Genomic DNA, 57,543 nt, shown 5'->3' with positions numbered 1-57,543 from the left:
TTGTTCATCGCATGTTTGCAGTAATTAAACGTGGCAAACCATATACTCCGATAGCATGCAAAATAACTTGACTAAACCATAAGAATAAGAGGGATGCAGGGAGATTGACCAACCCTGATTATATCAGTAAATTCTTATCAATTTGGGCCTTTTAAACAACCTCAAAACTCATAAATAGGATCCATTATAAATGAAATCAACGCATTTATTCGCAAACGAAAAGCCAGGGAGGTCATAGACGGACTGGAAACCGAAGGGGTCTGCTGAATGACGCTCATCGATGGGTGTGCGGTAGAAGGTCATGTACCGGTTGAAGATATCAATCGTTTACTTGATGAACGTCGCCGGGCCGTGGGAATATCAGCTCCCGTGATGCCGTCCAGTTCTCCCGGCAGAAATGCCTCGTTTAATACCCCTTATGATGTTTATCTTATGGATCAAGAAGGGAATAACCAGATTTATGCCAGTCATTAGCAGTCTAAATATAACTACGGTAACGTGAGAACGGATCTGCTCTTTATTTTTTCGTTAATCATTTTAATAGCTATTAGTTGTTCCAGCGAACCACCTGATCAAAAGGAACCGGTTACCAAGGGACGATGGTTCACCCAAAAGCAATTCCAGTTGGGAAAACAGGTGTTTGCAACCAACTGTGCCAGTTGTCACGGCAGCCGAGCCCAGGGACTTGTAGAGAACTGGAAACAGCGAAATCCAGACGGATCTTTTCCCGCGCCCCCACTGGATGGCTCGGCCCATGCCTGGCACCATCCCCTGAGCGTACTCGTCCAACAAATCAATGAGGGTGGAGTCAAGCTCGGAGGAACCATGCCTGCCTTTGGTAACTCCTTGAGTGAGAAGGAAGTCATTGCATCAATAGCGTACTTTCAGAGTTTCTGGAATGACCAAACCTATGACCGATGGGTACAGATGAATGCTGAGCAATAGTATTCCAACTTATTACTGCGGACACCTTACCGGCAAGCAATACTGGATAGACTGCGATTTGAGGGTGTTAAAAAGGGGCTTTCGTATCATGGAAAACTCCGGAAGAAATAGCTCCGAAGTTGGGCTATGGTTCAAGGAATGAAATGAAAACGGCTTTTTAAGAAATGCTGAACTTATCAGTAACGAAATTTATCCGGTCAGAAGATAAACAGAGGCTGCCATTAGACAAGCTTCTCTGACACTTGGAGATAAAATTTGACTCTCGACCATGGTAGAGGCCTTATATTACAGATGAATTGCATTCTGTAATAAACAAGAGGAGTTGTTATGCCATTTAAACAAGGAGAAGTTTATCAATGTCCCGACGACAATTGTGGCTGCAAAGTCACCGTAACCAAAGGAGCCCCCAGCGACTGTCCGGGGACTCAAAACCCCACCTGCTGCTGTGGAAAAACCATGGTAAAAAAGAACTGAGATTAATGAGTATCCGGGGTTCTACCCCGGCTGTTCACAGTATCTACTGATTTGACCTGCCACAGGTGATATATATGATTGAGAACAAGGACGAAAAATACAAGGGCATCACCACCTACAAAATTGGTGAAGTGGCCAGGCGGACTGATGTCAACAAGGAGACGGTCCGCTACTACGAAAAACGCAAGCTCATACCCAAGCCTGACCGCCGCCGATCGGGCTACCGGATCTTCACTCAGCACCATATTGACCAGATTAAATTCATCAAGCGTGCCCAGCAGCTGGGGTTTACCCTCAGTGAAATTAAAGAACTCCTTGAACTACGCGTTGATGAAGAGACCTCCTGCTCAGAAATCAAGGAAGAGGCGCAACGAAAGTATCAAGCTGTATCAGAAAAAATTGAAGCCCTTTTGCGCATTCAGGAAACATTGACTGATCTTATTGATTCCTGTACTGAAGACGGACCGATCGGTGACTGTCCTATCCTTGAGGCCCTGGAAGGCAAAAATGAAACCGGGAAGCGACTTAGAAAATGAATAAACAAATACAACTCCAATCCACCGTCACCTGCCCTGAATGCGGGCAACAGTCTAATGCGACCATGCCAACCGATTCCTGCCAGTTCTTTTGGGAGTGTCCGAATTGCGGGGAGCTTCTCAGAGCTCAAAAAGGGGATTGCTGCGTATTCTGTTCCTATGGCGACAGCCCGTGTCCTCCGGTTCAAAAGGAGCAATCCTGCTGCTAGCCATTGCATTGATGTCAAGCAGTCAATTAAAATGTCGGGAATCTCTTTCTCAACGCGCCCTTTCGGTACTACAAAAAGCATGGCATGCGATCTCAAAACTGCAGCCTGCTTCATACATAGCCGTGCCTTGCACTGGCTTCGGATCACAAGGGTGAGGGTTCGAATTCCTGCAGGACTACAGCAAAATAGTCAGTTCCCAACCCTTTGAAACCACCATGAGAAACAATGCTATACGCTACCTCTCCTCTTTCCAGATCTATCATCAGTCCATAGATGGTCCTATGTTATCTCCCTGAAGATTGTTTACGGTGGTATCGGAAATCATGCCTGCAGAAAGAGTGTTTGGGGGGTTCAAATAATTGGAACCTTCTGACAGCAGGGAGCACGATTTGCCTGGAGTCCATTATGTTGCACCAAGCTCACTGGGAAAAGGGCGTTGCCCCATCCGGCCCAAGATCCCGAAAATTGGGAAAGCACGGGCGGCCGCCGGTGCTCTGATAAAACCCTTTATGAAGAAAAGCCGAACCAATCTTTTACTTTCTTCGAGGTATGTCCCTTGTCCTCGTCACGGGTGTCTCCAATAAGATAGGCATAAGGTTCCAGGGCCTCGATATGGCTGAAAACTATTTTTACCATTCCCAGCAGCGGTATCGCTAATATCATGCCGGCCACGCCCCAGATAAGCTCGCCTATGATGATAATAACCACGGTAAAAAATGGATGAATATCGACTTCAGCTCCCACGATATACGGTTCCAGCAAATAGCTTTCAATAAACTGCGTGACGGCAAAGACGGCAATAATACCGATATACAGGTAGGGTCCCCCGCCCTGGGCCAGTGCCATGGCCAGCAGAATAGCAACACTGATAAAATTACCCACATAGGGTATAATACTCAACAAGGCCGCAATCAGGGCCAGAAAAAGGGCGTTGTCCAGGCCTGTCACTGTCAGCCCGATGGAGTAAAGGATCCCCAGGATCACGATTAAGATGCTCCGCCCCAGGAGATACTGCTGGGCCACATGGCTTGATTCAGTAATAATTTCACGGGCTTGCTCTTTCTGATGCTCCGAAACAACCTTCATTACAAAGGTGGGAAATCGTGACCGGTAGTACAGCAACAGGAACAGATAAACCAGAACCAGTGCGGAGTTTGACATCAGCCCCGTAAAAGATCGCAGAAAGTTGCCTATCACCGAGCCAAAGCTGGACGAATTTCCCTGCATCATCTTTTTTTGCTCTTCAGGAGAAAGCCCGAATTTTTCCTGAACCCATTGCTGGGTCGACCCCAGTTCCCTGTTAAGCCGCTGCTCAATGGAAGGGAGGTCATTACTAATGCGGACTATCTGGGTTGAGAGCAGAGCGCCCACCCCCACAATACACAACATTAACAACAAAATACAAGCAAAGGACGCCAGTGCTTTAGGAAGGCCCCAGGCTTCCAGTTTCTTGCATAAAGGGGTCATGAGCATTGTCAGAACGGCCGCAAAAGCCAGAGGGACTAAAAAATCGGCTGCCAGATACAACCCCCCAAAGACCAAAAAGAATAAGAGCAGGATAAGATTAACGCTGACAAGGGGGGATAATCGTGTATTCATTTTGAATGTATCGGTTTGTTGTTAGTAAGCCTGTGGCTTCCTTCACAAATTAGCAACCAACGATAGCAAAAGGCAAACAATAGAATTCAAGGTTGGGTGCTGGTTGGCAGCCCTCCCAGTATTTGTACCACCTATTTTGGGATGACAAGTAATTCGAACATCCTGTTTTTGACTATTTGAGGTTTTAATACGTTTCCTTTATATGCTTTCACCAGCCTGGCACTCAAGAACGTAATTATTTGCCAAAACTCACGTAGTAAAAAGAACCACTTTGCACAGATCATCCCGATTCATCCAAATCAGAGCCAGAATTACTACGTCAATTCTTTGATCTGCGGAGATATCCACCAGAATAGACAAATCTTCACTGAGATCCATGTGGCAAACGGGCTGGATGACAAGGTGTGGCAGATTCAAATCTTTTTCTATGTTGTCCCGGAGCCACACAGGAACAACACCATCTTGTCCTGTCTTCGGATCACAAGGGGAAGGGCTGGATCCATTAGCAGGCTTTAAGTTATTGCCTTGCAGTATTTAATTTTTTCAGGGTGTAAAATAGGTGTAATAATTATCCAAAAAGATGGATCTTCTTCAAGCTTCCATTCTCCCTCATCCCTATAATACTTTTCCATGAGCTCATCCACATAATAGTTTGGATTCAGGCTCTTGTTCAACATATCGATTTGTTCGGTTGTGACATTGCCGAGGGATACTGTTAGATAAGATTTTTTTCAGACATACTAATATCACTTGGCTCAGGAGGCTTAAAATATTTATAAATGTATCCTGTCATACAATATTATTGTATAATTTATGCTTGAATCCATCTGTTAATTGTACTTCAACTATTATCTTCTAATTTTTTTGAACTCTTATACTCAAACTCAAAAGCCTGTTTTTCATTTCAGCTTCTTACATCATTGAATTAGAAAGTTCATATACTTATCATGATGTGTGTCCGGAAATCACCTACATATCAGAAAAACGACTATTACCCTGCTGATTATAGCAGCGAGCCTGTTTTGTGTACTGTTCGGCCAAGGCACTCACTTTCATGATCTGGACATACATATCGGGAACCATCTTGATGTCCATGCTCATGTCCATGCTCATGAAAGTAATGATCAACCCTCTCAGGAAGATTCCAACCAGGACAACCATCAGCACGAGGTAAACAAAGCCACTGATATTATCGGGACGCTTACAACCTCCATTCAGGTTAAACCTGAAGAAAAGGCCCCTGAGCTTCTTTCCCTTGATGAAGGTCACAAGCGGTCTGACCGGATACTGGATGAAACGCCCACCATTTTTGATCTTCCGCCACCAAAATCGGCAGCCCGTCAATATCATCTCTCCTCTTTTTCTCTTCGCGGCCCTCCCTTGGCTTAATAATCCCCTATCAGGGGACTTTCCTTTTCTAACTCCATCATTTATTAACTCACAATTCAACCACCATGACCAGGTATATCCGGTGGACTGTGTTACTGGTAGTATTCCCGGCTGCAGTCCATGCACAGTCGATCCCTGTTTCACTCGATGAAGCCGTCAACCTTTTTAAACAGAACAGTCTCCAGCAGGAACTGGCTCGCTACGACCAGCTGCGCAAACAGGGAGAGGCCATCCGGTACAAAGCCTATCCCAACCCGCAAATCAGCGTTAACCGGGAGCAGCTAAATGCCGGAACCATCGATTACCAGGAAACAACCTACATGATTTCTCAACCTGTTGAGCTGCTGGGTCAGCCCTTTCTGCGCAGTCGCAGTGCTTCCAAATCACAAAAGGCGGCCGAATTACAATTTGAATACGACCGGCGCCAGCTGATCCGCCAGGTAAAATCCCTCTATGCCGATTACTGGCAACTGTCACACAAGCTGGAGACTTATGAGCAAGCGCTTGAAGTTATCCGAACAGCCCGTTCGGCAGCCAAGGCCCGCCAGGCCGAGGGCACCTTTTCCAGCCTGCAGGTGCAGCGTTTTAATGTGGAATACAGTCGGTACCGGAAACAACGGGATCAGGTTCAGCTGAACCTTAAGCAGACAGGCGATCGGTTAGCCACCTACCTGTTTTCGGGCCAAGAGCTGGATACCGAAATCCAACCTTCAGATAGCTTAACGGTCGAGCCCATCAATGTGCAAAAGCAACCTCTGGTACAATATGCCTTGGCTAATCGGCCGGACCTGGCAGCATTAAAGCACATGGTCGATGCCTCCGAGCTCCAGTACAAGGTTGACAAACAGGATCGCTTGCCCGATCTGAACGTTAATGTTGGCTATAAAAATCAGTCCGATGGCGCCGAGGGATTCGTTATCGGCGGCTCGATCAAGCTTCCCATCTTTAACCAAAATAGAGGCAATGTAACTTTAACAAAAGCGCAAACACGTTCGCGCCAGACCGAATTGATCTTAAAACAGCAGGGGGTACGCAACCAGGTCTCAACGGCCTACGATCGAGTTGAACTCCTATTCAAGCAGTGGAAGTCGATGCAGAAGGAAGCAATGGAGCAATCAATGCTGGAAGCGGCCCGCGCGGCCTACCAGCAGGGACGCTATTCGCTGGTCGAACTGCTCGATGCGACCCGGGCCTATATCGATGGCCAGACGATGATCTACGAAACCATAGCCGATTATAACCAGGCACTTTTTGAACTGAACGTACAATCTGCAGGACGAATTTCTAATACTCAAAACAACTAATACCATGAAACGCTTACTTCTTATTCTATCAATCTCAGCAGGATTAACGATAACAGGATGTGGCTCGGATGATTCGGGTCACACCCACGGCGAAGACACGCATACCCACGAAACAGAACAGCATGCCCACGGTGAGGGTACAGAAGCAGCTCACCAGCATGAAGGTGAAGAAGGTCACGATCACTCTGAGGCTGAAGAAGAACATTCCCACTCCGGTTCCGGTGAAGATGCCCATAGCCATGAGGGAGAAACCTCTGAGGCGATGATGGGACTTGATGAAAACTATGAGCAAGTCCGAAAGGGAATTCGCTTGACCTTGTCTTACGACAGTGATTCTAAATCTTTCAATGGCACAATTGAAAACACGACCCAAGATGTCCTGCCGGCGGTATCGGTTAAGGTTGAATTATCAAACGGATCCGAACTTGGCCCCACCAGTCCAGTGGATCTTGCAGCCGGTGAAACCCATTCGGTTGAATTGGGTGCCGGCGGAGAACCATTCAACAGCTGGAGCGCCCATTCCGAAATAGGCCGTAGCGGACATAGCCACGGGGAAGACGACGACCATGAGCACCCCAACTAAAGGCTGATGCCGCAGCATTATTTTAATTCAAAATACCAAAGACCATGAAACGCTTACTTATATTCCTGTTTATAACAACCGGGCTTCTGCTTGCTGGCTGCGGTTCTGCTGATGAAGGTCATAGCCACGGGGAAGGAGCTGACCACGCTCACGACCAGGAGACGCAGACCGAGCCACCTTCTTCACAAGACACACAAGAAGAACACGGGCATCCCCACGACGGGGAAACCGATGCCGATCACACCAGCGACAGCGCAACAGGATCAGAAGCAGCACTGGTAGCGTCGGAAGGTGCTGGTGCGGTGACTTACTGGACTGATGAGACCGAACTCTTCATGGAATATCCCGAAATTGTCGTCGGCCGGGAAGCCACCTTTGCGGTTCATCTGACCCGGCTCTCCGATTTCAGCCCCATTGCAAGCTCCGAGGTGTACTTTAGCTTCCGTTCGGAAAATGGCACCGAGCTATCAGCCCGGGAAACCGAAGTGCAGGTACCCGGCATTTATGGCCCTGACATTACGTTTAAACAGGCCGGACGCTATGATTTGACCATTGAGATTTATGGTATGGTCAACGACACCTTGCAGGTAAACGGCATTCCGGTATATAACTCAGTTGATGACATTCCCCACACGCACGCCGAGGAGGATCCCAGCATGATTACCTTTTTAAAGGAGCAGCAGTGGGATATTCCCTTCGCAACACAGGAAGTACAACAGCGAACACTCACCCAGACAGTGGATGCCACCGGCGAGATTATGGCCGCCCAAAACAGCCAGGCCGTCGTTTCCGCTCCCTTTTCGGGCATTGTGCTGTCCAGCCAAAACGGCAATCTGCCTGTAGAAGGACAGCAGCTGCAAAAAGGAGCCTCAATGGCGGTGTTGAATCCCGCGATCCAATCAGGCGGCGGTGATAACTATGCCCAGCAGTTTATCAATGCGCAATCGGATCTGGAACTGGCCAAGGCCAACCTGGAGCGGTCCAGGCGCTTGTACCAGAAGGAGGCCATTCCCCAAGCGGAACTTCAAAAGTCCCGTATTGAGTACCGCCAGGCGTTGACGCGTTACCAGACCATTAATGAAGTGATTCAGGTGGATACGGCCGCCCTGGAAGGCTACGGCGAGTCAGCGGAATCCTACCGGTTTGAACTCAAGGCTCCCCTCAGCGGTACGATTGTGCAGTCTTACGTAACCCCCGGCATGCAGGTGGAGGCCGGCCAGCCGCTGTATCGCATTGCCGATGCCTCCAAGGTATGGCTCAAGGCTAATGTTCCGGCTGCGCAGCAGAGTCGTATTGCCAATGCCAGTCAGGCAGCTTTTCGCGTGCAGGGTGACGACCGCCTGTATGAAGTCAGCGAGCTTGGAGGACGGTTAATCAGCCGCGCGAATAGCATCGATCCCCAAAGTCGAACTTTGTCCCTGATTTATGAGCTCGACAATTCAAAAAACGGATTGCCATTGGGCATGTTTTCTACGGTGCATATCAATACTGAAACCAGGGAAAATGTACTGGCGATTCCACAGTCAGCTCTAATTGAGGAAGAAGGAAATTACAACGTCTATGTACATGTCTCCGGTGAGTCCTTTAGAAAACAGCGGGTGACAACAGGCATTGAACACCGGGGATGGGTGGAAATCACCTCCGGGCTGCAGGGTGGAGAACATGTGGTTACTGAGAATGCCTACCAGGTGAAACTGGCTTCGCTCTCATCCGAAGCTCCTTCCCACGGGCACTCCCACTAACCCGAATATCTCATAACTGATGTGACATCATGGATGCAAATTGCTGACAATAACCATCTCAAATCATAGAAATTTAAATCTTACTAAGCAGATATGTTAGATGCCATTATCAAAGGATCGCTGAGGCAGCGGCTCGTTGTCGTAGTCACCTCCATTATTTTATTCATCGCCGGTGCGTACGTGGTCATCAACATGCCCGTGGACGTCTTCCCCGATCTGACGGCTCCCACCGTAACCGTGATGACCGAAGCGCACGGGATGGCCCCGGAGGAAGTGGAACAACTGGTCACCCTGCCGATTGAAACAGCTACCAACGGTGCCAGCGGGGTGCGACGGGTGCGCTCGGCTACTTCAAAGGGATTTTCCATCGTCTGGGTGGAATTTGAATGGGGCACAGATATCTACAAGGCCCGCCAAATCGTCAACGAAAAACTCTCGCTGGTAAGCAGCCGCCTGCCGGAAGAAGTGCCACCGCCGGTAATGGCACCGATCTCCTCTATTATGGGCGAAATCATGCTGGTGAGTGTAGAAAGCGACCGGCATTCGGAGCTGGAAATACGCACGGCTGCCGACTGGGAAATCCGTCGACGCCTGCTGGCGATTCCCGGTGTGGCCCAGGTAGTACCTATCGGCGGAGGATTAAAGCAGTACCAGGTTCGCGTTGATCCGGACAAGCTGAAAGCCTATAACGTGACCCTGGACCAGGTAACAAAGGCGGTTGAGGCCTCGAACGAAAACTTTTCGGGCGGGTTCTTCCAGGAATACAGCCAGCAGTACACCATTCGCGGCATTGGACGGGCCCATTCGCTGGATGACATCGAACAGTCGGTGGTAGCTGAACGCAACAATCAACCCATTACGGTCGAGGATATCGCCGAGGTGAAAATTGATGCCGCCCAAAAAATAGGCGACGCCTCTGTCAACGGGGACCAGGCCGTGATTATCTCCATAAAGAAACAGCCGGAAACCAATACGCTGAAGCTTACGGAACGCGTGGATGAAACGCTGGCGCAGATTGAGCAAAATCTGCCCGAAGGGTTTACGATCAATACCCACATTTTCCGGCAGGCTGACTTTATCAACCTGGCCATTGAAAACGTGATTGAAGCCCTGCGGGACGGGGCTATCCTGGTAGTCGTCATCCTGTTCCTCTTTCTGGCCAATATCCGGACTACAGTCATTTCACTCACAGCCATACCGCTGGCACTCATTACATCGGTATTTGTACTGGAATTTTTCGATATCACCATCAATACCATGACCCTGGGAGGGATGGCCATTGCCATCGGGGTGATCGTGGATGATGCAATTATCGATGTCGAGAACGTGTTCAGGCGGCTTCGAGAAAACGCCAGGCTTCCGGAGTCAAAGCAAAAATCAGCTATGCAGGTGGTCTTTGAGGGATCCAAGGAAATACGGACCTCCATCATTAATGCCACGCTGATTATCATGATCGTCTTTATTCCACTCTTCTTTCTGAGCGGGCTCCAGGGACGTATGCTAAAACCGCTGGGGCTCTCCTATATCGTATCCATCGGGGCCTCCCTGATTATCGCCATGACGGTAACCCCGGTACTTTGTTACTACCTGTTGCCCGGACAGGCGTCAAAGGGCAACCTCGAAGAAAGCTGGTTCACCAAAAAGCTGAAATCCGGTTACGGCCGGGTACTGGATAGCATCCTGCGCTACAAGAAAAGTGTGCTGACGGGTACACTGGTCCTGTTTTTAGGTACATTGCTCATTGTACCGTACCTGGGCAGTTCCTTTCTGCCGGAATTCAATGAAGGCACACTGGTGATCAGTGCCGTGACGATTCCCGGCACCGGCCTGGATGAATCCAATGAGATAGGCCAGCGAATCGAAAAAATCCTGCTGGACCACCCGGCGGTCACCGGTACGGCACGACGGACCGGCCGCGCGGAACTTTCCGAGCATGCCCAGGGAGTCAACGCCTCGGAAATTAATGTAGACCTGGACATCCCCGAAGGCAAGAGCAAAGAACAGGTTCTGGAAGAACTGCGTGCTGACGTCAGCATGGTTTCCGGAACGAATATCACCATTGGTCAGCCCCTGGGCCACCGTATCGACCACATGCTCTCTGGAACGCGTGCCAACATTGCGGTAAAGATCTTCGGCCCCGATCTGTACCGGCTGCGAACCCTGGCCGAAGAGGTTCGTGGCCAGATGGAGGGCGTGGAAGGAGTCGTTGACCTTGCAGTTGAGCAGCAGCAAAACGTCCCTCAGATCCAGATCCGTCCCAACCGTCGGGCCCTGGCGCGATATGGCATGAGCATCGGCGACCTGTCGGAAAAGATAGACGTGGCCTTTGCCGGTGAGACGGTTTCACAGATTATCGAAGGCGACCGGTTGTTTGATCTTATGGTCCGTTACGATGAAGAGCACCGAGGCCGCATTAAGGCTGTGCGGAATGCTGAGCTGACCCTCAAAAACGGAACGGTGGTTCCGCTTTCGGAGCTGGCCAGTATAAAATCGCGCAGCGGTCCCAACACTATCAGCCGCGAAAATGTGCAGCGTAAAATTGTGGTGTCGGCCAACGTAGCAGGGCGCGACCTGCGCGGCACGGTAAATGCCATCAGCGCCAATGTGACTGAGAATATCAACTTTCCGCAGGGATATTTCGTGGAATACGGCGGACAGTTTGAAAGCCAGGCGCAGGCCACCCGCACCATATCGCTGCTGAGTATCGTCGCCATCCTGCTCATTTACCTGCTGCTGTACCTGGAATTCAGCTCCCTGAAAACGGCATTGCTGGTGATGGTGAACCTGCCTTTTGCCCTGATCGGGGGTATCTTTATCGTCTGGTTCACCAGCGGCATCGTATCCATTGCGTCCCTGGTCGGGTTTATTACCCTGTTTGGCATTGCCACCCGAAACGGGATATTGATCGTTTCCCACTACCAGTACCTGCGTTGGGAAGAAGGCAAGTCTTTTATAGACGCTATACACCAGGGTGCGATGGAGCGGCTCAATCCCATCCTGATGACCGCACTCACTGCCGGTCTGGCCCTCATTCCGCTTGCACTGGCCGCCGGGGAACCCGGAAACGAAATACAGTCGCCCATGGCACAGGTAATCCTGGGCGGGCTGATCAGCTCTACCCTGCTTAACATGATTGTGATCCCTGCATTGCTGGCACAATTTGAGACAAAGAATTCTGCAGCGTCGTTGTAAAGGTATTCCCCAGAGGAGCTGGGGAATACGACCTGCGAGTCACACCCCATGGTATTCCGGGGGCTGTTGCTGTTTGACGGCAGCAACAGCCTTCTTATTATTCCTTACCTTGTATGCTAGCCGGAATGTAAAAAACGAAGATCATGAAATTTATCATTCTGAAATACGCGGTAACAGCCTTCATCATCGTCCTGGTTTCAGAAGTGGCCAAGCGAACCGACCGGCTGGGAGCGCTCCTGGCTTCTCTTCCCTTTGTCACCATCATGGTGATGATCTGGCTGTACCTTGAAGGTCAGGGCGACGAAAAAATCAGCAATCACGCCTTTTTTACCTTTTGGTACGTTATTCCCACGCTGCCGATGTTTTTGGCCATGCCTGCATTATTAAGGAATGGCCTCAGCTTTTGGTGGTCGCTTACCATTTGTGTTGGAATCACCGTTATCTGCTTCATTATTACGTCCCTTGTTGCAAGTAAATTTGGCATAACCCTTATTCCCTAATTTTTGCGGGGGCCCAATTGTCTGCTGTGGTCTGCGCACATCGATGCGGCTGTCTTTCGCAAGTACTTCCTAAAAGATCTTCTGCAAAACCATCATCAAGGAAGATTATCCCCCCTCCGGGAAGAAAGGATAACTGGATGGAAGTTAATTGATGGTCGACGGGCAGCAGCCACCTGGCAGACAGTACCTGAAGCTGATCCTTGTGGAAGGATAAACACCGGGTGGCACCATGGCTGAAACCGGGGATTCCCGGCTGCATGCCCGCATCAATACTTCCTTTTACCCGTTGTTATCACTCCCGGCATAGAAGAAGTGATTTAAACCAGGTACATTTGGGATCTGCTCAAAAAAATCTAAATTGTGAACGATAAAAATAGAGCCCTATATAAGTGCACACAGTAGAATCATTGCACAAACTTGATTCCAAACTTCAGAACAGAACGCAAGACATCAAAAAATTTATTATATGCGTATTGCTGCTGTATATGACATTCATGGGAACCTTCCGGCCCTGGAGGCCGTGCTACAAGAGATCTACAAAGCCGGGGTAGATTGCCTCATTGTGGGCGGAGATGTAATTGCCGGTCCTTTGCCAGCTGAGACATTAACTTTATTACAGAATATCAGTATTCCCACCCGTTTTATTCGTGGAAATGCAGAGTCAGAACTCCTGAGACACATAGCGGGTAAAGAACCCGGAGGTCTATCAGAGCGAGCCGATAAACAGACCTATTGGCTGGCAAAAAATCTGACTGAAAACCATAAGCAATTCTTGTCGGGCTGGCCTTCGACATATAAGCTAAAGATAAAAGACCATGGCAATGTTCTTTTTTGTCATGCCACCCCCCTTAGTGATATTGAGGTTTTTACCCGACAAACACCCCTAAAAAAATTAAGGGCCATTTTTGGGGGTCAAGACGCGTCATTGGCTGTATGCGGCCATACTCATATGCAGTTTGATCGAAATATCGGAGAACTCCGTATCCTCAATGCAGGGAGTGTGGGAATGCCCTTTGGTCATACAGGGGCTGACTGGCTTCTCATTGATACTGAAATTGTATTCAGACATACAGACTATGATCTTTCCAAAGCTGCTGAGCGGTTACGGCAGTCAAACTATCCGCATGTGGAAGATTTTATAACAAATAACGTTTTGCAACCGCCAACCGAAACGAAGGCACTCGCCATGCTCTCCCAGCTGGAAACGTTGACAGCTGCCAAGGAGTAAGCAGCCCCTCAACCCATATTTAGCCTCCGAAATCAAACCTATTGATGAAATAAGGGATCTTTTTTTGGAGCAGAACGTCACTCCTCTCAGCTTTCTATTCTTCTCCCGTCTCCGTTGCGGCAGCATGATCACCGCCGAGCCGTGCCTTCAGGTCCGTGGGATCCTCGGCATGACCCACGATGGCCTCCAGCGCGTCGGTGAGCGTAACCAGCCCCACAGTTCGTTGCTCACTGGTGACAAGAGCCAGTTCCTGGTGGTGGTGCTGGAAAAAGTCAATAAGATCACTCACCGGCATATCATCGGCCACACGTGAATCAGCCCAGCTCAGCTCCTCCAGGGTTAGGCGGTCCTGCTGCAGTTCCATCACATTCCCAAGCAGCTCCGCAGTGTACAACACGCCTATAAATTCACCCGACGATTCTTCCATCAAAGGGTAACGCGACCGCATGTTGTTCTGAACGATAGCCAGGTTATCTTTAAGAGACCGGTCACTGTACAGATACACAATTTCCTCTTCAGGAACCATAATATCACGGACCGGTACCTCATCAATTTCCAGGGCATTCACAACCTCATTTCTCCGCTCTTCCGGCAATCCCTTCCTTTTCAAGAGATCCACAATCTGGGTTTGCACTGTCGCCTCCGATGCGCCTTCCTCCTCCACCCATGAGCGTTTCATCCGTATGCCGAACAGCCTGAGCGTGGCTTTTGTGATCCAGTCGCCGAAATACAGCAGCGGGTAAATAGCATAGGTCCACCATTTTAGGGGAAGCGCACAATACCGGGCCACCCCCTTGGCGCGTTCCACTCCCAGGTAGGTGGGAGTCTGCTCTCCCCATACGGTATGGACAAAGTTGATCAGAATGATCGAAAGCACAATGGAGATGGTATGGGAAGAGAAACCGCCAATCTCTGCGGCGGGAATCAGGGAGTTGATGAGTACCGTGACCGCCGGCTCTGCCACCACCCCCAAAAGGATGCTGGTGGATGTGATCCCGATCTGGCAGGAGGTGAGATAGATTTCAAGCTGTTCCGTCATCTCCCAGGCCCTCTCCAGCAACCCGTCGCCTTCAAATTCCCCGGCGGGGTACTGCCTCAGGCGCGTCAATGCAAATTCTGCTGCCACAAAAAAAGCATTTGCCAGGAGGAGCAACAATCCGCTTACAAGCCTGATAGCTGTTTCGTACGACATCAAGTTGATGATTATTGGTATTCAGTGACCATCCATAACACCTATGCCCACCGAAAAAGTTTATATTTGTTCAGGTGAGAAATACAGCGTGCTATCTCCTCTCTCATTTATGGTGTCAAACCTTCTCAACAGCTAATAAAACAGACAACATAACCGCAGCTCTCTCATTTGTTCGTATTACATTTTCACTCTCCGTGTTCCATCCCCGGTGCAAATACTGCAGATAAGCCAAACGGGCCGGCGCGTTCATCAAAACAGGTGGCCCGTGATACAGCAGTGCTTTGTTGCATTACTCCATTAGAGCCGCGGACCGGAGAGTATACCAACCTGGCATTCTTCCCAGCCTCTAAGCCTTTATAGTAAAGCCAACCACTCCAGGGTAATGCAAGAGAGTACTTTACCCTAGTGAAGTGATCTGCTTCAGGGTAGTGAGAAGGTCTGTTTCAGCTGCCTGTCCCATTTATACCAAAATGGCGCTTTATAGGCTGTCTTACCACCGTAGATTGGTATTCCCTGAAGAACCATGTTTTCATCCTCCATGCCGGCTGTCCAGGAACTCTCAGCCCCGCTCCTCAACCACCCGCTCGTAGGCCGTTTTCAGCTTGATGCCGGCAATGGCCTCGTTTACGTTGAAGAGATGGTCACCAATTTTTTCCAGTCGATTGAGGTAATCCAGGAACAGGAAGCCCACCTGGTTGGAATAGCGGTTATTCTCGAGCTGGCCGTAATGAAAATCCATCAATTCATCGCGATACAGGTCGATGGCATTCTCAAGGTGCACGGATTTTTCCAGGTCGATGTCTTCATCGTCGCGGGCCAGGTTCTCACGGACATTGCGAATGGCATCGTGTACCAGGTCGAGCATTTTCCCTATCTTGTCCATCGCAGCCTCCGGCAGTTCGGTACCCTCCGACTGCATGCGCTCAAAGGTTTTCGACATCTGGAAGTAGATATCCCCCACCCGTTCAAGGTCGTTGATCATGCTGTGCATGCCGCGCATTCTCCGGCTGGCATCCTCGGTTACGTTATAGCTGGATATTTTGGTCAGATATTCGGCAATCTCCAGCTCAATGTTATCCGTGATCTTTTCTCTTTTTTCAATCTTTTCCAGGAACTGATCTTGTCTTCGCTGCTTGTTAAACAGCAGTCCCTTTACACTGAAATGCATTTTCTCGATCAGCTTGGCGAATAACTCAATCTCCTTGTGAGCCTGTGATATCGACAGCTCGGGCGATGACATCATGCCCGACGAGATGTACTGCAGCCGGTGCTGGGTGTCTTTCTTTTCTTTCTGATACTTCTTTATAAAGCGAACGATATGCGGAACGAAGGCCACAAGCAGCAGTACATTGACCACATTGAAGGTGGTATGAAACAGGGAAAGGGCAAGGGTGGCATTGGCCCTCCCGAGCTCATTGGTCGCGTGAAGTATGGAGCCCGCTCCCGGCGAAAAGTATCCCATAATGGTATCGATGCCCATGAGAAAGGGGTTAATTAACGCCAACATCCATAGCACCCCAAACACATTGAACACAAAATGGAAACGAGCGGCCCGTTTGGCATAGACGTTGCCGACCAGGGCGGCAATATTAGCCGTAACAGTCGTCCCAATATTTTCACCCAGGACCATGGCGGCGGCGATGGGGAAATCAATCCACCCCTGGAATAACATGACAAGGGTAATTGCCGAGGCCGCGGAAGACGACTGGGTCAGCAGGGTGAGCAGTGTACCCGCAAGAACGAAAATTACAATGGAAGCGAAACCGAATTCGGTGAACTGATCCAGGAACATAAACAACTCGGGGTTGTCCTGGATATTGGGCACACTGTTCTTGATGAAATCGAGTCCAATAAACAGGATCCCAAACCCAATCATGGCTTCAGCCAGGTTGCGCAACCGCTCACGGCCGAAAAAGATAAACGGGAAAAAGATGCCGATCACCGCAATGGCAACCGGGGTAATCTTCATTTTGAAGCCGAAAATGGAAATCATCCAGGCCGTGACCGTCGTACCAATATTGGCCCCCATGACGACCCCTGTTGATTCAATGAAGGTGATAAGCCCCGCATTGACAAAGCTGACAACCATCACCGTGGTCGTGGAAGAGGACTGGGTGATGGTTGTAGCGGTAAAGCCGGTGAGTATCCCGCGAAACCGGGTACTGGTCATACCTTTGAGGATAGACCGTAGTTTATTTCCCGCCACTTTCTGAAGGCCGTCACTGAATACCTTCATCCCGTAGATAAAAATTCCCAGTGACCCGATCACCTGCAGCAAGTCAAAAAAGCTAAAACTCATTCTTCCTTTAAATGTGATTGTTGATCGTCCATCGAAATGTATGTCAGCTCCAAAACCAAGGCTGGAAATATAATAAGATGTTTTTATTCTTCTTAATGGTATTCTGGAACTTTTGGCCCAGCCATCGAGGCTCTCAATGTAGGGGATTCCCTGATAAAGCAATCAGCCTTTCTATTACGCACTTTTTTCTACCCATCAGCTACTTTAGCATCTATTACAGCCAATGCTTTATTTTATTACATTCGTATTGTTTTCGCTATAATTTATTGAACCCATGATAGACGTTGACCGCCGCTTGCAGGAGTATTATATCACCAAGAACTACAAGGGGTTTTACAAAATAAGAGAAAAAAAGTATCACCTGATTGGACAGACGCATATCACTTTTTCCAACGGGGAAAAGGAGATATTTGCCACCGGGCTGTTCAGAGAGGGGGCGCTGGAAGACATATTTAACAAGGTCGATGCTTATTATTCCCAAAAAAGAGACTAAATAGTCCTTTATCAGTTATACCGCACCGGACAGCCGCCCCCTCCAATCAACCGTGTAGGTATTTGCTCTACACCTCTAAGAGCGCTGTACCCCGTTATCGCATCGGCAGGGAATGCATAACGTAACCCCACTGGAAGTCAATGGGTCATGGCCCAGGAAAGGCTGCCTTTTGTATTTTCAGCGGTTAATCCTGTGCTCACCGAACAGAAAGCCCACATTTGACAGCAAAGAGAGAGAGGAAATCAACATGACACCACAAATAAAATCTGTAATCGCATTTGTCGTTTTACTTATCCTGTCGTCGATCGCAGGACCCCTGAAAGCCCAGGCCGAACTCAAAGCTGAACAGGTCCCGACAGAAATCGTAAAATCCATCCAAACGGACTTCCCATGCTGGGATATCACAAAAACAAAATGGTATTCCTACGGTATGAGAACCAGGGGATGGGCCCCCATCAACAAGGCTGAGGTTGATCATTATGTGGTCGAGGTCTCTGGGAAAAACTACCGTGTACACGCCGTGTATGAGAAGGATGGAAAACTGCGGTATTCAAAAATGACCATTTCCGATGCCCCAATTCCCCGTGCCATCCTGGACAAGATTGCATCAGAGAAAGAGTACAAGGGATGGAAGGTTACCGGCGACCAGGAAATTATAAGGAACTTTAGAGAAGACCAGAAAATCTATCATGTGCACCTGGAACGGGATGGAGATAAAAAACGGCCAAGTTCGTGACCGGACGGGCTGGCTAGGGAGAGGTTATGCACGGGAACTGGCATCAATGCAGCGAACGGCAGATCATTGTGCTTGATTAAGGGAAGCCAATGCCTCAACAGCAGCGACAGTCCGGGGAAGCAGGGATTCTTTCCATAAAAAGAGGAAGAACGGATTTTGAGCAAGACCTGCTTCCCCGCCGGCATTGTTTTTTATCCCACTGTTCTCCTATTTCTTATGACAGTCACATCACTGCATCACAGATACAGCTGTAGGTATTCTCTCCACAGCTAAACTATCGCTAAGCCCTGAATCAACTGTAGCGGGAATCCATAAATTGTCTCTACTGCAAGAAAGCAGCCCGACAGACACAAGAAATTCAGATCTGCTCTGTTGAATTTAAAAGCCTCGTCAATCTGATACAACTATCTGAAAAAACTCATAATAGAAGGAAGGAACAAACGATGAAAACACTCATAAAACCGGTATTCACATTCGCTGCTTTACTACTTTTTTTGGCCGTTTCCGTACCCCTGAAAGCGCAAAAAAAGGAACTGAACCAGAACCAGATTCCGCAAGCCATTGTCAGAGCCATCCATACTGATTTTCCCTCCTGGGACATGAATCAAACCAAATGGTATACCTCGGGCCAGGAAACCCGAAATTGGACACCGCTGCAAGGTGCGGATCATTACGTTGTTGAGGGAACCGGAAGAAACTACAAGGTTCGTGCCGTTTATAGCAAGCACGGAAAACTGAGGTACTCCAAGACAACCATCACTGATGCCCCGCTGCCTCGTGCCATCATGGATAAACTGGACTCAGAAGAAGAATACAAAGGCTGGAAAGTCACCGGCGACCAGGAAGTGATCAGGGACTTTCGCGAAGACCGGAAGACGTACAAAGTGTACCTGCAGCGAAATGGAGAGAAGAAATCCGTTTACTTTGACCCCATGGGCAACAAAGTAAGACGCGCCCGTCTGCTGGGAGGCTAGGATGAAACAAAGCGTATGCTGCTGCATTACATGGAAATTCTTGTTTTTCGGCCATCGATCTAACCGCGCCGGAAGTCTCACAACTTCATTCAGCAGCGTACTCTTTCGTTAAAACAATGATCCCCGGGGTCAGCTCAGGCAGTATAAGCGTATCGGCTTACTATACTCCATTGCCGCCTGCCTCCGGGGATTATCATCAACCACCTGCCGGCACCTGAACGAAACGCATGTCCACAGCTTCATCCCCCTGCCCCAAACAGGGTAATCCCGGGCGGATCAACCGACGGTAAGTAAGGAATATCATTACTTCATTCCTGCTATTCCTCTCACAAAAACTCCCTGCTATCGCCTTCTGTACTGCGCCGCTGTTCTATCTAATTTATTCCAGTTGCAAACGATAGCTGAAAACCAGTGGCCGGCCCCATGTCCGCATTATTAGATATATCACACGTCAGCAAGATCTACAGGAAAGGAGAGATAGAAACGCGTGTGCTCGAGGACATCAACCTGCGGGTTCAGGGCGGTGATTTCATTGCGCTGATGGGCCCCTCGGGATCCGGAAAATCCACCCTGCTCAATATCATTTCAGGACTGGATACTCCCACTACCGGTGAAGTTGTTGTGAACGGACGCAACATAACCGGGCTCTCCGAATCCGCTCTTTCCGCGTGGAGGCTTGAACATGTCGGCTTCATTTTCCAGCAGTACCATTTGATGCCGGTGCTTACAGCATTTGAAAACGTTGAACTCCCCCTTCTGCTGTTCAACCTGGGCAGAAGCGAGCGCAAGTCGCTGGCAGAGGCGGCCCTTTCGATTGTGGGACTTGAAGACCGAACGGGCTACTATCCCCGGCAACTGTCGGGCGGACAACAACAGCGTGTGTGCATTGCACGAGCCATCGTGACCGACCCGCTTATCATTATTGCCGATGAACCAACCGGAAACCTCGACTACGATTCCACCAACGAGGTTCTGGCCCTGTTTGACACGTTAAACCAGGATCTTGGCAAAACTATCATCATGGTAACCCACGACCCCCATGCTGCAGAGCGCGCCGGCGACATCCGGTACCTCCAAAAAGGCCTGATCGTTGAAAATGAACGTGATAAACGCTTCCGGAGTGACGATCTGGAGGCAAGCCACCGATAAATTCTTGATTAACGCACTGCTATGAAATGGCTGATCCTGATAGGCAAAAACCTGCTCCGCAACAAGAAAAGAACCTTCCTGACCATGGGAGCCGTCGCTTTGGCCTTGTTTATTTTCACCATGCTCCAATCGGTCCTTACCGCCATGGAATTCCAGGTTGCGCGCGGAGCCGGGGAAACGAGAGTGGGCGTCATTGAAAAATACAGCGGTCCCCGGAGGTCGCTGCCGGAAGGCTACTGGTCGCAGCTCGAGCGTTTTGAGGGGGTCCGGTCCGTTACGCCCACCAGCTTTGACATTCTGGGCATGAAAAGGGCCACCACCTATTACATTGGATTGCTGGTTGACCCGGAGAGCTACCGGAAGGTTTTTGAATCCACAGCCTCCTACATCCCCCCTGACCAGTACGAAGATTTTATTAAACGGCGCAACGGAGCCATCGTGGGTAAGCAGATCATGCAGGCCTACGGATGGAGACCGGGTGATGCCATCACCCTGCGGTCGCTGCAGCACAAGGCCGATCTGGAGCTGGTCATCAGCGGCGTCTATCCGAGCGTACCGGAAGCCACGGATCAGATGGACAACCGCATCCTGATCCACCGCCCCTACTACGAAAGCATCGTCAACAAACCCGGGCGGGTTGCCATCTACTGGCTCCGGCTGGAAAATCCCGCCAGCATCCTGCCGGTCATCAAGGCGGTAACCGACTACTACAGCATAGGCCCGAGAGAAGTGAGTGTGCAGACCGAAGGGTCCATGCTGGCGCAGCTGACATCCTATACGGCAACCATACAGTTAATCATCCGGGTGATCTCCACGGTGGTGCTCTTCACGATTCTGCTCATCACCATCAATACCATCGCTCTTTCGATGCGTGAACGGCGGAAAGAGATTGCACTCATGAAGGCGCTCGGCTACACCCCGATCAGGATCCTGGGGCTTGTTGTCGGGGAGGCCGTGTTTACCTCCGTGGTGGCGGGTCTCATCGGTGCAGGCGCCGCCTACGCACTGTTCAACATGAGTGATTTGACGCTCTCGCTCGGGCTGACTTTCAACTTCATCGTCCGCCCGGCCGTATTCACCACGGCCCTGGTACTGGCCGTCCTGCTGGGTATCGTCAGCAGCCTGGTACCCGCCTACAATGCATCAAGAATCAATGTTATCAATGTTTTACACAGCCTATGAAAATCCCGGTATCCTATAGCATCAAGAGTTTGTTCCAGCGCAAGGTGTCCACGCTTGTCACGGTAGCTTCCTTTGCGCTTGTTGTGCTTGTCCTCCTCGCCCTGCTTGCCATGGTTCAGGGGGTGAATGCAACGCTTATCTCCGCCGGTGCCGACAACCGCCTGTTCGTTCTCAACAGGAACGCCACCACAGAAAACCAAAGCCGCATTGACACCGGCGATGTTTCAACCATTGGACTGTATCCCGAACTCAAGCTCAATGCTGACGGCCGCCCCGTGACCTCGGCCGAAATGGTTAAAACAAGCTACGTCGAAACCCTGTCGGGAGAGAGAATACAAGTCAACTTCCGGGGCGTGGATCTCGAGAAGGCCCGGAGCGTACATTATCACATGACCCTGGTTGCAGGACGTTTTTTTGATGCCTCCGCCTACAATGAAGTTATTCTCGGGGAAACCATCTTTGAGGGTATGGGAGCCCATATAGGGGATGTGTTCACGGCAAACCGGCAGATATGGCGGGTCGTCGGGGTCTTCCGGGACAACGGATCGCCCTTCGAATCAGAAGTCTGGACATCCACGGGCAACATGGCTTCAGCCTTTGACCTCTATGAATTTTCCAGCGTCTGGATGGTCATTAACAGCCCCCGGGCGATGCCCGCCCTGGTTGAAAAACTGAACAGCGACCCCAAACTGTTTGTCTACGCCATCTCAGAGAAGCAGTACTTTGCCCAGGGAACCACGGCTGCCCAGGGATTTAAGGCCCTTACCTGGTTCATCGCTTTCATTCTTTCCATCGGTGCGACATTCAGTGCCATGAATACCATGTATGCTTCTCTCGCCGATCGCACCGGCGAAATCGGTGCACTGCGGGCCATCGGATTCCCCGCTTCAGCGGTGCGGTGGGCCACCCTCCTCGAGACCCTGATCATGGCTGTACTTGGATGGCTTTTGGCAACGATTTTCGTCTATGTCCTGCAGGGCACCACTTTCCGGACGCCCCTGACCGGGCTCGGCTACGTGAGCTTCAAGCTCACCATAACCCCTTTTCTCATTATTACAGGCTTCCTCTTCTCACTGGCCATGGGGTTGATCGGAGGCTGGATACCAGCTCGCCATGCCACCCGCATGCCCATTATCGAAGCCCTGAACAGTTAACAAAAGTCATTATGAAAACAACAATCGTCCTCGTACTCATCTCGGTTTTCAGCCTTGCCATCTGCGGCCCGAAGCTGATCTACGCCCAGCAGCAGATCCTGACGCTGGACGAAGCGCTGTCGCTTGCCGAGGAGGAAGGCTCCCTGAAGGGGCAGTATGACCATGCCCGCGAAGCGGCCCGGCAGGACCTGCTGCTCCAAAAAGCGGATTACTGGCCCACCCTTCAGTTCCGGGTCAACCTGAGCCATGCCAATGAAGCCCCCCGCATTCCGGTCGAATTTGAGAACGACACCGCGCTGGCCCGCCAGGGAACGCGCAACACCTTTATTTCGCGGCTGGAACTCAGCCAGATGGTTTATGACTTCGGCAAAACGCGACATGCCGTTGATGCGGCCCGCATGCAGACGCAGCTTGTATCCGCAGAGTATGACCAGCAGCATCTGCAGCTGCGCCGACAGGTACGCCGATTTTTCTACCAGTCCCTTTATTACCAGAAGCTGGACAGTGTCTATGCGGAGGTCCTCCCGCTGGCACGGGAGCTGGCCCGCATCCATGACGTACGAATTCAAAATGGCGTCGCCCTGTCTGCAGAAGCACTGGAAGCGCGGGTCACCCTGCAAAATATAATGTCTCAACAGACCGTGGCCCGTAACGAATACCGCAGGTCCCTGGTCCAGCTTGCGTCCCTGACCGGGCGACAGCATATCAATTTTGAGACCCGCGGCCCCCTTCCCGCCGGGCCCGGGCGGCAGGAGCTGTCCGGGCTGCATGCGCGGTTGTACCAGGAGGCCACAGAGCTGCGTGCCGATATCGGTCAGCTGCAGGTTAAAAGCAGGCAACAGGCTGCATTGGCAAAATCCATTGAGGCCCTCAAGTATCCCACGCTGATACTGCAGTCCGATTTTTCCTACTTCGGACCGGAGGCGTTCGGATATTATTCGGGGTTGAGCAGCCGCGGGCTGGACCCCGTAAACTGGCGGGTCGGCATCGGGTTCACCTATCCTCTCTTTGACGGCCGCAGGATACAATCCCAGAAAAACCGGGCGCTGGCGCTGCAGAAGGAATACCGGGAACAGGCATATCGGCTGGAGCGACAGATCAGCTCCGAAATCCAGGCGGCACTCAGTCACCTGGAAAACCTGTACGTGCTGGCCGGCCAAAACCGGTTGCTGGTGGACCAATCGGAGGCCAACATAGCCACAGCTGAACAGGCCCTTGCATACGGCAATATTTCACGCATGGAGTATCTCAAAATCATGATGGCCAAAACCTCTGCCGCGGCAGCGCTGCTCAAGACCAAGTCGGATATTGCCGGGGCCCTGCTGGACCTCGAAACAACCGTTGGCAAAGAAATAACCCGGACGTGGCACACCCCATAACCGAACCAGACAAGAAGATCATGCAACCATCAACAGAATTCACAGAACACAGTAAAAGCCGCAAGCAGGAGCCCGCCAGGGAGCCTGAACAATCCCGCATTCAACAGCTGGCCTCCCGGTTGACCCGCCGGCGAGAAGGGATGGGTCGAAGGCACAGGATCCGACGCTGGGCCTACTGGCTGCTCTTCTTTTTGATTCTTGCCGCCGGCTATCTGCTGTGGCAAGCTCACCGGCCTGTACCGGTTACCACCACCATCGTATCGTACCAGCGTATCGGGTCTGCGGCCCAGCCCATACTGCGATCCAGCGGCTATGTGACCTACCCCCGGATTGCGACCATAAGCGCCCGGATACAAACCCCTGTCTCCCGACTTGCATTCAATATCGGCGACCGGATTCAGGCCGGAGCCATCCTGGCCGAATTCGACCGCAGTGAGCTGCTTTCACGACGGGACGTTCAGCAGGTTGGCGTTCGTGACCTGGAGGCTACCCTGCAGAGAATGCAAAACCTGTATGAGGGAGGAGCGGTATCGGAGGCCTCCCTGCAACAGGCCCGAACCGAGCTGGCAGCCGCCCAGGCCAGCCTCCGACTGCTGAATACACAGATTGACAACAGCGTCATTCGGGCCCCCTTTGAGGGTATTGTCATTGACAAACTTGTAGAGGCCGGTGAAGTGGCTACACAGGGCGTATGCCGGCTGGCCGACGACTCCCGGACACTGGTCACCGTCGATATCAACCAGGAAGATATCGCCCAGATATCAATGGAATCATCGGCCGTGGTTACCCTGGATGCTTATCCTGAAACCGAGTACGCCGCTGCCATTTACGAGATTATGCCTGCGGTGGATCCCGCAAAAAATACCATTGAAGTCAAGACCGTGCTTCTTGCCCCTGACAATCGATTCAAGCCGAATATGAGTGCGAAAGTGTTCTTTACCGATGAGAAAGTGACAGCGAATGCCAGGCTTCAGGCTATTCTCACCGTTGACAGGTCGGCCGTCATAGAGGGGAAGGATGGCCGGAACGAACTTATGGTCGTCCAGGACCAGGTTGTCAAACGGTGCCCGGTTGAACTGGGCAAACCCATTGGCGACCAGCTGATTGAAGTGCTGTCGGGCGTTGACGCCAACCAGCGGGTCGTCCTTGATCCCGGTCGATACGACATACAGCCCGGAGACCGGGTAGAAATTCTTTAGTAAGTCTTAAGGAGGGACTGCGATGCCGTTGACCCGCCTATAATAGACGATTGGGCAGGTTTCCACTGCCCCGGGACACCTTTTCACCTGCACCTGTGATATAAAAAGAATACTGATGTATTAGCCTTGTGAAGCTTCACCGGCCGATTTGTTTCTCCACAATTTCATAAAATGAAGTACCTCTTCGTCCGTCAGGTTTCCGAAATTCCTGTACCCCTGCGATACCGCAAAAAAATCTCGGTATTTCTCCAGGATGATCACCTCATCTGTTTGTGCACTCAGCTTTGAGAGTTTGCTGTAGCCCGATACGGGGGCCGCCACGATCAGTTTTTGGGGATTCTGCTTTTGGCACATGGCAATAGCCGCAAAGACCGTCGCACCGGAAGCGATGCCGTCATCAATCAAAATCACAATCCGGTTCTCGAGACTGGCCAGGGACCCGCCGGCCCGGTACATCCGGATGCGGCGCTGAATCTCATTCTTTTCCCGTTCCTTAACCCTGTTGATGATCTCCTTGTTCAGATACCGGTTTGACCATGGATCCAGGTACAGGCTTCCATCTTCGGCGAGGGCTCCAAATGCAGCTTCAGGCTGCTGGGGATAGCCGAGTTTGCGTACAATGATCGCATCAAAATCACACTCAAGGTGCAGCGCTGCATAATACCCCACTTCGATGCCTCCCCGTGGAATGCCCAGCATGAGCGGCTGCATGGCTTGGTATTCCTCCAGCGCTTCACCCAGTTGATTTCCCGCGTCTTGTCGGTTTTCAAACATGATGCTATACCATTCATTTTTACTGCTAATTATTATTTTGTTGCCAGAAAGTCTATAGGTTGGAGGCTGAGATCACTGTAATGGATAGGCTTACATCAGCCCACGGCAGAAATCGTCTCTTCCAGGAAGAACGGGCTACCAGCGCAGCAGTAACGTGCCATCGTCAGAGCGCGTTACAGACGTTTCCAGCTCTTTGCACACCCGGTTCAGACGATCCATCAGCCACCGCACATCTTCCTCTTCGGCGTTATGAAGACGAAACCGGTGCATCTTCATCGGTATGAGCCGGAGAGCAGCCAGCTGACCCGAAGAATCGAGATGGGGAAAGTAGAGCAGCGACAGTTCATCCCTGAACGCTTCATACCCGCCAATACCCTCATAGTCATTGACAAGGTCCCCGCAGCCATAGAGCACAAGATGTCCCTTGTACACCTCCATGCCCTTGGGATGATGCGAGGAATGCCCGTGGATCAGGTCAACCGAACCAGCGTCAATCAGCTTATGGGCAAATTTGCGATGCGACAGAAGAATATTATATCCCCAGTTACCGCCCCAGTGAATGGACAGCATTACGCGATCCCCCTTTTTTCGAAAGCGGTTGATATGCGTAATGACCCTCTCAATCTGCCCGTCTCCCAGGCCATGCAGGAGATTGATACCCGGTTTCTTTTCTCCGGCCATCCACGCCCCCGGAATTCCCGAGTCGGTGACCCCATAGCCAAAAACAAGCAATCTTCCGGATGAGGTATTAAGCACCGCCGGAGCTGCAGCTGATACCGCATGGTCTCCGGCACCGGCCGTCTGTATTCCTGCCTCCTTCAGCACTTTCAACGTTTCAGCGAGTCCTTTTTGTCCCCAGTCCAACACATGATTGTTCGACAGGATACATACATCGATCCCCGCTTCCTTCAGCAGGGGAATATTGCGGGGATGCATCCGGTAGTGTATGCGTTTTTCCGTCCAATGATCATCACTGGTCGTCACCGCTGTTTCCAGGTTTATAACCCGAGCATCGGGAGCTTCCCGGTCCAGCACTTCCAGCGCATCGCCCCAGATATAGTCATAGCCGAGATGATCAGGAATGGGACCCGAGTGAGCGGCGGCGAGCTGTTTGTAGATGCGTGCATCTTTTACATACTGTTCATGCAGCCCGGGGGCGACAGAATACGGAAGGGCCTGGTCGATCCCCCGGCCGGTCATCACATCCCCGGATAGAAAAAGCCTCATCATGTCAGGACCCGTTGTTTTCTCGGCATTGGTATTAGCGGCCTGTCTCATGGAAAAAAATCCCACGGCCCCGCAGGAGATGCCGGTTAAGCCGGTGCATATCCTTTTTATAAATATCCTTCGATTCAAAACGTCTAAACATGCGTATTATAACTACCCCTTGATAACGCCGACCGGCCGTAATTTGGCCACTTTCCGGGCCAGTCTGGCACGGTGCACTGTTTCAACCACCAAGTCGATATCCTTGTAGGCTACAGGCGCTTCTTCAGCGAGACCGGCATACGACCCGGCCTCCACGGCAATATCATTTGCAAGCAATTCTCTCTTGAGAGTAGGGGCATCAACCATTTTCTTGGCCGCTGTACGTGACATGCGCCGGCCGGCACCGTGACAGGTGGACCCAAAAGAATTTTCCATACTTTCTTTTGTCCCGGCGAGTACATAGGAGTGGGTGCCCATACTTCCCGGAATCAATACCGGCTGGCCCGTCTTGCTGAAATCATCGGGAATTTCGGGACTGCCGGGCCCAAAAGCACGGGTTGCCCCCTTTCGATGAACCACGAGCCGGTGGTTTTTCCCGCTGATGCGATGGGTTTCAATCTTCGCTATATTATGAGCCACATCGTAAAGCAGCCTGAGGTTTTCACCCGCTTCTTTCATAATATATTCCCACGACTGACGAACTTCCCAGCTGATGACTTCCCGGTTGCACCAGGCATAATTGGCCGCGGCAGCCATCGCTTTAAAATAATTCTGGCCGTCTTCGGAGCTGAAAGGGGCGCAGGCCAGTTCCCGGTCGGGAATATGCAGTCCATAGGAAGGCATGGCATTCAGGAATGTTTTTAGGTAGTCGGTGGCTACCTGGTGTCCCAGTCCCCGTGAACCCGTATGAATCAATATCACCAGCTGACCCTGGAAAAGTCCGAAAGCTTCGGCTGTTTCATCATCATAGATTTCCTCCACCCGGTCCACTTCCACAAAGTGATTGCCGGCCCCAATCGTACCGAGCTGGTCATGACCCCGCTTGACAGCATGGTCAGAAACCCTGGCAGGATCCGCATGCTCCAGTCTTCCCCGGGATTCGATATGGTCCAGATCCTCGTTCAGCCCATACCCATTTGCAACCGCCCATTCAGCACCCCCGGCAAGCACCTCCTCCATCTGCCCGGTGGAAAGTACCAGCCGGCCGCCCCGGCCCACGCCCTTGGGGATCATGCGGGATAACTCGTGGACAAGCTCCCCTATTTTCCCCTTCACATCGGCATACCGGGTCGATGATGTTAGCAATCGAACTCCGCAGTTGATATCATAGCCAATTCCTCCGGGTGATATCACCCCCCGACTGACATCCGTAGCCGCTACACCGCCAATGGGAAATCCATATCCTTCGTGGCCATCAGGCATAACAATGGCTGCTTTTTGGATGCCGGGCAGGGTCGCCACATTCATCAGCTGATCCAGGGTACGATCCTTCCTGAGATCCTCAAGCAGTTCCTCAAGGGCATACACATAAGCGGGTACCCGCATGTCTGCCCGTGCTGATTTCGGGATTTCCCAAAGGCACTCATCCACCTGTTGTAACTGTACTTGATCGATCATAATATTAAATGTCAAAAATAATGATGGTTTCCCACTCTCCCTTCTCGTTTACCCTGACTTTGGCCTCATGGTATGTCACCGCCTTGATGTCCTCCTGGAAAGCATTGACCTCCATGCCTTTCAGGACCCCTGACAACCGGCAGCGGCTCATCTCATGTATCTCGACCTCGATGAAAACAGCCTTGTAAATCTGGCTCAGCGTCAAGACCTCCGAAAGAAAGTCAATAATCAGTGCTGTGAGATCACTTGACTGTATGTTAATATTCTTTACGATGGTCAGATCACCTTCCCGGTGATTGATATCCGGTACCAGCAGCTGATTCAACACCCTCAGCCCCAGGCGAAAGAGACCTGGCAGCGTTTCTGCGGTCACCCTGACTTTAACATCGGCAGTATGTGTTAAAAATTCTGTGGTTTCGCTCATTATCCTCTCCTTCAGCATCCAGGGTTCCCGGACCGGCCGTCAGCGGGACCAGCTCACCCGGACATAGTTTTCAGCATCATAGGAGATATCCAGCTCGCCGTCGTAAGCCTGTTCCAGCGCATGCCCGATCCGACGTGCAAGGTGCATCCCCGTAGTATTGACAACCGTGCTCTCCTCATTATCCTCAACATTCATAATCCTCTCCAGGGGATGCTCCTCAGACTCGACACGTGCTATGTTCTGCACCATATGCATAATCTCGAATCGGTGATCCTCAAAAAAAGAACCGCCCACCTCTACAATACCGGCCGGATAGTGGTCCTCTATTCTTCTGCAGGCCGGGCAAAGCGCCTCGGAAGCTGCTTCGTTGGTATCTTCCCATGACCACCGGCCATTAATGAAGAGAGCACTGCAGCCGGTGCAGCGGGCCGGCTCCTTGTATTTCATCTGTTCCCGGTACGGATCAATGCGATTGTCGTCGTAGATCCTGGTCCTTTCCTGTTTAAAGAACCGATTTTTTTGCCTTTTCATTATTATTCACCCAAGAAATTCTTTTTCAATATTAATTTGATAGCGGTAAAGGTATTTTAAAAACCATTTGTTGGCGTATCGTGCCATCTGTTCCAGTTTCCCTGATTCTTCAAAAAGGTGAGAAGCCCCGAGAATAACTTTCAGCTCCTTAACACAATGCAACTTCCTGTAGGCCTGTTCGTTCAGCTCGATCACCTGTGTATCCAATCCGCCAACCAAAAGCAGAGTGGGGACTTCCACCGTTGCCAGTGAACTCATGGCCATATCCGGGCGGCCGCCCCGAGACACAACAGTCTTGATGATATCCGGTCCTAATATCGCAGCAGCCCGCAGTGCCGAGGCTGCGCCGGTACTCGCCCCGAAAAACCCCTTGTTCAGCGCAGTAAAATTCCGCTGCCCATGGATCCAGTGCGAAACCGAGACCAATCGTCGCGTCAAGAGTTCAATATCAAATCGCCGTTTATAGTGGAGATCTTCTTCTGGAGTCAGCAGGTCAAAAAGAAGGGTCGCAAAACCATTGGCCTCCAGCACCCCTGCTACAAACCGATTCCGTGGACTCAGCCGGCTGCTGCCGCTCCCATGGGAAAAAATAACCAATCCCCTGGCATCTTCCGGCAGATGAACATCCCCTTTCAGTGTAACACCATTTGCAGGAATATCTACTTCCTTTTTCATAATAGTCCATTTTAATTCCAGTTAAGCTGGTTCATCTATAGTGGTGAATTATGCCCCCTGCTGCCATAGGAGATTACTGCACTTAGTTGTAGGGTTTGCTATTACGATTGATCAGTCGCCTGCCACCTTGCAGAACGTAGATGTAGGCAAATCATCTACAAGATAAAGGATGGATATCCTCATTCCCGGCAGCCGGGGGGTTGGATATACTGTTACATCCATGGCAAAGACAATGAGCAATCTTCGGTTATTTACCTTGAATGCTTCCTCCGACTTTGGGAACCGCATAGCCCGGCATATGGGGATAGCCCTGACCCCACACGAGGAACGGGATTTCGAGGACGGGGAGCATAAAATTCGAACCCTGGAGAGCGTCCGTAACTGTGATGTCTATGTAATACATGCACTGTATGCCGACGACAGCCAGAGCGTAAACGACAAACTCTGCCGGATGCTTTTCTTTATAGGCTCACTGAAAGATGCCGGGGCTCAAACGGTTACAGCTGTCGTGCCCTACCTCTGCTATATGCGCAAGGACCGGAAAACCAAGCCGCGCGACCCGGTGACCAGCCGCTACGTGGGTTCACTGTTCAAAGCGGCCGGTACCGACCGTATCCTTACCATTGATGTTCATAACCTGCAGGCCTACCAGAATGGATTCCGCTGCTATACCGAACACCTGGAGGCACAAAAAATATTTACGGATTTTTTTGCTGCCATGGCAGGCCATGAGGATATTGCTGTGATGTCTCCCGATTCGGGAGGTGTAAAACGAGCCGAACAGCTTCGCCGTCGCCTGGAGCGCGAAATTCAGCAATCGATACCACTGATATTTCTGGAAAAGAAGCGCAGCAAGGGCATTGTAAGCGGCGAAACCGTGGTCGGGAAGGTGAAGGGCAAAACGGTTGTTATCATCGATGATCTGATCAGCAGCGGAACAACACTGGCCCGCGCGGCACAGGCCTGTGTGCAATTGAAGGCCACCAGGGTCTATGCCGCTGCGACCCACGGCGCCTTTATCGGTCAGGCCGCCGGGGTGCTGGAGGAAGAAGCGCTCAGCCAGGTAGTAATAACCAATACCATCCCCCCCTTCCGACTGCCGGATGCCATCAAAGAACAGAAGGTGAAAGTCCTGGATGTAGCACCTCTTTTTGCCGAAGCCATCAGCAGGATGCACGAAGGGGGCTCGCTTGTTGAACTCATGGATCCAATTGATAACTAACCATGAATACTATCAAAGACGAAGCCGGAGCTGCACCCGGAACCATCACGCTGGAAGAAAAGGTAGCTTTTCTCAAGTCCCCGGAGACCTATTCCACCTCAACAGGCCGGGTGGAAACCGTCAAAACACATATGTCGTGGGTCTTCCTGACAGAACAATATGTATACAAGCTTAAAATACCGTTCCGCTACGATCACATGCAGCTGCTGACCCCACAGGACCGGTATAAAAACTGCAGGGAAGAGGTCCGGCTGAATAAGCGTCTTGCCGATGATATCTACCTTGGCATCATCCCCCTTTCTGTCGACAAAGAGGGTCGGCTCCGGCTCGGCAGGGGAGAACGAATTACAGACTGGCTGGTAAAAATGAAGAGGCTTTCCGCTGACAGGATGCTCAAGCACAGGATAACTGCAGCTCAGGCACTGTCGGAAGAAGAGCTGAAGCCCGCAGCTCGTTTGCTGGCCGACTTTTACATGAAGGCAGAACCGGAAGCGGTTACGCACAAGGAATATTGTCAACAGCTGGAGGAGGCTGTCGAACATACGTGCCGGGAGCTGCACGCTCCAGAGTTTGAGTTACAACAGACCGACCTGACGGCTGTCTGCCGAAAACAACTCGCCTTTATCCGGGATAACAAGGGCCTGCTGTCAAGCCGGATTGACAAGGGGAAAATCATTGAGGGGCACGGAGACCTGAAACCGGACCATATTTGCCTGTCTCCCCCTGCCGTCATCGATTGTCTTGAATTCGACAAGCAGCTGCGGATCCTCGATATCCTCGACGACCTGTCTTTCCTTTCCCTGGAGTGCGAACGGCTGGGAAGTCCCGGGGTGGGATCTTTTTTCATGAGGCACTATATCCAAAAATCCGGTGATAATCCCCCACAACACCTGATCAACTTCTACAAAAGTTACAGGGCTGCCATTCGCGCCCTTCTCACGATTCGTCACCTCCGGGAGCAGCAGTACCGCAATGATCCCAAATGGAGAAGAAAAACACTCCGGTACCTGGAGATGGCGGATACCTATCTGACTGCATAAACCAGCTATTCAGCCTTAGCCAGCTCCCCGAGCAGCCGGGCGTTGCGTGGAGCATAGCCGCCAAAATCGTTGTTGAAGTAACAGAAAACCTCCTTCCCCTCCATTCGCCACTGTTGAAGGTCTGCGACCCACCCCTTCAGTATGGCCCGGGAATAATCTCCCTCGTATTCGGGGGCAGGGCTGTGGAACCTCAGGTAGATGATTTCAGCCGTTGCCGGCTTCGGGGAAGAGTGCCCTTCCAAATCATAAATGCAAAAGGTTGAGCCGGTCTCTTCCAGCAGATGAATAATGTCATCTGCAAACCAGGAAGCGTCTCGAAATTCAAAAACGTATCGATAGTCTCCCGGCAGCATCCCGATAAAGTCGCTCAGTCTCTGCCGATTTTTTAACCAGTGCGGGGGCAGCTGAAAGAGAATGGGACCCAGCTTGGGGCCTAAATATTGTATCCGGCTAATAAACATATGAATGCTTTTGGCCGGGTCCTTCAGCTTTTTTTGATGCGTGATGTACCTGCTGGCCTTAACAGAAAAGAGAAAATGATCCGGGACGCTTTTTTTCCACTTCAACAGTACTTTACGGGTCGGAAGCCGGTAAAATGTACTGTTGACCTCCACCGTATCAAACTGCCGGCTGTAAAAATTCAGCATATCCGCTGCTTTGATCCGTTGTGGGTAGAACGAAGCCGTCCAGTGTTTGTAGCTCCATCCCGATGTGCCAATATGAAGACTCCTTTTTCTATCAGCCATAAAAATAACCTCCCGGCCGGCACTTGCTGTATCAACTGCGGCTGTACCGGCCCACCAGTTCGGCCTGTTCGATAACATGTCCCTCCATGGCCTGCAGCAGCTCCTTTTTCATAACTCCCGGGTCTATTTCCAAGAGTGTATCAAGCGCATACAGTTTCATATGATAGCGATGTGTGCCGCCCGGGGGACACGGACCGCCATAGCCGTAGTTTCCAAAATCATTGACCCCGTGCAGAGCCCCGCCCGCGATCTCCTCATCCTCTTCAACCTGCGCCTCCAGCCCCGTCCAGTCACCCGGAATGTTATATAAAAGCCAGTGCACCCAGGTTTTGGAAGGGGCATCGGGATCATCAAAGATAATGGCGAAAGATCGGGTTTCGCCGGGCACCTGCGACCATTCCAGCGGCGGTGAAATATTCCTGTCATCACAGGTGTAGACAGAAGGAATCTTTTCATTTTGTTCAAAGGCGGGGCTCGATAATTGCAACGACATAATATACTCTCCCTGCTTTATTTAACATTTTTGCCAATGGCGCTGTATTCATAGCGATGCAGTACAATAACAGAAAAATCACTGGAAGAACATCGGGGATTTACTGCTGCTGTGATGGGCATATCCCCTGCCTGCATCAGAGCTCTCTGCCGAAGCGGGGTCGAGCCAACTCAATGTTCGCAATAAAGGAAGACATGTCTCATGCCGATGAAAGTACTTGATTATATCCTATTTACTCGTAAATTATTGTTCATGTTATACACTGCATTCGTACAAGGGAACCCATTCCGGGATCTACCATACTGACCAGATACCCAACATCACATGAAAAGCCTTCAATATACCACTCTCCAGTTTATCCTCTTACTTGTCATAGCAACCGGCTGCAGCTCCCAGGCCCATGACCCGCAAGCCCCTCCGCGGGTAAAAAATGTTATCCTCATGATTGGCGATGGCATGGGCACCGCCCAGATCTATGCCGGCCTCACCGCCAACAGGGGATCTCTCAACCTGGAGAAAGCAACACACACCGGTTTCGTTAAAACCTACGCTTCTGATAAATATGTCACGGATTCCGCGGCCGGGGCAACGGCCTATGCCACGGGACATAAAACCTATAATGGAGCCATAGGGGTGGATTCCACGGGCAAGCCCGTCCCCAGCATCCTGGAAGTTGCTGAGCAGCAGGGGCTTGCAACCGGCCTTGTCGCCACTTCCTCCATTACCCATGCCACTCCCGCCTCCTTTATTGCCCATCAGCCTTCCCGGGATATGGCAGAAGAAATTGCCGCCGATTTTCTCAGCACGGATATCGATGTATTCATTGGAGGCGGCAGGGAATATTTCAGTGACCGGGAAGATGGACAGGATCTTCTTGAAGAACTGCGTGCCAGAAACTATAAAGTTTCAACGGACCTCAGGGAAATCACCCGTACAAGCGATGGCAAGCTGGCCGGCTTTTTACCTGTACGCCGCTGGTCGGAGGGACGCGGAGACCAGCTGCCGGAAACCTCGCAGACGGCCATCAACCTGCTGAACCAAAAGAAGAAAGGGTTCTTTCTGATGATAGAGGGTTCGCAAATTGACTGGGGAAGCCACGATAATGACCTGCAGTATACCATTGAGGAAATGCTCGATTTTGATAAAACGATTGGAGATGTACTGGAATTTGCCGAACAGGACGGCGAAACCCTGGTTGTCATCACGGCGGATCACGAAACCGGAGGACTCACCCTGAAAGACGGCAGCCTGGAAACAGGGGAAGTGAAGGGAGCGTTTTCAACAGGAGGGCATACCGGCACGCTTGTCCCGGTATTTTCCTACGGACCGGGAGCTGAAAATTTCAGTGGCATCTATGAAAACACCACCATCTATGACAGGCTTATGGACGCACTGAATCTTGATGCATCGGCCTCTGTAGCTTCTAAGTAGGCGAATTTATTAGCGACCGACTGCTTAGATGGAAATAAATATTTCCCTTTTGTACAGGAAATAGGTCAAATACCACATGAGTCCCAGAACAATGGCGGATGTCAAAATGCCAATCCATGCAGCTGGCATGGAAACCCAGCCCAGTATGCCTATCGTAAATACTTCCACCATGCTGTATACCCAGTCAACGCCACCAAGCTCGCTGAAAAGGTATATAAACAGGGGATTCATGCCCACGATGGCAAAAAACCGGGCTGATGTTATCCTTGTCTTTTTCACATCGAACAGATAGAATGAGGCAACCAGTGCCAGCAGGCACCAACCACCACTCACAATGGTAAAGGAGGTGGTGGCGATGCGCTTGATGATGGGCGTCAAGGGATCAAGCAGGTAGCCCATCACAACCAGCCCGAAACCAGCCAGCAGGAGTTTTTTTATTTTTTCGCCCGTCTCTCGGCCGCTTATTAATAACTGCCCGGCGATCACGCCCCAGATTGTATGCGCTGCTGTGGGAATAGCGTTCACAGCCACCCAGTGTCCCCCGCTCAGTTTGCCCATAAGAATGAGATCCATCCAGGAACCGAAATTATGATCGGGCGTAAAGGGCTGGCTGAACCCTTCCACCGACCACAGGCGGTACAGCAATTCCGTCAGCACCAGTAGCCCCACAGAAAAGCTGATCTGAAATTTCCAGCTTTTGCGCATGATTAAAAAAGCCACCAGGTAGGTGAAGGAGAGCTGTGAAAGGACATTCCATAATTCAAAAACCAGTTCCCCCGCATAGATGCAGTGCAGCGTCAGACCCAGGGTCAAGAGCACCAGGGACCGGTACAGGGCATGTCCAAACGTATCCCTCCAGCTGTCTCCGCGGGCCCACCGTTTTCCAAAAGAGATGGGCATGGCCACCCCGACAATAAACATGAAGAACGGCTGTACGAGATCCCAGAAACGAAGGCCATTCCACGGATGATGATGAAACTGGGTACCTATCATGCTCAGGAGGGTTCCTTCAAAATAGGGATCAACAATGGCATACCACAAGCCGGCCCCCTCGGCAACCAGCAGAAACATCGTCAGTCCCCGGTAAAAATCAAGCGACAGCAATCGCCCGTATTTATCCAATAGTGTACGATCAATGTTTTCCATCCGAACTACCCGTCATTTTCTGTTGACATTCCTGTTCCATCCCTGCAGCAGCAAGCTAAAACATTAATAAAAACAACGGTAAATCTCTAAAAGAAAACCATCTGAAATCCAGGATCTTTTGTTCCATAAACTGAAGCTTTTCGCACAGCGCCTCCCGGCTTTTTATTGACTGTGCACAGTCATGGGCTGTACCTGTAAATACAAGAGTGAGTCGCCCTGATAGTCATGTTTTATCGACAAAAAGCGTACCTATAGCTCATACAGGCCTATAGAAATATTTTATTTAAAATTATTCTAAATAAAATTTGGGCTTGCCACCTGCTGAAACTAACTTCTCTGCCTCAATTAAGAATCGATCTAAATAAAACGCATTTATAGCCGTGCACGTACGAAACACCATTCCTTTACTTTTGATCCTGGCACTTTTCTGTCCTGCTGTGCCGCAGCTGGCTGCCCAAACCGCGGGTACTGGTATTTCCGGACAGGTGTTGAACACTGCGGGAGATCCACTGGCCGGTATCACCGTCAGACTGGAGGGAAGCACTCGTGGCGCAGCCACCGACACCCGCGGATATTTTGAGCTGTCGCGGCTGGCTCCCGGCGAACATACGCTGGTCTTCTCGGCTATTGGATATGTTTCAGAGGAACGGAGCGTATTGCTTGCTCCCAACGAAAGGAAACCCCTGCACCTTACCCTGAAGGAGGATACCCTGCAGATGCAGTCTGTTATGGTTCAGGGCAAATCGGAAGCCAAACTGAAACGGGAAGAAGCTTTCAGCGTCGCTTCAATAAGCACCAAAAGCCTGGAGAATACGAACGCCAATATTGATGACATCCTTCAAACCAATCCGGGCATTCACATTCGCCGGGAAGGCGGGCTCGGCTCCCGGTTCAACCTTTCCCTCAATGGCCTCTCCGGCCGCCAGGTACGCTTTTTTATGGACGGCCTTCCCATTGAAAATTACGGAAGCACCTTTGGCATTAACAACATCCCCGTTAATCTGATTGAACGCGTGGAAGTATACAAGGGGGTGGTTCCGGTGTACCTGGGCGGTGATGCCCTCGGTGGGGCTGTCAACCTGGTGACCGAGCAGTCGCCCCGGCACTACCTTGATGCTTCGTACGCGGTGGGATCGTTCAATACCCACAAGCTGGCCCTGGATGGCCAGTATGTACATCCGTCGTCTGGTTTCATCCTGAAAACCAGCGGCTTTTACAACTACTCCGATAACAATTATACCATCGACGTGCACATCCCTGATCCCGAAACGGGCACCTATGGCGAAGAGCAGCAGGTCAAACGATTCCACGATGCCTATGAATCGCGAATGTTCAACCTGGAGACGGGATTTCGCGGGCTGCATTTTGCCGATGAAATTATGGTCGGGCTCTCGTTGGCCGACAACCGGGACGATGTGCAGCACGGGGTGAGCATGGACCGGGTATTTGGCCGCGTCCACACCACCAGCAACACGAAACTGGGTTCCCTGACCTACCGCAAAGAGCTGAACAGGCTACAAATCAAAGCTTTTGCCTCCTTCCTGAACAGCCACTCGGGGGTTGTGGATACCAGTGCTGTCTCGTACAACTGGCTTGGTGAATACGAACGCAAGAACAATCAAAACATCGCAGAATCCAGCTGGGAAAAAACGCTGTTCCGGTACAATGATGAGGCTTTCCAGAGCAATGTAAATTTGAGATATCAGTTCAGCGATCAGCACGTAGCGGTTTTAAATCATACCCGGAGTTACATCAACCGGGAGGGCCATGATCCCATAAGCACGAATCCTGTCGCTTTCGCGGATCCAAACACGCTGAACAAGAACGTGCTTTCCGGCAGCTATAAGCTCCGCTTGTTTGACGATCGCTGGTCCACCACCATTTTTTCGAAGCTCTACTTCTTTAATTCAAACGTTATTGGCGTTGACTGGGACGGGAAACGATCTGAATTTAACAGTAATACCTTCAAGCCGGGCTATGGTATTGCCACCACTTACCATCCGCTGGAAGGCTTGCAGGCAAAAGCCTCGTACGAAAAGACCTACCGCTTCCCGGACGGCTATGAAGTATTCGGGGATGGACTACTGCTGTTGTCCAATCCCCAACTGGCTCCCGAAAACAGCAACAATTTTAATCTTGGGCTTCAAATTGAACGGCTTCTGGGCAGTCACCGCCTGATGGCTGAAACCAACTATTTTCGACGGGATGCCAAAGATCTGATCCGAATCCAGGTCACCGGCCTTACCAGTCAGTATATCAACCAGCGCAGTGTTGTAAGTTCGGGTATTGAAGCCGGTCTTCGCTATGAATACGAGCGCTTGTTTTTTGCTGATCTCAATACCACCTATCAGAATATTCTAAACAACTCAAAATACGAAAACGGGCGCATCAGCCATATCTACCGCGATCGTATTCCTAACATTCCCTACCTGATGAGCAGCCAGTCTGCCGGCCTTAAGTTCGATGGGCTGATTGTACCGCATGACCGCCTCTCATTTACGTGGAGCGGCAACTTTGTTGAAGAGTATTACCTCAAATGGCCCAGCCTGGGCGCAGATGAGAGTAAATATGTTATTCCGCGTCAATATGTGCAGCATCTTCAACTGGGGTATTCCCTCGAAGATGGACGATACAATATCAACGTAGCGTGTTCCAACATCACAAATGCGAAGGCCTACGACCACTTTCGGCTGCAGAAACCCGGGCGGGCATTTCAAATCAAATTTCGATACCTCTTTAATTAACAATCTAATGAACAATCCAAACACCCATTCAATCATGAAACTGAACAGATACCTAATCCTATCACTATTACTGAGCCTGCTTGCTGTTCTGGGCACCGCCTGCAGCAGCGTAACCGGATCAAACGACGAGCAAAAACAACAGCAGCCAACAGAATATACCGTGGCTTTTACGGCCCAGGGTTCGGCAAATGAGTCGACCGACTATATTTTAAATACCGAAAACCTGATGAGCGGATCACTCTCTGCCGAAGGGGTCGGTATTGAGCAGACCGGCTGGCGTTATATGGCAAATCACAACAACACCCTGTTCAGCATAGGCTATTTTGATGATAATAATGTCATTGCCTATGAACTCAACGAGCAGGGCGTAATCACTGAAAAAGGCCGTTTTGTTTTCCAGAATACCCTTGACATGGTCGGCCATGCCAACAAGGAAACCATGTTGGCCATGGAGGTACCCCGCGTGGATTTTGCCGACCGGGTACTGCACAAAATTGATGTGCCATCCGTCTCCATCAGGGAGAAAGTCAATATGCGCATCTGGGAAAGCAGGGAAGATTCGCTGGTCGCCTGGCCTACGGCTCTGACAGTCCGCGACGGCAAGCTCTTCGTGCCTTTCTACAAGATTCACGCCCGTGGCGATTTCTCTACTCCACAGACCGATACGGCTTATGTAGCGGTATACTCATACCCCGAACTTGAATTTGAGCAGTATTTAAAAGATATACGCATGGGGCCCATTGGCGTGTACGGCCTCTTCAACGGGATGATTGCCGATGAAAATGACAACCTTTATGCTTACTCCTCTGCTTCTCTGGCAAACGGCTTTACCACGCAGGGCAAACCTTCCGGTATTCTGCGCATCAACAACGGGGAGAACCGCTTTGACAGCAACTACTTCTTCAACGTGGAGGAGGCCGCAGGCGGCAAAATCAACTTCCTTGAATATGCGGGGAACGGCAAGGCTGTTGCCAACATTGTCACGGACGACTCTCAGCTCTGGGGCTCCTTTTCGGCCGCCAATGAAATCCACAAGCTGGTAGTGCTGGACCTTGAAAACCAAACATCCACCGAAGTAAGCAATATGCCGCTCCACGGTGGATTTTACGGGAGTCCGTGGCATGTCGATAATGGAACAGTGTATATGAGCGTCACCACTTCCGAAAGTGCCCATGTCTACAAAGTGGATGTAGCAAGTGCCACCGCCGTGAAAGGAGCCGAAATCATGGGAAAAGAGTTGAAAGGCATTTACAACCTCAACCCGTAACGGATGATCAGCGTAGGCAAACGACCATTTAAAAAGATCGCCGGCCACATTCACCTCTGGCTCGGGCTTCCCACCGGGCTGGTGGTGTTTGTAGTCGCCGTTACCGGCTGCATCTACTGCTTCCAGGAAGAAATTCGCAGCCTCTATGAGGACTATCAGCATGTGGCCCCGCAGGAAGTCTCCTTTATTCCTCCCTCAGAGGCCCATGCTATTGCCGAAGAAACAATGCCCGGACGTCATATCCACAGTGTCGTCTATGGCGCCCCCAACGAGGCCCTTGAGGTCATCTTTTATGAAGCGGAACCCGAATTTTATCAAAAAGCATATTTGAATCCCTACACCGGCCAGCTCATCAAAATGGTTGACCTGGAGGCGGGCTTCTTTCATTTCATCCTGGAAGGGCATATCTACCTGTGGATGGGGGAGGTGGGCAAAAAGATCGTTTCCTACAGCACGCTCATCTTCCTGCTGATCCTCGTATCTGGACTTATCCTGTGGTGGCCCAGAAACCGCAAAGCGGCCCGAAAGCGAGTCCGGTTCCGCTGGTCTGACCGGACCCGATGGAAACGAAAAAACTATGACCTACACAACATCCTGGGATTTTATGCCTCCCTCATTGCCCTGGTCGTTGCCATAACGGGTCTGAGTATAGCCTTCAATTGGTTTTCTGAAGGTGTTCATATTTTGACAGGGGGCGAAAAACAGACCCGGTTTGTACTGCCGGAGAACATTAGTTCGGTTCAGGAAACAGGGCCATCCGGCAAACCCATTGATATTATCTGGAGACAGATGATGCAGGAATATCCACAGGCCGCAAGCGTGGAAATGCACTACCCCCCCACCGAGGAATATACCATTTACGCCTACGTAAAGCTGTCCAAAGGCACGTACTGGGATTCCGACTTCCGATATTTTGATGCCCGGACGCTTGAAGAGGTTGAACCCGACCATATCTATGGCAAGCTCGAGCAGGCTTCAATTGCTGATAACATTCAGCGAATGAATTATGATATCCATGTGGGCGCCATCGGCGGCTTCGCGGGTAAAATCATCGTCTTCCTGAGCAGTCTTGTCGTGGCCAGCCTGCCGGTGACCGGCATTACCATCTGGTGGGGGCGACGGCGGCAGGCTGTCAGAAGGAAAGAAAACCGTTCTGCTTCGTCTGCCGTCAGCTCCAGGGCGGCCTGACGATCGATAGCCCCCGGCCTTCACCGGCTGACAATTAACACCTCGAGCCTGCGGGGGCCGTGAACACCCTCCACCCGGCTGAGTTCAATATCCGAAGTGGCGGAAGGGCCCGAAATAAAGGTGAGGGGAGGACCCTCCTGTTCCACGGATGCTTCAAAATACCGAAATCCTTCGGACACAAGCTCCACAATCTGGCTTTCCCAGATAATGCAAAGGTGGTAATCAGGCAAAAGCGTTAACACCCGGCGCCCCTGCCCCGCACCGGCATCCAAAACAAGGGTCCCGGTCTGGGCGATGCCAAGCGCACAGGTGGTAATCACGCCATCTGAACGGTCCAGCTCCCGGTGAGAAAGGGGGGCGTCTTTTTTATCCTGCAGAAGCGTCAGGTCATCGGGCAGCCATTCCCCGGGGAAGCCGTCGGGGACCGCCAGTGCTTCCACCCCCTCCCCGCGGCAACTCTCGGCTATGGTGTCTTTCAACTCCTCTTCATGAATCCGGTTTACCGTGGCCTTGTACTCTCCAACCCGCTCTGCAAACCGTTCGACTATGTCAATGACGCCCCCTTCTCCCTGCTTCCGATAGTCCCGCGGCACCTCGATATCTTCTGGTTGTTCTTCTGCGGGCACCTCTCGGAGGGCCGCCCTGATGCTGCCCAGTATGTTGTCTTTTGCACTACTCATCACGATCTCCCCACCACTCGCGGAATGTTTGTTTTGGAATTGGTTTCAAATCGCGCATGGCGGTCCACCCGGACAACTCACCGGGTAAATTTGAAATGGTCCCGTCCCGGACAAATATTTTCTGGCCCAGACGGGCGATTTTCTGTGCTCGCTCATAACGCGACCGTTTAGTGAACGCACGCCCCATCCATCGCATGCCAACATGTTCAGGATCCGTTTTGGTCTTAAGACCTCCTTCGCGCTTCTTTCGATCCACAATCTTTCCCCGCAGGTGAACCAGGACCTCCGGAATATTAATTTTCACAGGACAAACTTCGTAGCAAGCCCCGCACAAGGTAGAGGCATAGGGCAGGGAGGCCGCACCCTCGTCATCCAGTCCCCGTAGCTGGGGCGTTAAAATAGCACCGATGGGACCCGGGTATACCGAATTATAGGCATGTCCCCCGGTACGCTCATAGACGGGACATACATTCAGGCAGGCGCTGCATCGAATACAATTAAGAGTCTGTCGTCCAACCTCATCGGCCAGTACGTTGGTACGTCCGTTATCCAGTAACACAAGGTGAAATTCCCGGGGGCCGTCCCCTTCGGTCACACCTGTCCAGAAAGAATTGTAGGGATTCATGCGTTCGGCAGTAGACGACCGGGGCAGCAGCTGCATGAAAACTTCAAAATCGCGCCAGCGGGGGATGATCTTCTCAATTCCCATCACCGTAATCAGTGTTTCAGGGAGGGTGGTACACATCCGTCCATTGCCTTCCGATTCAACCACTGCTACGGTACCTGTGTCCGCGACGGCAAAATTGGCCCCGCTAATACCCACCTTCGCATTCAGAAATTTCTTGCGCAGGTAAAGCCGGGCGGCCTCCGCCAGGTCTTCCGGGCGGTCGCTCAGCTCCTGCTGGTTCAGTTTTTTTCGGAACAGCTCCCGTATTTCAGAGCGGTTCTTGTGGATGGCCGGAACAAGGATATGGGAGGGTTCGTCTTCTGCCAGCTGTACGATGAGTTCGGCAAGATCGGTTTCCAACGCCCGTATGCCTTCTCCGGCCAGGGCTTGGTTAAGCCCGATTTCGTCCGTAGTGATAGACTTTACCTTGACAACCTCTTCTGCCTGCTGCTCTTTTACCAGGTCTGCAATAATACGGTTAGCTTCTTCGGCATCGCCTGCCCAATGGACCTTTCCGCCGGCCTCCTGTACCGAGGCCTCCAGCTGCAACAGGTAGTCATCAAGGTGTCGCATGACACGCTTTTTAAGCTGGCTGCCGGCCTCACGCAATATCTCCCAGTCAGGCATCTCGCCGACCACTGTCTCACGTTTTTCGCGAATGGTATGCGTTGCATGACCGATGTTGCGGCGCAGCTGCGTATTAGACAAGTACGCCTTTGCCGTCTCCTCAAAGGTGGGTGTTTTCTTTTTATTCTTCATGGTCACGCTAATAAAGTCAACATTAATCCAATCGGCCCCTGTATTATGTTCAGGCATGGCCGGCTTATGATTCCTCTATGCCCCATATGTCGGGTATTTCGCATTCCAGCTATTCAGTCTCTTCCGTTGAGGCGAGTATCTCGGCCAGGTGCACCGGTTCGACCCCGCTGCGCTGGCGTTTCAGGGCCCCGCCGATATGCATCAGACAGGAGTTGTCAGCAGCGGCACAAACCTCTGCCCCGGTACCCTTGATATGACGGATTTTATCTCCCAGCATCGCCATAGAAGTATCCGCATTCTTGACAGCAAAGGTGCCGCCAAAACCGCAGCACTGTTCTGCGGCGGGCAGCTCCACCAGGTCGATGCCCCGCACGTTGCGAAGAAGAATCAACGGCGCGTCGCCCACATGCAGAACCCGCAGCGAGTGACAGGTGGGGTGGTAAGTTACCCGATGCGGGTAGTAGGCACCTACATCCTCTATGCCCAATTCCTTCACCAAAAACTCCGATAGCTCAAATACCCGGGGGATCACCTCCTCCACGGCATTGGCAAGCTCCGGATCCCCCGCCCGTTCGGCCACCTTTGAATAAAATTCCCTGACCATTCCCACGCAGGAAGCCGACGGCGCTACGACAGCTTCAGCCTCACCAAATACCTCCACAAAACGGCGTACCAGAGGAATAGTTTCTTCCTGATAGCCGGTATTATAGTGCATTTGGCCACAGCATGTCTGTTCGAGGGGAAAGTCCACCTGATGCCCCAGCCGTTCCAGGAGCTGTACCATGGCCTTTCCTGTTTCGGGAAACAGGGTATCATTGAAACAGGTTATAAAAAGAGAAATTTGCATAATATACTTCTACTGATCACACCATTGCTATTTACTATTGGTGGCCGGGGGCTCCCAGGTATAATGCCCGACCTCCAGCTCTTCAAGGGGCTTGTGTCGTTCCAGTCCCAGTAAAGCCTTCCAGTCGATCGACTTTTTCCACTCCCCGTTTCTTTCATTCATTACCATTGCAGCACCCAGCGCCGAGGCATGGGGCAGGGATGCGGTATAAACTTCCCTGTTTGGCAAAAAAGATGCCAGTAAATTCACATAAAAATCGTTTTGACTAAAGCCGCCCGCTACAATCAACTTATCCACTGCCGTATTCCCTTCAGCCAGTTTTATCGATTCGACCTGGATGGCCGCCAGGTCGAGCATAAGCTGGTGATAGCCCTCTTTGTAGGAGGCAAACTGATCGACCTGCCAGTCGCCGGCTCCCTCCGTGGGAAAGGGGCCCGAGGTGTGCGCCGTTTCGAGCTGCAGGCGGGCGGGCGGTGAGGCTTCTTTGCTGAGCCTGTTGAGCAGAACCGGGTCCAGCTTGACGCTGTTCTGGCGATGCTCTTTTCCGAAGTGGCGACTCAGCTTTTTGGTCTGGTGCATGTACTCGCTGCCCAAAAAAAGCCGGGCAGCCTTCACCTGGTTGCCATGGATATCCATATAACAAAGGCAATCTCTCTGGAGCTCTTCGTACGTCAGCGGCTCCTTGTTGAAGGGATTGAGCGTAATGCTCCAGGTGCCTGTGGAAATCAGCATAAACGAGCTGTCTGAGGCAAACAAGTAGGGGGCCAGGGCCGCAGAACTATCATGAATGCCGATCCCCACCTCCATTTCCGTGCCATAGGTGCTGACGTCATTGACTGTGGATACCGGCCGAATGGGCGGAAGGAGCTTTGTCATGCCCTCCTGTTCCAGCCAGCGGTGGTAACCGCCTTTCTCATAATCCCACAGGGCGGTGTGACAGCCGATGCTGGTCTGCTCGGTCACTGCCTTGCGTGATACCAGATAACTCAGGTACTGAGGAAAATGAAGCGTACAGTCTATTCGCTTAAATTTCTCCGGTCGTTCATGCTTGAGCCAGTACAGCTGCAGTCCGGAGTTCAGCATTCCCATCGGAGGCGAAGCCGTCTGCAGCACAAATGCTTTTCGGCCGCCGTACTTTTTGTAGAACTGCTGAAGCAGCTGCTCCGGGTAATGCTTGAGATAACTATAAAGCGGGGGAATCGCCCGGCCCTGCTTATCCAGGTGCACCAGGCTCGCGCCATAGCCTGAAAAATTTAGTGCCCTGATGTCGATTTCTTCATCCCGGCAGGCTGCCTCCAGCTTGTTCAGCATCCAATATTCGAGCTGGCGCAAATCCTCACAGGGATCCCCGTCTTCGTCCTCTTGCTGGTCGAGGGTCGTCTGCTGCTTTTGAAGTATGGAATAATCCTCATCGAAGAGAAAAAATTTTTTGTTCGTCTTTCCAATGTCGAATACTGCCGTTACGGGCGTCGCCATGATAAATTACAGGTCTTCGTTATTAAGAGTTACAGGCCGGTGGCTATGCTCTTGGTGCCGCGTTTCTTGATCAGCTGCTTTCGCACCCCCAGATCGCGGTAAAGTTTAAGGGGAGCCGCGGCGGCCTTGTTCGCTATCCTCGCCTCACGCAGTAACGGGCGAACATCCGTTTGAAAAGCATCCTGCAGGGTTTCCTGGGCTGCCACCGGGTCATTCGACATCCGGGCCTCGGCCAGCTTCTCCCGATCGATCAGCAAAGCCTTGGCATAAGCTTTGTTTATGGCATCCACCGACTGCAGCAGATCTTCCAGGGGATCTTTGACATTGTGGCTCGCATCAATCATCCAGGCAATTTGGTCAGTAAAGCCTGCCCCGCCCCCGGCAATAAGCTCACTGAATATCAGGAACAGCTGATAGGGTTTGATGGCCCCGGTCGTCAGATCATCGTCCCCGTACTTGGAATCATTGAAATGGAAGCCACCCAATTTCTGCTCCATCGAAAGGATGGCCACAATCTGTTCGATATTGGTATTGGGTAAATGATGGCCCAAGTCTACCAGCGTCCGGGCATTCTCGCCAAGCTTATTGGCCAGCAGAAAAGAAGTACCCCAATCCGGGATGACCATGGAATAAAAGTTGGGTTCATACGGCTTATATTCGATCAACAACTGCCAGTCGTCCGGGAGCTGCTCATAAATCTCCTCAAGCGATTCCTGCGTTCGCTGCAGTGCTTTTCTGAAATTTTGCTGACCGGGAAAATTAGAGCCGTCCGCCAGCCAGACCGTCAGCGCCTTCGACCCCAGTTCTTTCCCGTATCGGATCACATCCAGGTTATGCTCGACCGCCTGTTTTCGGACTGCCTTGTCGGTATGCGAAAGGGAGCCGAATTTATAAGAATATTCCTGTTCCTGCTGATCCTGGAACGTATTGGAGTTGACGGCATCAAACACCAGGTCATACTCGCGGGCCAGTGCTTTCACGGCTTTGGTGTCTTCGGGGATATCCCAGGGGATATGCAGGGAAAGAGCCCCGCTCGAGCGATTGAGGGCGTGAAGCAATCCCACATCCTCAATTTTCTCCTCCAGGGATCCCGGCTCCCCGCCCATGGGGAAACGCCCAAAGCGCGTACCGCCGGTGCCCAGGGCCCAGCTTGGTATCGCCACCTGGAAAGAGGCGACTTTATTTACCAGGTCTTCCACGGCCATGCCCTTACCGTCAAGCTGACCGGCCAGCGCAGAAAAGGAAGCAGCGTGCTCTTCCTTCGCTTTTTGATTATGCTCATGAATGTGCTGCGGAGTGATGATCATAAGGTCTGTATGTACAGTTCGAACACTAGAACACTGTTATGGCTGATACCAGATCCTACAGCTCCTGTTCCTTCATCCAGAAGGGAGCCGTAATAAACCACATAAGCATGCCTGCGAGCATCAACAGCTTATGGGTTTCAAGAGACAGCCCCTGGCTGAAGACCAGCACCGACGGTATTACCGTCAGTGCCAATCCAGCTATCGACAGGAGTACAAGCAGTGTTTTCATGTTCCGATATGATTAAAGGCCACTGTTAGCGCAAGAAGGCGTCCCTGAGCCCACCGTCGACGGGAAGAACATGCCCCGTGGTATTTTCATACCGCGAGCTGAGCAGAGAATAAATTGCTTCGGTCTGCTGATCCAGCGTAATAGGCTGTTTGGTCAGCGTGCGGCTGGCATAGAAATCAGCCAGTTTTTCACGAAGGTCGGCCGTACTTTCCTCCCTGTCAAAATCAATTTCATACTTTGTCAGTGAGGCAATGACCCGCTCTCTGGGGAACATGCTGCTTCCCTCGACAACGGTAGCCGGCGCCACGCCATTGACGCGGACCCTGGGGGCAAGCTCAATGGCCAGCTCACGGATCAGGTGATTGGCTGCGGACTTGCTGGTATCGTAGGCCAGGCTTCCCGCCTTGGCGACCACCGCGTTGGCGCTGGTCGTAATAACCATGCTTCCCTTCAGGTTCTGGGCATCCCAAACAGAACCCACTTCATCGGCCACAATATAATTCCCTTTGACATTCACGGCAAAGGCACGGTCCCAGGCGGCATCATCCACATGCCCCTCCTCGTCGGGCGTGGGATACAGACCGGCCGTCACCGCAACATTGTCTACGCCGCCGTAAGCAATGATCACCTGCTGCAGGGCCTCTTGAACGGAATCCCGGTCGGTAATATCGCATCCGAGCCCTATCACATCACCGGAACCGCTGATGTCCGAACCGGCTACACCAATACCCATGCCAATATCATCAAGCACTTCCCTGGCCGTTGCTTCGGCGGCCTCGCTGTCAAGATCGAGGGCAGCCACCGTTCCCCCCTCTTCAATGAGACGCCGTACGAGCGCTTTACCGATACCGCTTCCGGCCCCAACAACGGCGATGACCTGTCGTGAAAGTTCGCTTTCAGGAGGCATGCGCTGCAGCTTTGCCTCTTCGAGCGCCCAATATTCGATATCATAGGCCTCCTGTTTGGGCAGCGCCGTATAGTTTGCAACCGATTCGGCCCCACGCATCACACCGATGGCCGCGGTATAAAATTCGGCGGTAACCCTGGATTCACTTTTATTTTTACCCCAAGCAACCATGCCGAGTCCCGGGATAAGGATGACCGTCGGATTGGGATCGCGCATATCTGGAGAATCCTCGTCACGATGGTCGTTGTAATAGGCGGCATAATCTTTTCGGTACTGCTCCAGGCCCGATCTAATAGCCGATTTGAGCTCATCAATCGATTCCTGCTGCGGATTCCAATCAACATAAAGCGGTTTGATTTTGGTTCTCAGAAAATGATCGGGGCAGGAGGTGCCCAGTTCTGCCAAGCGCGGTGCATCTTCCGCATTGATAAACTGGAGGGTTACATCATCATCCTGGACCGTCCCGATAAACTGGTTCTCCTGGCTGACCTGTCCCCGCAAAAAGGGAAGGACCTCCGCCAGCATATCGCGCCGCTGCTCTTCTTCAACAGCATCATACCGGGATCCCCCGAATGATTCCTCCCCCCGCTCGTGCTCATTCAAATAAGCGGCGGCCTTGTTGATAAGCTCGATACTGGTTTCGTAGCATTCCTTTTCATCATCCGCCCAGTTTATCAGCCCGTGTCCTCCCAGGATAATACCCCTTATATCCGGGTTCTTCTCGATCACTTCCTGCAGCTTCAGGCCAAGTTCAAAACCGGGGCGCATCCAGTCGACCCATTCCACCTCATCACCGTAGACCTCACGCATCAACTCGGGACCATTGTCCGCTGTCGCTATGGCGATAACCGGAACGGGGTGCGTGTGATCGACGAACTTATAGGGAATAAAGCTATGCAGCGGTGTATCGATGGATGGGGCGCGCGGGTTCAGATTGTACGTACAATGCGCGTACATTTCGGTCATAGAGTCTTCAGCCGGCGTTTTAAGCCCGGTATTTTCCATACCGTGGTAGATATCCTGCAGCTTCAACAACTTCTGCTGGTACAACGAAGCAAAGTTGGGCTTGGTAGCCGTTCGCAGATCACCGCCCGAGCCCTTTACCCAGAGTACTTCCGCCTCCTCCCCGCTAATAGGGTCTTTTTCCATCACTTTGCTGGACGTATTACCTCCCCCCGTATTATTGATGTACGAATCGCTGCCCAGCAGGTTCGAGCGATAGACCAGGCTGGCCAGCGGATCTTTGCCTTTGGCTTCCTGGTCATCCCATTTGCTTTCAACTTGCCTGAAATATTTTTTTGTGGTACTTGTATTCATATCAGTATGATCTGTATTTGCCTTTATTTTTAAGTTCTTTTGTTGTTATAACATCCAAAAAATCCGTCACGCCTGTAGTTGCGGCTCTCCTGCCCATCAACCCGTTGCAGAGGGTACGGCAGTGAACTGAACCCTCTTCTGATATATGGCACTCAGCCCCACATACAACAGTGAAGCGATAAACCATCCGGGCAGCCCCAGAAAGAAAATCTCGATACCCACATATAAATTAATAAACAGGCACAGCAGGAGCGTCACAAACCAGGTTAGTCCCGCCGCCCAGTTAAAATCCAGGGACGCTTTTTCTGCCAGGTTGCTTTTCATTTTCATCTTCGGGAAAAGCATGACATCCAGAAAAATAACAGCGCCCATCGGCATTAAGACCAAGCCATAGAGAGCTACAAAATCCAGCAGTTTCATAACAAGTGCCGGGAAGCAAGCCGCGATGGAGGTAAGCATCCCGGTAAAGAGCGTTACCTTCCATCGTTTCCAGTCTGGCGTAACCGACTGGAAAGCCAATCCGGCCCGGTAAATCGTGGGGTTTGCAGTGGTCCATCCGGCAATGACAACGCATATTGCACCGGCAACACCCGCACTGTTAAAAGCAATGATGCCGGGGGCTATTGCACCGGCCGCTGCAGCGGTTAAGATGCCCGAGGCCATCCACGCAATGAAGTGCCCGAAAAACATGCCCGTGGCCGACGAAAATCCATGCTGCCACTTTTGGGCGAACCGCAGGATCGACATATCCGACATTCCTATATGCATGGCCATATTCGCAAACCACGCAAAAAACATCACATGCCAAAATGTAAACTTGCTCTGTCCTTCTGCCGGTACTCCGGTCCATATACGCTCCCGGGCAACGGTCCAAAAATCAGAAACTGAGGATACTCCCAGCTGTGGCAGTACCGCCAGGGCCGCTGCAATAAAAACCAAAATCATCCAGGGGAATGCGATATTCGCAAAACGAGCTACATAATCATATCCAAGTATGGCTACAAGCGTAATGACAAGACCGACCGCAAAAACCGTGATAATCCATCCGATGCTTGTTGGCAGCCAGTCGCCGAGGGCCGGCATTGCAATCCCGAAAGGGAGTCCCACCGCTGTTGCAGAAACAGCTATCATCGATCCGGCCAGAAAGCAAAACATCAGGGCATTGACGATATTGTAAACCAGCGCCAGCCTGGAACCGCATATTTTTTTGAGCTGCCAGTACAACGTCAATTTTGTTCGCACCGCTACCGGGGCACACAGAAAGGCCCAGCTCAAAACAGCCAGGATGTTCCCCAGGATAAGTCCCCAGATCAAGTCAACAGCAGCAACCCCGTGCGCGACAAAGAGCGGGCCAATGACAAATTCCGTACCGGCCGTGTGTTCCCCGGCATACATACCTATGAACCCCTTCCAGCCCTTCAGCCTATCTTCGGGCACGGGCTCACGCTCGTACTCATCAATAGCATCAAGCCGGGTGTCCAGCCGCTTTAAAAACCCTTCAGTCATTCCTGTTCATTCTGCTGTAACTTCCTGTTCCAATCAAAAAATCTTCAACTAACATTCGGCCGGTATCCATATGGCGTCTCAGCTATATAATGATGCCGTACTATCATCTCCATCTTTAAAGAGACATCGGTACGACCAATCTACTATCCTTTTATCCTTCCTTTGTCATTTTGTATTAGGGCTGAAATCATACTTCAGCATCTCTATGGCTTGCATCCATGGATCAGGTGATAGGGCGATCTCCCTCTCGCATCACATTTCCGTGTCCACCGGGACCGGCAGGCAGATGCTGACGCTACTGAAACATCCAGGCTGCAAATTTATCCATTCCAGCAATCAGGTTGATAGTTATAATCTACTATCTCTTAAATCAATGTAATATCTTGTTTCCCCCATACTTAGCCATATATTGCTTCGCCGTACAATTACAGATATGCAATAAAATTCAAAAATTCAATTCCATTCATTTAATAACCATGTGGTATTTAGCTTGAGCCACTAGTCAAGAAGATCTACAGGGGTGAGTGTTACAGGTCCCAGAAGACCGGAATCTGAAGGTTTCCATCCGGAGGCATCAAAAAGGCCGTGCTCATCACGGTTTGCAGCCTCCCAGGCAGAGAAATTAATATTATAGAATTTTTTCCAGCGACTGCCCGTACGCTCCAGGAAGGCGATACGGTTGCCCATCAAGTTGGCCACTTCGATTTCAAGACGGTTATCGCGTCCCAGACGGTCACTGTTTATGTAAAGCTGGTAGGACGGACCGATGAGCGTCCCCAGTTCCTGTCCGTTGAGTGTTACCCGGGCACTGTGTTTTACCTCACCCAGATCGAGCAGCCAGCCCTCCGCTTCTGCTTCAGGAGCCGGGAGGGCATACCGGTACACCGCCGAACCCGAAAATTCTGCTCCAGCCTCTCCACCGAAATCCGTCCATGAAACAAGCGAATCAATCTCAACGGAGCCGGGCACAACAGGTCCGCCTTCTGTAAACTCCACCTTCCAGCGGCCGTTCAAGGCAACGGACCGGCCCTTCTCGCCGAGGTAGGGGTAGGTAGCGTGGTCATACTCCTGCTGACCGGTTCGGAGTATGACCGATTCTCCCGCTTCCAGCTGGAGATAGACTTCCGGACCTTTTTGACCGGAAGTCCGAATCTTTGCAAACCCTTTGGCCCTGCTCATCGGATCAAAGAGGACAGCGGATTCAGCCGGTACCCCGATCGGCACCCATTCATGGATGGCTTCATCCCCCCGGTTGGCGATGAAATAGGTATGACTTTCCCCATCGCTTCGACGTAGAAATTCAAGATCATGATCCACCATCTCCTCGCGCCGCAGGCGGGCTGTTTTCAGCAGCCGATCCAGATCCTTTCCCATGAGGAGCTTCCCGCTACCGAGCGACGCCGTGCGCACACCAGAATCTTCACGTTCTGAAAAAGAGAATTCATCCAAAAGCGCCTGGAACCTTTTCTCTTTTTCCTCGAGGTTGGCGAACCCTGCCGCCTTTTTCGGAAGTCCCTCATAAAACAATATCGTCGCCCCTTTCTTGGCCAGTTCCCGGATTTTTTCCAATGTCTCGAGCGGAACAAACTGGCTACGGGGCAGAAGAATTGTTTTGTAGGAAGTTTCGCCCATGCGGACCTGTTGATCTGAAATAAAATCGAAGCCATAACCGCGGCGCTGCATAAATTTTGCAGCTTCCTTAAAAGACGTGCCCTCAAACTGTTCCTCAATCCCCCCGTCAAAATGTTCCAGGTAGCCCGGACCGGCCTCCGACCAGCGATCATGAATCGGATAGTAAAGCAGCACCCCATTGTCGGACCGACCACTCTGCAAAAAAGACTGTGTACGGGCAATATACGCATTTAACGCCCCAAAATGCTTCCAGAACGGATTGCGCGGGTTAAAGTGTACGGCCGCATAAAACAACCACCCCGGCCAGGGCTCCTTTTTGGGAGCGTAGGCCGTGCCATGATAAAAAATATGATTGACACCGCTGAGAAAGAACCGGTCGACCGCTGCCTTGACATCCGAAAGGGAAGAGGTGAAATGCTCATTAAGCCAGGTCGCAGACTCTGATGCCACGAGCTTTTTTCCCGTTACATTGGCAGCAGAAGAGGCCATCTTGGCCCGGAAAATATCAGTCCCCTCTGTTTCAGGGATGTCACTTGCAGCATAAAGATCAAGAATATTGGCCGGTGATCCGTGAGCCTGGTTGCGAATCAGTGCTCCTTTCTCCGCAGCCCACTGATCCCACGGGCGCGTAAAGTTATCCAGCAGCAGCTCCGAAAGGGTCTGCCGGTAGTCGCTTAATACACGGCGGCCTTTCTCGCGATCTACCTGCCCCAGCAAGGCCGGCAGCTGCTCTTTCAGGCTGTATCCCCGGCGCTCCTCAAATTCCTCCAGCAAACGGGCTGTCCAATTGGCTTCTCCACGCGCATCATCCACTTCATAGGAATCATTAAAAAAACTGCGAAGTCCCGAAATATCATACTCCTCAAATGCCTCATTGAACTTTTGAAGATACTTCCGAAGAGCTTTTTCATCAAAATGATCGATCGCCAGCCCCTCGCCCCCGGGACCGGCCCGCTCAACCATTTTTCCATGTATTCCTTCAAAAAGGGCATATAGTGCCCATTCCCCCGCCGGTGCGGTCCATTCCAGCCTCCCTTCCGGGTCTACCCGTTCGGTAAGGTCAACAGTCTGTCCTTCATCAGAATAGGCCATGAGTGCAACCAGCGGCAACGATTCTTCAAAGCGCACCTGTTCGAGTGCCAGCGACTGTAAATCGTCGTTGGCTGAAATAGGTTGCTGTACATCGGCAAGGCCGACCTCCTTACCGGGAGCAAGGACAGAGCCGCTTTCCACATCAACCATGCGGTTGCCCAGGGCTCTCACGAAAGGCTCCTGCACATAGGTTATCTGCTCTTGGAGCTGTTCGCCCTCCTGAAGATTATAAGTTTTGTATGTCATGTATTTTGCAGCCTCCTCCGCTCCTATCCAGGGACCCCCAAAAGGCCAGCCCGTTCCTGTTGCCATATCAACACCGATGCCGAGGCTGTCTCCTTTCTGCAGAGTATGAACGAGCATCTCCATCCACTCCGGGGATAAATAGTCGATAAACTGGTCTTCATATCCGGCGACGCCATAGATCGGGGTTATTTCCACACCCCCGATGCCCGCATCCCTGAACTGCTGCAGCTCCCGGCTGATGTTCTTCTTGTCCACAGCGCTGCCATGCCACCACCAGCGTGTCCACGGCTTGTTTTCGGAGGTTATTTCCGGCCATTGCGGCTCGTGCAGGTCTTCTTCCGTACAGCCAGCCATCACATACAACAGCAAAATTCCCGTGATTAAGACGATATGTCTGATTTTCTTTCCCATCCCTGATCCTCTGTTCAAAATTAAAATATTTGCATCCTTGAAATTCTATTCCAGGCTGAAATCCGGCTTGACTATCTGGGGCGGAGCGGGTTTGAAGGTCGTGGAAATAGAACCTAAAGAGTTGCCCGCCTCCGCATATTTCTCCATGTGAAAGCTGGGATGAGAAATTGCAATTGATACCATCGACTGCCATGCTGTACCTGTTCATCGCCCTTATCGTTTGTGATCGGCTGCCCCGAACTTTCAAGTGAAATAAGTAATCCCGGCAGGCTTATGATATGAAACAGGGAAATTTTCATGGGCTGTGATCACCATTCACCGACTTCCCTTTTAACATTTAAACAGGACCCGGCAGCCCTAATCAATCCATATGGAAAACCTCTTTCAAAGGGGTGGCTACCGGCGAATTATCGGGATGTGTTTCCATGAGATCCTGCATGTAGTCCCACCATTTTTTTACCACCGGGTGGGAGGCAAGCCCCTCTTCACTGTATCCCTCTTCGCGTTTTTGGACAGCAAAAAGCGTAAGATTTTTCTCGTCCAGGAAAATAGAATAGTCGTGCACACCGGCTTCTGAAAGCAGCCGTTCCAGCTCTGGCCAGATCTCATCATGGCGTCTTTTGTATTCCTGCTCACAGCCGGGCTTAAGCTTCATTTTAAAGGCATGCCGTTCCATTGAGCTCTATTCTGTTTAATTAATACTTATCTGGAATTCTTTATGCGTTTCTGCTGACCATTTTCCTTCAGAAAGGAAACCAGCTTTTCAGTTACCGGTCCAGTAATCCACCACAAGAACATCGGCAAGATGCGGCTCCAGCACTTCTACAAAGGCCTTATGGTCGGGGTGGGGAAGGTAGACGGCCCGGTCCTCCTCGCTTGCAAAAGTTACCAGGAAGCAGTGGGTAAACCCCTTATTCAGTCCCTCCGGACTGTTATTTATGCCCCATTCATAATCCCTGATTTCAGGAATTTTGTCCGGCAGCGCAGAAAAAGCGTCTTCCACCTCGGCTATATCTTCCTCAGAGGTATTTTCCTTGAACTTAATCAGCACGACATGACGCAACCGTTTTTGGTCCATATGTTCGGTATCTGTTATATTTTCTTCTTTTGCAGGTTCATCCGCTTTCCCGGAAAACATTCCGGGGGCATAGTTAAACCATAATGCAATGATTACAGAGAGATAAACAGTGTATTTCATTGGCCTGGGTTATCCTTCATTTTTTGTGCCCGGGCAACGCCCCGGGCTGTAATGTTATATTTTATCAGTGCCTGGAAATAATTATATCCCAAACTCCTCGCACTTTTCCTTAATCAGGGCATATCCATTCTCTGCCACATCCCACGGCTTTGAATATTCGCGCCATACGTTGATCGAGTTTGCAAAATCGGGGTCATCCCTGGTGAACGCCTCAATGGTTAACCACCCGTCATAGCCGATCTCAGCCAGGGTACCAAAGGTTTCGTCCCAGGAAATATGGCCCGAACCCGGTGTTCCGCGATCATTTTCACTAATATGCACGTGTCCAAGAACCGGGGCCGCCCTGCGGATGGCGTCTCCAATATTCTTTTCCTCAATATTGGCGTGATGGGTATCAAAATGTGCCTTCACGCTGGGATGCGATACCTTTTCCACCAGGTAGACCAGCTGTTCCATGGTATTGCACAGGTAACATTCAAAGCGGTTGATGGCCTCCGGGGCCAGCAGGATTCCGGCCTGCTCGGCATACTCGCCCGCCTTTGCCAAAACCTCGGCACTGCGCTTGTATTCATCCTCGTCCGGAGCCTTGTCATGAAAGGTGGCAAAGGCAGAATGGAAAGGGCCGCATAATGCTCCGGCATTCATATCATCCGCCCGATCAATAGCCCATTTGATGCGGTCAAGTCCTTTTTGCCGCACTTCTGCAGAAGGACTGATGGGGTTTTCCTCCGGTCCCAGTACCATCACGCAGGTCATATCCAGGCCCAGGTCAGCCACCTCTTTCCCGAAGTTACGGTAAACCTCCTTCTCTATCGGGGCCAGAAAACATTCTATTCCATCATATCCAATATTCTTCAACCGTTCCGCTATGGGTAACATCTCATCCGAAACAACTGCTGACCAGGCCAGCAGGTTAAAACCAATTTTTGCCATTGTATTCTGTTATTTTTGATTAAGGATATCTTAAACTTGCCAACAATTCCTACCCACTGTCATAATCACCTATTTGAAATCGGAGGGGGCCAATCCTTTCCTGTGGTCACCAAATCCAAACATGGTGGGATTATACTCACCGTTTATCGAAACATCGCTTTGGTCAGGAATCTCATCTTCCATCCCTGCCGCCCAGTAACAAGCGTTAACCAGCAACCGGCGCAGGCCCTCGCTTTTCAAATCGACGGCGGCTCCCATGGTCGTAGCAAACACCCTGCCGCTTTTTCCGCTTGCACTGCTGTATTCTCTTGTCCAGGCCACCGGCATGATCGACTTCTCCCAATTCAGCGGGGCTTCGGGACGCAAGCCCG

General features: G+C 51.3%; 52 protein-coding genes (1 of these 52 only partly in view). 26 read left to right on the top strand and 26 right to left on the bottom strand.

From position 1 onward, the window contains the following. Positions 1-267: 267 nt before the first annotated feature. The 5 genes from FN808_RS05340 (at position 268) to FN808_RS19435 (ending at position 2,164) form a co-directional block, all read left to right on the top strand. Positions 268-474: a DUF411 domain-containing protein gene (locus tag FN808_RS05340; protein ID WP_142713515.1), complete on the top strand. Its 207-nt coding sequence runs from the start codon at positions 268-270 to the stop codon at positions 472-474. A gap of 24 nt (positions 475-498) precedes the next feature. Continuing rightward, positions 499-945, top strand: coding sequence for a c-type cytochrome (locus FN808_RS05335; RefSeq protein ID WP_221929920.1), 447 nt, complete (start codon positions 499-501; stop codon positions 943-945). A gap of 327 nt (positions 946-1,272) precedes the next feature. Continuing rightward, positions 1,273-1,419: a hypothetical protein gene (locus tag FN808_RS18855; protein ID WP_185958263.1), complete on the top strand. Its 147-nt coding sequence runs from the start codon at positions 1,273-1,275 to the stop codon at positions 1,417-1,419. Positions 1,420-1,493: 74 nt separating this feature from the next. Beyond that, positions 1,494-1,955: a heavy metal-responsive transcriptional regulator gene (locus tag FN808_RS05330; protein WP_142713514.1), complete on the top strand. Its 462-nt coding sequence runs from the start codon at positions 1,494-1,496 to the stop codon at positions 1,953-1,955. Further along, complete coding sequence (locus FN808_RS19435; RefSeq protein ID WP_142713513.1) at positions 1,952-2,164, top strand: GDCCVxC domain-containing (seleno)protein; 213 nt, start codon at positions 1,952-1,954, stop codon at positions 2,162-2,164. Before FN808_RS05330 ends, FN808_RS19435 begins: the two co-directional genes overlap by 4 nt. Positions 2,165-2,671: 507 nt before the next feature. On the opposite strand, the gene FN808_RS05320 is transcribed toward FN808_RS19435, so the two are convergent. Both FN808_RS05320 and FN808_RS18850 read right to left on the bottom strand, forming a co-directional pair. Continuing rightward, the gene (locus FN808_RS05320; protein WP_142713512.1) at positions 2,672-3,763 is read right to left on the bottom strand and encodes an AI-2E family transporter; all 1,092 of its coding nucleotides are present in this window, start codon (positions 3,761-3,763) and stop codon (positions 2,672-2,674) included. 512 nt (positions 3,764-4,275) lie between these two features. Beyond that, the gene (locus FN808_RS18850) at positions 4,276-4,440 is read right to left on the bottom strand and encodes a hypothetical protein (RefSeq protein WP_185958262.1); all 165 of its coding nucleotides are present in this window, start codon (positions 4,438-4,440) and stop codon (positions 4,276-4,278) included. A gap of 277 nt (positions 4,441-4,717) precedes the next feature. Here FN808_RS18850 and FN808_RS05315 point away from each other — a divergent pair, with 277 nt between their 5' ends. The 7 genes from FN808_RS05315 (at position 4,718) to FN808_RS05285 (ending at position 13,701) form a co-directional block, all read left to right on the top strand. Continuing rightward, the gene (locus FN808_RS05315; RefSeq protein WP_142713511.1) at positions 4,718-5,152 is read left to right on the top strand and encodes a hypothetical protein; all 435 of its coding nucleotides are present in this window, start codon (positions 4,718-4,720) and stop codon (positions 5,150-5,152) included. A 65-nt stretch (positions 5,153-5,217) separates the two neighbouring features. Beyond that, positions 5,218-6,456, top strand: a complete 1,239-nt coding sequence (locus FN808_RS05310; RefSeq protein ID WP_142713510.1) for a TolC family protein — start codon at positions 5,218-5,220, stop codon at positions 6,454-6,456. 4 nt (positions 6,457-6,460) lie between these two features. Beyond that, complete coding sequence (locus FN808_RS05305; protein WP_142713509.1) at positions 6,461-7,039, top strand: hypothetical protein; 579 nt, start codon at positions 6,461-6,463, stop codon at positions 7,037-7,039. Between the two features lie 44 nt (positions 7,040-7,083). After that, the gene (locus FN808_RS05300; protein ID WP_142713508.1) at positions 7,084-8,781 is read left to right on the top strand and encodes an efflux RND transporter periplasmic adaptor subunit; all 1,698 of its coding nucleotides are present in this window, start codon (positions 7,084-7,086) and stop codon (positions 8,779-8,781) included. Positions 8,782-8,874: 93 nt separating this feature from the next. Then, positions 8,875-11,973, top strand: a complete 3,099-nt coding sequence (locus FN808_RS05295; RefSeq protein ID WP_142713507.1) for an efflux RND transporter permease subunit — start codon at positions 8,875-8,877, stop codon at positions 11,971-11,973. A gap of 143 nt (positions 11,974-12,116) precedes the next feature. Further along, positions 12,117-12,473, top strand: a complete 357-nt coding sequence (locus FN808_RS05290) for a DUF3147 family protein (RefSeq protein WP_142713506.1) — start codon at positions 12,117-12,119, stop codon at positions 12,471-12,473. Between the two features lie 466 nt (positions 12,474-12,939). Further along, positions 12,940-13,701: a metallophosphoesterase family protein gene (locus FN808_RS05285; protein WP_142713505.1), complete on the top strand. Its 762-nt coding sequence runs from the start codon at positions 12,940-12,942 to the stop codon at positions 13,699-13,701. A 94-nt stretch (positions 13,702-13,795) separates the two neighbouring features. Here the strand turns inward: FN808_RS05285 and FN808_RS05280 are convergent, their stop codons facing one another. Then, on the bottom strand, positions 13,796-14,893 hold the full coding sequence (locus tag FN808_RS05280; protein WP_142713504.1) for a CNNM domain-containing protein: 1,098 nt from the start codon (positions 14,891-14,893) through the stop codon (positions 13,796-13,798). Between the two features lie 559 nt (positions 14,894-15,452). Further along, complete coding sequence (locus FN808_RS05275) at positions 15,453-17,192, bottom strand: Na/Pi cotransporter family protein (RefSeq protein ID WP_142713503.1); 1,740 nt, start codon at positions 17,190-17,192, stop codon at positions 15,453-15,455. A gap of 274 nt (positions 17,193-17,466) precedes the next feature. On the opposite strand from FN808_RS05275, the gene FN808_RS05270 reads away from it, so the two are divergent. From FN808_RS05270 to FN808_RS05235, 8 genes are all read left to right on the top strand, one after another. Continuing rightward, entirely contained in the window at positions 17,467-17,685 is a 219-nt protein-coding gene (locus tag FN808_RS05270; RefSeq protein ID WP_142713502.1) for a hypothetical protein, read from the top strand. 247 nt (positions 17,686-17,932) lie between these two features. After that, complete coding sequence (locus FN808_RS05265) at positions 17,933-18,421, top strand: hypothetical protein (protein ID WP_142713501.1); 489 nt, start codon at positions 17,933-17,935, stop codon at positions 18,419-18,421. A gap of 443 nt (positions 18,422-18,864) precedes the next feature. Next, complete coding sequence (locus FN808_RS05260; protein ID WP_142713500.1) at positions 18,865-19,395, top strand: hypothetical protein; 531 nt, start codon at positions 18,865-18,867, stop codon at positions 19,393-19,395. Positions 19,396-19,818: 423 nt separating this feature from the next. Beyond that, positions 19,819-20,544 carry an ABC transporter ATP-binding protein gene (locus FN808_RS05255; protein WP_142713499.1) on the top strand — a complete coding sequence of 242 codons (726 nt, stop codon included), beginning with the start codon at positions 19,819-19,821 and terminating at the stop codon, positions 20,542-20,544. Between the two features lie 21 nt (positions 20,545-20,565). Beyond that, positions 20,566-21,726, top strand: coding sequence for an ABC transporter permease (locus FN808_RS05250; protein ID WP_142713498.1), 1,161 nt, complete (start codon positions 20,566-20,568; stop codon positions 21,724-21,726). After that, positions 21,723-22,880 carry an ABC transporter permease gene (locus FN808_RS05245; RefSeq protein WP_142713497.1) on the top strand — a complete coding sequence of 386 codons (1,158 nt, stop codon included), beginning with the start codon at positions 21,723-21,725 and terminating at the stop codon, positions 22,878-22,880. Before FN808_RS05250 ends, FN808_RS05245 begins: the two co-directional genes overlap by 4 nt. Positions 22,881-22,891: 11 nt before the next feature. Beyond that, complete coding sequence (locus tag FN808_RS05240) at positions 22,892-24,259, top strand: TolC family protein (protein WP_142713496.1); 1,368 nt, start codon at positions 22,892-22,894, stop codon at positions 24,257-24,259. 20 nt (positions 24,260-24,279) lie between these two features. Then, positions 24,280-25,458 (top strand): efflux RND transporter periplasmic adaptor subunit, encoded by a 1,179-nt coding sequence (locus tag FN808_RS05235; RefSeq protein ID WP_142713495.1) that lies wholly within the window; start codon positions 24,280-24,282, stop codon positions 25,456-25,458. 120 nt (positions 25,459-25,578) lie between these two features. On the opposite strand, the gene FN808_RS05230 is transcribed toward FN808_RS05235, so the two are convergent. The 6 genes from FN808_RS05230 to FN808_RS05205 form a co-directional block, all read right to left on the bottom strand. Further along, positions 25,579-26,232 carry a phosphoribosyltransferase gene (locus FN808_RS05230; RefSeq protein WP_142713494.1) on the bottom strand — a complete coding sequence of 218 codons (654 nt, stop codon included), beginning with the start codon at positions 26,230-26,232 and terminating at the stop codon, positions 25,579-25,581. Positions 26,233-26,367: 135 nt separating this feature from the next. Then, the gene (locus FN808_RS05225) at positions 26,368-27,510 is read right to left on the bottom strand and encodes a CapA family protein (RefSeq protein ID WP_142713493.1); all 1,143 of its coding nucleotides are present in this window, start codon (positions 27,508-27,510) and stop codon (positions 26,368-26,370) included. A gap of 102 nt (positions 27,511-27,612) precedes the next feature. Beyond that, the gene (locus tag FN808_RS05220) at positions 27,613-29,058 is read right to left on the bottom strand and encodes an RtcB family protein (RefSeq protein ID WP_142713492.1); all 1,446 of its coding nucleotides are present in this window, start codon (positions 29,056-29,058) and stop codon (positions 27,613-27,615) included. 4 nt (positions 29,059-29,062) lie between these two features. Then, entirely contained in the window at positions 29,063-29,482 is a 420-nt protein-coding gene (locus tag FN808_RS05215) for an archease (protein WP_185958261.1), read from the bottom strand. A 39-nt stretch (positions 29,483-29,521) separates the two neighbouring features. Continuing rightward, positions 29,522-30,013 (bottom strand): BCAM0308 family protein, encoded by a 492-nt coding sequence (locus FN808_RS05210; RefSeq protein ID WP_246068282.1) that lies wholly within the window; start codon positions 30,011-30,013, stop codon positions 29,522-29,524. Between the two features lie 6 nt (positions 30,014-30,019). Further along, positions 30,020-30,688, bottom strand: a complete 669-nt coding sequence (locus FN808_RS05205) for a dienelactone hydrolase family protein (protein ID WP_142713489.1) — start codon at positions 30,686-30,688, stop codon at positions 30,020-30,022. A 169-nt stretch (positions 30,689-30,857) separates the two neighbouring features. Here FN808_RS05205 and FN808_RS05200 point away from each other — a divergent pair, with 169 nt between their 5' ends. After that, positions 30,858-31,910: a ribose-phosphate diphosphokinase gene (locus tag FN808_RS05200; RefSeq protein ID WP_221929919.1), complete on the top strand. Its 1,053-nt coding sequence runs from the start codon at positions 30,858-30,860 to the stop codon at positions 31,908-31,910. A gap of 2 nt (positions 31,911-31,912) precedes the next feature. Further along, complete coding sequence (locus FN808_RS05195) at positions 31,913-32,950, top strand: hypothetical protein (RefSeq protein ID WP_142713488.1); 1,038 nt, start codon at positions 31,913-31,915, stop codon at positions 32,948-32,950. 5 nt (positions 32,951-32,955) lie between these two features. On the opposite strand, the gene FN808_RS05190 is transcribed toward FN808_RS05195, so the two are convergent. Next, positions 32,956-33,696 (bottom strand): DUF72 domain-containing protein, encoded by a 741-nt coding sequence (locus FN808_RS05190; protein ID WP_142713487.1) that lies wholly within the window; start codon positions 33,694-33,696, stop codon positions 32,956-32,958. Between the two features lie 31 nt (positions 33,697-33,727). Then, positions 33,728-34,189: a YbhB/YbcL family Raf kinase inhibitor-like protein gene (locus FN808_RS05185; RefSeq protein WP_142713486.1), complete on the bottom strand. Its 462-nt coding sequence runs from the start codon at positions 34,187-34,189 to the stop codon at positions 33,728-33,730. 324 nt (positions 34,190-34,513) lie between these two features. Between FN808_RS05185 and FN808_RS05180 the strand changes: the two genes are divergently transcribed. Beyond that, the gene (locus FN808_RS05180; protein WP_142713485.1) at positions 34,514-35,620 is read left to right on the top strand and encodes an alkaline phosphatase; all 1,107 of its coding nucleotides are present in this window, start codon (positions 34,514-34,516) and stop codon (positions 35,618-35,620) included. Positions 35,621-35,644: 24 nt separating this feature from the next. Here FN808_RS05180 and FN808_RS05175 read toward each other — a convergent pair whose 3' ends face one another. After that, positions 35,645-36,766: an acyltransferase family protein gene (locus FN808_RS05175; RefSeq protein WP_142713484.1), complete on the bottom strand. Its 1,122-nt coding sequence runs from the start codon at positions 36,764-36,766 to the stop codon at positions 35,645-35,647. Between the two features lie 380 nt (positions 36,767-37,146). On the opposite strand from FN808_RS05175, the gene FN808_RS05170 reads away from it, so the two are divergent. From FN808_RS05170 to FN808_RS05160, 3 genes are read left to right on the top strand one after another with little or no spacing between them, the layout of a single operon-like run. Continuing rightward, on the top strand, positions 37,147-39,510 hold the full coding sequence (locus tag FN808_RS05170) for a TonB-dependent receptor (protein ID WP_142713483.1): 2,364 nt from the start codon (positions 37,147-37,149) through the stop codon (positions 39,508-39,510). Positions 39,511-39,544: 34 nt separating this feature from the next. Beyond that, positions 39,545-40,777, top strand: coding sequence for a DUF4374 domain-containing protein (locus tag FN808_RS05165; protein ID WP_185958260.1), 1,233 nt, complete (start codon positions 39,545-39,547; stop codon positions 40,775-40,777). 3 nt (positions 40,778-40,780) lie between these two features. Next, positions 40,781-41,965, top strand: coding sequence for a PepSY-associated TM helix domain-containing protein (locus FN808_RS05160; RefSeq protein WP_142713481.1), 1,185 nt, complete (start codon positions 40,781-40,783; stop codon positions 41,963-41,965). Positions 41,966-41,985: 20 nt separating this feature from the next. Here FN808_RS05160 and FN808_RS05155 read toward each other — a convergent pair whose 3' ends face one another. The 13 genes from FN808_RS05155 to FN808_RS05100 all read right to left on the bottom strand — a co-directional run. After that, positions 41,986-42,645: a LutC/YkgG family protein gene (locus FN808_RS05155; protein WP_142713480.1), complete on the bottom strand. Its 660-nt coding sequence runs from the start codon at positions 42,643-42,645 to the stop codon at positions 41,986-41,988. Further along, positions 42,638-44,071, bottom strand: coding sequence for a LutB/LldF family L-lactate oxidation iron-sulfur protein (locus tag FN808_RS05150; protein ID WP_142713530.1), 1,434 nt, complete (start codon positions 44,069-44,071; stop codon positions 42,638-42,640). The genes FN808_RS05155 and FN808_RS05150 overlap by 8 nt, the downstream gene beginning before the upstream one ends. Positions 44,072-44,180: 109 nt before the next feature. After that, complete coding sequence (locus FN808_RS05145) at positions 44,181-44,918, bottom strand: (Fe-S)-binding protein (RefSeq protein ID WP_142713479.1); 738 nt, start codon at positions 44,916-44,918, stop codon at positions 44,181-44,183. 27 nt (positions 44,919-44,945) lie between these two features. Continuing rightward, a complete protein-coding gene (locus FN808_RS05140) occupies positions 44,946-46,394 on the bottom strand; it encodes an FGGY-family carbohydrate kinase (RefSeq protein WP_142713478.1) in 1,449 nt (482 codons plus the stop codon). A gap of 29 nt (positions 46,395-46,423) precedes the next feature. Beyond that, positions 46,424-47,701, bottom strand: coding sequence for a sugar isomerase (locus FN808_RS05135; protein ID WP_142713477.1), 1,278 nt, complete (start codon positions 47,699-47,701; stop codon positions 46,424-46,426). Positions 47,702-47,756: 55 nt separating this feature from the next. Beyond that, complete coding sequence (locus FN808_RS18845) at positions 47,757-47,930, bottom strand: hypothetical protein (protein WP_185958259.1); 174 nt, start codon at positions 47,928-47,930, stop codon at positions 47,757-47,759. A 25-nt stretch (positions 47,931-47,955) separates the two neighbouring features. Next, positions 47,956-50,154: a bifunctional rhamnulose-1-phosphate aldolase/short-chain dehydrogenase gene (locus FN808_RS05130; protein WP_142713476.1), complete on the bottom strand. Its 2,199-nt coding sequence runs from the start codon at positions 50,152-50,154 to the stop codon at positions 47,956-47,958. A gap of 96 nt (positions 50,155-50,250) precedes the next feature. Continuing rightward, entirely contained in the window at positions 50,251-51,660 is a 1,410-nt protein-coding gene (locus FN808_RS05125; protein ID WP_142713475.1) for a purine-cytosine permease family protein, read from the bottom strand. A gap of 498 nt (positions 51,661-52,158) precedes the next feature. Further along, the gene (locus FN808_RS05120; protein ID WP_221929917.1) at positions 52,159-55,041 is read right to left on the bottom strand and encodes a glycosyl hydrolase; all 2,883 of its coding nucleotides are present in this window, start codon (positions 55,039-55,041) and stop codon (positions 52,159-52,161) included. Positions 55,042-55,402: 361 nt separating this feature from the next. Continuing rightward, positions 55,403-55,717 carry an L-rhamnose mutarotase gene (rhaM, locus tag FN808_RS05115; protein WP_142713474.1) on the bottom strand — a complete coding sequence of 105 codons (315 nt, stop codon included), beginning with the start codon at positions 55,715-55,717 and terminating at the stop codon, positions 55,403-55,405. 87 nt (positions 55,718-55,804) lie between these two features. Then, positions 55,805-56,239 (bottom strand): Dabb family protein, encoded by a 435-nt coding sequence (locus FN808_RS05110; protein ID WP_185958258.1) that lies wholly within the window; start codon positions 56,237-56,239, stop codon positions 55,805-55,807. A gap of 81 nt (positions 56,240-56,320) precedes the next feature. Beyond that, on the bottom strand, positions 56,321-57,172 hold the full coding sequence (locus tag FN808_RS05105) for a sugar phosphate isomerase/epimerase family protein (protein WP_142713473.1): 852 nt from the start codon (positions 57,170-57,172) through the stop codon (positions 56,321-56,323). A 69-nt stretch (positions 57,173-57,241) separates the two neighbouring features. Next, positions 57,242-57,543, bottom strand: the final stretch of a protein-coding gene (locus FN808_RS05100) for a ThuA domain-containing protein (protein WP_142713472.1). 739 nt of this gene lie beyond the right edge of the window; only the last 302 of its 1,041 coding nucleotides appear in the window; the start codon falls outside the window, past its right edge — the gene reads right to left on this strand; it ends in the stop codon at positions 57,242-57,244.

It is taken from the genome of Fodinibius sediminis (assembly GCF_900182555.1).
In the GTDB taxonomy this organism is placed as follows: domain Bacteria; phylum Bacteroidota; class Rhodothermia; order Balneolales; family Balneolaceae; genus Fodinibius; species Fodinibius sediminis.
The sequence above is the reverse complement of the archived record's forward strand: the minus strand, read 5'-3'. Positions and strand labels throughout refer to the sequence as shown.

What these genes read in the sequence shown, in the direction of transcription:
- FN808_RS05340 (WP_142713515.1), top strand. Translation starts at nt 268, where the DNA reads ATGACGCTCATCGATGGGTGTGCGGTAGAAGGTCATGTACCGGTTGAA.
- FN808_RS18855 (WP_185958263.1), top strand. Translation starts at nt 1,273, where the DNA reads ATGCCATTTAAACAAGGAGAAGTTTATCAATGTCCCGACGACAATTGT.
- FN808_RS05330 (WP_142713514.1), top strand. Translation starts at nt 1,494, where the DNA reads ATGATTGAGAACAAGGACGAAAAATACAAGGGCATCACCACCTACAAA.
- FN808_RS19435 (WP_142713513.1), top strand. Translation starts at nt 1,952, where the DNA reads ATGAATAAACAAATACAACTCCAATCCACCGTCACCTGCCCTGAATGC.
- FN808_RS05320 (WP_142713512.1), bottom strand. Translation starts at nt 3,763, where the DNA reads ATGAATACACGATTATCCCCCCTTGTCAGCGTTAATCTTATCCTGCTC.
- FN808_RS18850 (WP_185958262.1), bottom strand. Translation starts at nt 4,440, where the DNA reads ATGTTGAACAAGAGCCTGAATCCAAACTATTATGTGGATGAGCTCATG.
- FN808_RS05310 (WP_142713510.1), top strand. Translation starts at nt 5,218, where the DNA reads ATGACCAGGTATATCCGGTGGACTGTGTTACTGGTAGTATTCCCGGCT.
- FN808_RS05305 (WP_142713509.1), top strand. Translation starts at nt 6,461, where the DNA reads ATGAAACGCTTACTTCTTATTCTATCAATCTCAGCAGGATTAACGATA.
- FN808_RS05300 (WP_142713508.1), top strand. Translation starts at nt 7,084, where the DNA reads ATGAAACGCTTACTTATATTCCTGTTTATAACAACCGGGCTTCTGCTT.
- FN808_RS05295 (WP_142713507.1), top strand. Translation starts at nt 8,875, where the DNA reads ATGTTAGATGCCATTATCAAAGGATCGCTGAGGCAGCGGCTCGTTGTC.
- FN808_RS05290 (WP_142713506.1), top strand. Translation starts at nt 12,117, where the DNA reads ATGAAATTTATCATTCTGAAATACGCGGTAACAGCCTTCATCATCGTC.
- FN808_RS05285 (WP_142713505.1), top strand. Translation starts at nt 12,940, where the DNA reads ATGCGTATTGCTGCTGTATATGACATTCATGGGAACCTTCCGGCCCTG.
- FN808_RS05280 (WP_142713504.1), bottom strand. Translation starts at nt 14,893, where the DNA reads ATGTCGTACGAAACAGCTATCAGGCTTGTAAGCGGATTGTTGCTCCTC.
- FN808_RS05275 (WP_142713503.1), bottom strand. Translation starts at nt 17,192, where the DNA reads ATGAGTTTTAGCTTTTTTGACTTGCTGCAGGTGATCGGGTCACTGGGA.
- FN808_RS05270 (WP_142713502.1), top strand. Translation starts at nt 17,467, where the DNA reads ATGATAGACGTTGACCGCCGCTTGCAGGAGTATTATATCACCAAGAAC.
- FN808_RS05265 (WP_142713501.1), top strand. Translation starts at nt 17,933, where the DNA reads ATGACACCACAAATAAAATCTGTAATCGCATTTGTCGTTTTACTTATC.
- FN808_RS05260 (WP_142713500.1), top strand. Translation starts at nt 18,865, where the DNA reads ATGAAAACACTCATAAAACCGGTATTCACATTCGCTGCTTTACTACTT.
- FN808_RS05255 (WP_142713499.1), top strand. Translation starts at nt 19,819, where the DNA reads ATGTCCGCATTATTAGATATATCACACGTCAGCAAGATCTACAGGAAA.
- FN808_RS05250 (WP_142713498.1), top strand. Translation starts at nt 20,566, where the DNA reads ATGAAATGGCTGATCCTGATAGGCAAAAACCTGCTCCGCAACAAGAAA.
- FN808_RS05245 (WP_142713497.1), top strand. Translation starts at nt 21,723, where the DNA reads ATGAAAATCCCGGTATCCTATAGCATCAAGAGTTTGTTCCAGCGCAAG.
- FN808_RS05240 (WP_142713496.1), top strand. Translation starts at nt 22,892, where the DNA reads ATGAAAACAACAATCGTCCTCGTACTCATCTCGGTTTTCAGCCTTGCC.
- FN808_RS05235 (WP_142713495.1), top strand. Translation starts at nt 24,280, where the DNA reads ATGCAACCATCAACAGAATTCACAGAACACAGTAAAAGCCGCAAGCAG.
- FN808_RS05230 (WP_142713494.1), bottom strand. Translation starts at nt 26,232, where the DNA reads ATGTTTGAAAACCGACAAGACGCGGGAAATCAACTGGGTGAAGCGCTG.
- FN808_RS05225 (WP_142713493.1), bottom strand. Translation starts at nt 27,510, where the DNA reads ATGAGACAGGCCGCTAATACCAATGCCGAGAAAACAACGGGTCCTGAC.
- FN808_RS05220 (WP_142713492.1), bottom strand. Translation starts at nt 29,058, where the DNA reads ATGATCGATCAAGTACAGTTACAACAGGTGGATGAGTGCCTTTGGGAA.
- FN808_RS05215 (WP_185958261.1), bottom strand. Translation starts at nt 29,482, where the DNA reads ATGAGCGAAACCACAGAATTTTTAACACATACTGCCGATGTTAAAGTC.
- FN808_RS05210 (WP_246068282.1), bottom strand. Translation starts at nt 30,013, where the DNA reads ATGAAAAGGCAAAAAAATCGGTTCTTTAAACAGGAAAGGACCAGGATC.
- FN808_RS05205 (WP_142713489.1), bottom strand. Translation starts at nt 30,688, where the DNA reads ATGAAAAAGGAAGTAGATATTCCTGCAAATGGTGTTACACTGAAAGGG.
- FN808_RS05200 (WP_221929919.1), top strand. Translation starts at nt 30,858, where the DNA reads ATGGATATCCTCATTCCCGGCAGCCGGGGGGTTGGATATACTGTTACA.
- FN808_RS05195 (WP_142713488.1), top strand. Translation starts at nt 31,913, where the DNA reads ATGAATACTATCAAAGACGAAGCCGGAGCTGCACCCGGAACCATCACG.
- FN808_RS05190 (WP_142713487.1), bottom strand. Translation starts at nt 33,696, where the DNA reads ATGGCTGATAGAAAAAGGAGTCTTCATATTGGCACATCGGGATGGAGC.
- FN808_RS05185 (WP_142713486.1), bottom strand. Translation starts at nt 34,189, where the DNA reads ATGTCGTTGCAATTATCGAGCCCCGCCTTTGAACAAAATGAAAAGATT.
- FN808_RS05180 (WP_142713485.1), top strand. Translation starts at nt 34,514, where the DNA reads ATGAAAAGCCTTCAATATACCACTCTCCAGTTTATCCTCTTACTTGTC.
- FN808_RS05175 (WP_142713484.1), bottom strand. Translation starts at nt 36,766, where the DNA reads ATGGAAAACATTGATCGTACACTATTGGATAAATACGGGCGATTGCTG.
- FN808_RS05165 (WP_185958260.1), top strand. Translation starts at nt 39,545, where the DNA reads ATGAAACTGAACAGATACCTAATCCTATCACTATTACTGAGCCTGCTT.
- FN808_RS05160 (WP_142713481.1), top strand. Translation starts at nt 40,781, where the DNA reads ATGATCAGCGTAGGCAAACGACCATTTAAAAAGATCGCCGGCCACATT.
- FN808_RS05155 (WP_142713480.1), bottom strand. Translation starts at nt 42,645, where the DNA reads ATGAGTAGTGCAAAAGACAACATACTGGGCAGCATCAGGGCGGCCCTC.
- FN808_RS05150 (WP_142713530.1), bottom strand. Translation starts at nt 44,071, where the DNA reads ATGAAGAATAAAAAGAAAACACCCACCTTTGAGGAGACGGCAAAGGCG.
- FN808_RS05145 (WP_142713479.1), bottom strand. Translation starts at nt 44,918, where the DNA reads ATGCAAATTTCTCTTTTTATAACCTGTTTCAATGATACCCTGTTTCCC.
- FN808_RS05140 (WP_142713478.1), bottom strand. Translation starts at nt 46,394, where the DNA reads ATGGCGACGCCCGTAACGGCAGTATTCGACATTGGAAAGACGAACAAA.
- FN808_RS05135 (WP_142713477.1), bottom strand. Translation starts at nt 47,701, where the DNA reads ATGATCATCACTCCGCAGCACATTCATGAGCATAATCAAAAAGCGAAG.
- FN808_RS18845 (WP_185958259.1), bottom strand. Translation starts at nt 47,930, where the DNA reads ATGAAAACACTGCTTGTACTCCTGTCGATAGCTGGATTGGCACTGACG.
- FN808_RS05130 (WP_142713476.1), bottom strand. Translation starts at nt 50,154, where the DNA reads ATGAATACAAGTACCACAAAAAAATATTTCAGGCAAGTTGAAAGCAAA.
- FN808_RS05125 (WP_142713475.1), bottom strand. Translation starts at nt 51,660, where the DNA reads ATGACTGAAGGGTTTTTAAAGCGGCTGGACACCCGGCTTGATGCTATT.
- FN808_RS05120 (WP_221929917.1), bottom strand. Translation starts at nt 55,041, where the DNA reads ATGGGAAAGAAAATCAGACATATCGTCTTAATCACGGGAATTTTGCTG.
- rhaM (WP_142713474.1), bottom strand. Translation starts at nt 55,717, where the DNA reads ATGGAACGGCATGCCTTTAAAATGAAGCTTAAGCCCGGCTGTGAGCAG.
- FN808_RS05110 (WP_185958258.1), bottom strand. Translation starts at nt 56,239, where the DNA reads ATGAAATACACTGTTTATCTCTCTGTAATCATTGCATTATGGTTTAAC.
- FN808_RS05105 (WP_142713473.1), bottom strand. Translation starts at nt 57,172, where the DNA reads ATGGCAAAAATTGGTTTTAACCTGCTGGCCTGGTCAGCAGTTGTTTCG.